This window comes from Burkholderia sp. AU4i (genome assembly GCF_000466765.1).
GTDB classification, from domain to species: domain Bacteria; phylum Pseudomonadota; class Gammaproteobacteria; order Burkholderiales; family Burkholderiaceae; genus Burkholderia; species Burkholderia cepacia.
In genome coordinates, this window is record NZ_ASSI01000070.1 from 1 (window position 1) to 49542 (window position 49542).

Consider the following 49542-nt stretch of genomic DNA (forward strand, 5'->3'; position numbering starts at 1 on the left):
GTGAGCCAGCCGCCGAGCGTCGGCCCGACGATCGGGCCGAGCTGGCCTGCGGTCGACACGAACGCGATCGCCGCGACGTACTGTTCGCCCGGCACGCGCCGCAGCACGGCGAGCCGCCCGATCGGCAGCAGCATCGAGCCGCCGATGCCCTGCAGCGCGCGCGCGGCGACGAGCTGGCCGAGCGTATGCGACGCCGCGCAGGCGATCGATGCGAGCACGAACACGAGAATCGCAATCGAGAACACGCGGCGCGTGCCGAACCGGTCGGCCAGCCAGCCGGACGCCGGCGTGAGCATCGCCATCGTCAGCGTATAGACGACCACGACGGGCTGCATCGCGAGCGGCGACGCGTGCAGGCTTTGCGCGATCGAAGGCAGGGCGGTGTTGACGATCGTCGTGTCGAGCGACTGCATGAAGAACGCAGCGGCGACGATCCAGAGCAGCGCGGAGTGTGTGGGTTCCCGGGACATGGCGAATTCGATGGTGCAAAGGCCGGCGCGGGCGGCGCGTCGGCACGGCACCAGCCGGTCTTCAAGCGCACGATGGTACCGATTCCGGCGATCATCGGGAAGCTGCCTGATGATGTTGACTGTCATCGGAAACAACGATGACAATGCGGGATGCTCAATCCCGTCTGGCTCAAGACGTTCGCGACCGTCACGAACTGCCGCAGCTTCACCGAAGCGGGCCGGCAGCTCGGGCTCAACCAGTCGAGCGTCAGCGAACACATCCGTCGTCTCGAGGAAAGCGTCGGGCGGCGTCTGTTCGTGCGCGACACCCATTCGATCGCGATGACGGCCGATGGCGAGGCGCTGCTCGTGCATGCGAACGTGATCCTGCAGGCGCTGAACCGCGCGGAATCGCAATTCCGCAAGCCGAGGCTGCAGGGCCTGGTGCGGCTCGGCGCGCCAGACGATCTCGCGCTCGTCGCGTTGCCTGACGTGCTGGCCGGGTTTCGCGCCGCACACCCGGACGTCGCGCTGGAGATCACCACCGGCATGACGAGCCGGCTCTACGAAGGGCTGGACGCGGGGGCGCTCGACCTGATGATCGGCAAGCGGCGGCTCGGCGAGCGGCGCGGCACGCCGCTCCTGCGCACGCGGCTCGAGTGGGTCGCGCGGCCCGGCACCGTCGTCGATCCGGAGCGGCCGCTGCCGCTCGTGCTGGTCGCCGAGCCGAGCGTGACGCGCGCGATCGTCCTGAACGCGCTCGCCGAGAAGGGCATCGGCTGGGAAGTCGTGTGCTCGAGCAGCAGCCAGCCGGGCTGCATCGCGGCCGCGCGCGCGGGGCTCGGCTTGACCGCGACGTCGCACTATTTGTCGACGGGCGGGCTGGCGCCGCTGGTCAACGGCGGCGCGCTGCCCGTGCTGCCCGACATCGAATTCATCGCACTGGCCGCGAAGCGGCTCAGCCAGCCGGCGCGCACGTTGCTCGAATTGCTGGAAGCGAGCGACCTGAGCACACCGGGCGCGAACGCGTAACGGGCTCGCCACGCGCGACGCGCCCGGTTCCGGCGCCCGCTCAACGCGATGTGATGCGCTCCGTCACGCGGCCATCATGCGACCGTCATGCGGCCCGCTTCTGCGAAATCACCAGCAGCGCGCCGTTCTTGTCCTCCAGCACCGCGCGGTATTCGTGCGGCCCGGCCTGCACGGGCACGCGCACCGACGCGCCGGCCTTCACGACCCGCGCCATCGCCGCATACAGGTCGTCGTCCTCGTCGACGCGCAGCGTGAGCGCCGCGCGCTCGACGATCTGCTCGTCGCCCGCGACCAGCGCGATCGTCAGCGGGCCGCCGTCGAGCGCGCAATAACGATCGCCGTCGCGGAACTTCACGTTCAGGCCCAGCCCGTCGACGAACAGCGGCAGCGCCGTGTCGATGTCGTCGACGGGATACAGCAGCATCGATACCTTCATCCCGGATCTCCCTTGTCTTGATGTGGGCGGCGTGCAACGTGCCGCCGTTCGATGCTAGCGCGCCGTTCGCGCGCTCACGCAGTCCGATCGGATGACCGTGAAACCCCTCTGTCCCCGCACGCGTGCCGATACTCCGAACAGACGATGCCCGCGCCCGGCCGCGCGCCGACACTCCCATCCGTGGACCGTCGCTATTCGTCCGTATCGTGCGGGCGGGCTGCGCGACCCCGACTCGTCCAACATACATGGAGACGCACGCAATGAAGTTTTCCCTCATCTACGAAGCCCAGACCACCGACGCATCGCGCGAGGGCGACCACCGGGTGTTCAAGGAGACGGTCGAACAGGCGCTGCTCGCCGAGCAGGTCGGCTTCGACACGATCTGGTGCGTCGAGCACACGTCGCTGACCAACTATGCGCACATGAGCGCGCCGGAAACCTTCCTTGCGTACCTGGCCGGCCGCACGACGCGCATCGGCCTCGGCCACGGCGTCGTGTGCCTGCCGCCCGCGATGAACCACCCGATCAAGGTCGCCGAGCGCGTCGCGCTGCTCGACATCCTGTCGGGCGGCCGCGTGCATTTCGGTGTCGGCAAGGGCGGGAGCCAGCAGGAAGCCGGCGCGTTCGGCTACGACCTCAACGAGCTGCAGCCGATGATCGACGAATCGATGTACCTCGTGCCGAAGATGTTCGTGCAGGACGAGATCGAGCACGACGGCAAGTACATCAAGATCCCGAAGCGTCCGATCCACCCGAAGCCGTTCCAGGATCCGCACCCGCCGATGTACCTCGCGTGCACCAACACCGACGCGCTGCTGCGCGCCGGCCAGCGCGGGATGGGCGCGCTGGTGCTCGGTTTCGGCGGCCCCGATGAAGTCGCGAAGAAGAACGCCGTGTATCGCGAAGCGTGGGCGAACCGCAAGCCGGAAGACCAGGTCGGCTTCCGCCCGACCCAGCACCTCGCGGCGCTGTGCCCGACGGTCGTGATGGCCGACGGCCAGGCCGCCCGCAAGATCGGCATCCGCGGCCAGCGCTACTTCATGGAATCGCTCGCGTACTGGTACACGGGCGGCGAGCGTCCGGACCCGGCGAAGTGGGGCGACGACCTCGTGCAGGCCGACACCGGCGAGATGGTGATCCGCTCGCGCTTCGCGTCGGAGGAAGTCGTCGTGAACTTCGCCGATCCGGCGCTCGCGATGATGAACCCGAACCACGCGTACGGCACGGTGGACGACTGCATCGGCTATGTCGGCCGCCTGCAGGAAGCCGGCGTGGACGAAGTGCTGTTCCTGTGCCAGATGGGCACGGTGCCGCACGAAGCGCAGATGGAGACGATCCGCAATATCGGCGAGCACGTGATCCCGTTCTTCAACAAGGAGAAGGAGCGGGCCTGCGCGTAAGGCGGGGCGGGCCGCGCCCGTCGTCCCGTCCGGTCGGACGATGCGGCGCGGTCGCGCGAAGCCGACCATCGGTGGTGGCGAGCATCGCCCGCGGCCAGGCCGCGCAGAACAACCATGAACGAGAGCGGGGCGGGCGCCGCGGCGCATGCCCCGTTCCACAGGAGACATTCGTGCATCGCGACAACGATTCGAACGCATTGGCCGCCACGCTGGTCGCCCGGGCCGAGGCGCTGGCGCCGACGCTGGCCGGCCGCGCCGCGCAGGCGGAAGCGCTGGGCCGCATCCCGGCCGAGACGATCGCCGACATGCAGGCCGCCGGTTTCTTCAAGGTGCTGCAGCCGAAGCGCTACGGCGGCTACGAGCTCGATCCGCAGGCCTTCTTCGACATCCAGATGGCACTCGCGCGCGGCTGCATGTCGACCGCGTGGGTGTACGGCGTCGTCGGCGTGCACAACTGGCAGCTCGCGCTGTTCGACGAGCGCGCGCAGCAGGACGTGTGGGGCAACGACCCGGCGACGCTGATCGCGTCGACCTACATGCCGGTCGGCCGCGTCACGCCGGTCGACGGCGGCTTTCGCCTGTCGGGCCACTGGAAGTTCTCGAGCGGCAGCGAACTGTGCGAATGGGTGTTCCTCGGCGCGCTGGCGCCGCCGGCCGAGGCCGGCCAGCCGCCCGAATACCGCACCTTCCTGCTGCCGAAATCCGATTACCGGATCGAGCAGGACTGGGACGTGCTCGGCCTGCGCGCGACGGGCAGCCACGACATCGTCGTCGACGACGTGTTCGTGCCCGCGTACCGCACGCACAAGGCCATCGACGGGATGATGGGCACGAGCCCGGGCCTGGCCGTCAATGACGCGCCGCTGTTCAGGCTGCCGTTCGCGCAAATTTTCGTGCGCGCCGTGTGCACGTCGTGCATCGGCGCGCTGCAGGGCGCGCTCGACGATTTCACCGGTTATGCGGCCACGCGCGTATCGGCCAACAGCGGCGCGAAGACGACCGACGATCCGGGCGCGCAGAACGCGTGCGCGAACGCGGCCGTCGCGATCGACGAGATGAAGGTGCTGCTCAGGCGCAATTTCGCGGAACTGATGGCGTCGGTGACGGGCGGTCCGGCCGTGTCGATCGAGCGCCGCGTGCATTTCCGCTACCAGTCCGCGCAGGTCGCCGAGCGCTGCGCGCAGGCGGCGAACGCGCTGCTGCGCTACGCGGGCGGCAACGGCATCTATCATCGCAATCCGCTGGTGCGCCGCTTTCTCGACCTGCATGCGGCCCGCGCGCATTACGCGAACAATGTGGACCGTTTCGGCCAGAACCTCGGCGCCGTGATGCTCGGCCGCGAGAACACCGACTTCTTCATCTGACGGAGACGCGATGAACGACCCGCAAGCACAGCAATACGTGTTCGACGTGGTGGTCGTCGGTTCGGGCGCGGGCGCGCTGCTCGCCGCGTGCCGCGCGGCCGACCGCGGCCTGTCCGTCGTCGTGATCGAGAAGACGGCGCTGTACGGCGGCACGTCGGCCGTGTCGGGCGGCGGGATCTGGGTGCCGTGCAACCACCACATCGCCGAGCTGGGCGCGACCGATTCGCGCGAGGCCGCGCGCGGCTACATCGAAGCCTGCGTGGCCGGCGCGTCGACACCCGAGAAGCTCGACACGTATCTCGACCGCGCGCCGGAGATGCTGCGCTACCTCGAATCGAAGACCCCGGTGCGCTACCAGTCGCTGCCGAAGTACGCGGACTATTTCCAGAAGGTGCCGGGCGCGATGCCGGGTTATCGCGCGCTCGATCCGCTGCCGTTCGACGGCGCGCTGCTCGGCGACGAGCTCGACCGGCTGCGGCCGCCGTCGCCCGGCACGCTGATCGGCGGGCGCGTGGCGGTGACGTCGAAGGAAGCGCACACGCTGTTCTCGCGCGGGCCCGGCTTCATGAAGCTCGCGATCGCACAGTTCGGCCGTTACTGGCTCGATATCGGGATGCGCCGCCGCACGCGGCGCGACCGGCGCCTGACGCTCGGCAACGCGCTGATCGGCGGGCTGCGCCGCGCGCTGCTCGAGCGCAACGTGCCGGTGTGGCTCGACACGCCGATGCGCGACCTGCTCGACGTGGACGGCCGCGTGACGGGCGTGCGCGCGCAGCGTTTCGGGCAGCCCGTGACGATCGCCGCGCGACGCGGCGTGATCCTCGGCGCAGGCGGTTTCGAGCGTAACCAGCCGATGCGCGAACGCTATCTGCCGCAGCCGACGCAGGCGCAGTGGAGCGCGACGCCGCCTGCCAACACCGGCGATGCGATCGCCGAAGGCCATCGGCTCGGCGGCGCGCTGGCGTTGATGGAGCACGTGTGGGGCGCACCGACGGTCGGGGTCGCCGGCGAGGAGAAACAGCGCGCGCTGTTCGTCGAGCGCAACCTGCCGGGCTGCGTGATCGTCAACAGCCTCGGCAAGCGCTTCGTCAACGAAGCCGCGCCGTATTCCGAATTCGTGCCAGCGATGTATCGCGACCATGCGCGCACCGGTGCGAGCGTGCCTGCATGGATGGTGTTCGACGCGCGGTTTCGGCGCAAGTATCCGTGCGGGCCGATCATGCCGGCGTCGATGATGCCCGATGCGCGGATTCCGGCGGCGTTTCGCGACGTGCTCGTGAAGGCCGACACGATCGACGCGCTGGCCGCGCGCATCGGCGTCGACGCGGCCGGGCTGCACGACACGCTGCGCGACATGGCGCGCTACGCGGCGACCGGAATCGACGAGGCGTTCGGCAAGGGCGACAACGCGTTCGACACGTACTACGGCGATCCACGGAACGAGCCGAACCCGTGCCTCGGGCCGGTCGATCAGGCGCCGTTCTATGCGGTGCGGATCGACGCGGGCGACATCGGCACGAAGGGCGGGCTCGTCACCGACGCGCTGGCCCGCGTGCTGCGCGCCGACGGCGAGCCGATCGCCGGCCTTTACGCGATCGGCAACACCAGCGCGTCGATGATGGGCGCGAGCTACCCCGGCGCGGGCTCGACGCTCGGCCCGGCGATGACCTTCGGTTTCATCGCCGCCGATCACCTGGCCGCGCACGCGGCCGACGCCGGCGGCCAGCCGGCCCGGCCATCCACGACTGAACTTGACGGAGTCCAAAGATGAGCGATCTCACCCCCCATCCGCTGCGCACCGACATGCTGCTCGCGATGCGCCGCCTCGCGCGCTCCGTCACGGTCATCAGCAGCGCGCACGACGGCCGGCGCTACTCGATGTCCGCGACGGCGGTCGACTCGCTGTCGACCGATCCGCCTTCGCTGCTGATCTGCATCAACCGCACCGCGTCGCTGTATCCGCCGCTCGATGCGGGCGCCCCGTTCTGCGTGAACGTGCTGTCGGCCCGTCACGAAGGCATCGCGATCGACTGCAGCGGCCGGCTGAAGGGCGAAGCGCGCTTCACGACCGGCGACTGGCACACGTCGCCGCACGGCGTGCCGTATCTGCGCGATTCGCAGGCGAGCCTCGTATGCGAGCAGGACGGCCGCTTCGAATACGGCACGCATACGGTGTTCATCGGGCGCATTCGCGAGGTGCTGATGTGCGGCGACGTCGATCCGCTCGTCTATCTCGACGGCGCCTACACGACGCCCGGCGCGCCGGTGGCCCGTGCGGCCGCGTGACGTGAGGAGCCGGCGATGAGCGATTCGCGCTTCCATCGGCTGACCGTCGCCGAAGTGATTGCCGAAAGCGACGACGCGTGCTCGTTCGTGTTCGACGTGCCGGCCGCGTTGCGCGACGCATTCGCGTACCGGCCCGGGCAGTTCCTGACGCTGAACGTGCCGTGCGCGGACGCGGCCGTTGCGCGCTGCTATTCGCTGTCGAGTGCGCCCGGCATCGACGCCGCGCCGAAGATCACCGTCAAGCGCGTGCGCGACGGCCGGGCATCGAACTGGCTGTGCGACCGCGTGCAGGCGGGCGACACGCTCGAGGTGCTGCCGCCGGCCGGCGTGTTCACGCCGCGCGCACTCGACGGCGACCTGCTGCTGTTCGCGGGCGGCAGCGGCATCACGCCCGTGCTGTCGATCCTGAAATCGGCGCTCGTGCACGGGCGCGGGATGCTGACGCTGATCTACGCGAACCGCGACGAGCGCTCGGTGATTTTCCGCGACGAACTTCAGCAGCTCGCGCAGCGCCATCCGGGGCGCGTGCGTGTGATCCACTGGCTCGACAGCGTGCAGGGCATTCCGCAGCAGCGCCATCTCGAGGAACTCGCGCGGCCGTTCAGCCGGCAGGAGACGTTCATCTGCGGACCCGCGCTGTTCATGGAGAACGCGCTGGCCGCGATGCTCGGCCTCGGGCTGCCGCGTGCGCGCGTGCATGTCGAGCGGTTCGCGTCGTTGCCCGATGCACCGGCGCAGGCCGCGGCTACGGCGACTACAGCGACTACGGCGGCAACCTTGTCGCCCGGCGACGGTGCGGCGATCGAGACGGTGCTCGACGGCGACGCGTTCGCGTTCGACAGCGCGCCCGGCGAAACGCTGCTCGACGCGATGCTGCGCGCGGGTGTGCCGGCGCCGAATTCCTGCCGGATGGGGCAATGCGGCGCGTGCATGTGCCGGATCGAGCGCGGCGAGGTCGCGCTCGACAGCAACCACGTGCTCGACGACGACGAGATCGCGGCCGGCTGGACGCTCGCCTGTTGCGCACGGCCCGCGAGCGATGCACTGCGCGTGGTGTTTCCCGACTGAGCCGACGCGCGCCGGCGGCGCGCACGGCCACCCTGATCTATGACGATGGACAACGAAATCCTGACCACGCCCGCGCTGATCGCGCGGGCAGCCGCGCGCCACGGCGCGCATCCGGCGATCGAGTCGGAGCACGGCCGGCTGACCTACGCGGAACTCGACACGGCCCGCCTCGACGCGGCTCGCGCGCTGCTCGCGAGCGGCATCGAGGCCGGCGACCGCATCGCCGTGTGGGCGCCGAACCTGCCGCAATGGATCGTCGCGGCGCTGGCGATCCACACCGTCGGCGCGATTCTCGTGCCGGTCAACACGCGGATGAAGGGGATGGAGGTGGGCGGCATCCTGCACGACGGCGGCGCGCGGCTGCTGTTCTGCTGCGGCACGTTCCTCGGCGAATCCTATCCGGCGATGCTCGCGCCGCACCGCCCCGCGACGGTCGAACGTGTCGTCGTGTTCGATGGCGAACCGCCGCGCGGCGCGCATGACGAGACCTGGAACGCGTTCCTCGCGCGCGGCGCCGAGGTGCCGCTGGACGCGGTGCGCGAACGCGAGGCACAAGTGACGCCCGACACCGTGATGGACCTGATGTTCACGTCCGGCACGACGGGCCGCCCGAAGGGCGTGATGACCGCGCACGGCCAGAACCTGCGCGCCGCGCAGGCATGGGCGGCGATCGCCGGCGTGCGTCCTGACGACCGCTACCTGATCGTCAATCCGTTCTTCCACACGTTCGGCTACAAGGCGGGCTGGCTCGCCGCGCTGTCGAGCGGTGCGACCGTGCTGCCGCATCTCGTGTTCCAGCCGGCCGACGTGCTGCGGCGCGTTGCCCTCGACCGCATATCGGTGCTGCCCGGCCCGCCGACGCTGTACTACGCGCTGCTCGACGCGCCCGATCGGGCGACGCACGACCTGTCGTCGCTGCGGATCGCGGTCACGGGCGCGGCGGCGATCGCCCCGAGCCTGATCGAACGGATGCGCGCCGAGCTCGGCTTCGAGACGGTGCTGACCGGCTACGGGCTGACCGAATCGTGCGGCTTCGCGACGCTGTGCCGTCAAGGCGACGATGCGCAGACGGTCGCCTGTACGTCCGGCCGGCCGATGCCGGGTGTCGAATTACGCATCGCGGGGCCGGGCGGCGCGCCGCTCGGGCCGGATGAGACCGGCGAGATCTGGGTGCGCGGCTACAACGTGATGCGCGGCTATTTCAACCAGCCGGACGCGACGCGCGAAACCGTCGATCCCGATGGCTGGCTGCATACGGGCGATCTCGGCTGCGTCGACGCGAACGGCAACCTGAAGATCACCGACCGCATCAAGGACATGTTCATCGTCGGCGGCTTCAACTGCTATCCGGCCGAGATCGAGCGGCTGCTCGCCGCGCATCCGGCGATTGCGCAGGTCGCGCTGGTCGGCGTGCCCGATACGCGGCTCGGCGAGGTCGGGCACGCGTATGTCGTGCTGCGGCCGGGCGCGCATGCCGACGCCGACGAACTGAATGACTGGGCGCGCCGCAACATGGCGAACTACAAGGTGCCGCGCTATTTCACGTTCGTCGGGCAACTGCCGACGAGTGCGGCCGGGAAGGTGCTGAAGTACCGCCTGCGGGCGGGGACCGAGGCGGCGGCCTGAACGCCGCCGCCGTACACGAACGGGATGAACGCATGAACGACAACGGATTTCCGCAGGGTGCGGTGCTGGTGTTCGGCGGCAGCGGCGGGATCGGGCAGGGTGTCGCGCTCGAGTTCGCGCGGGCCGGCGTGCCGGTCGCGGTGGGCTACCGCAGCAAGGCCGACGTGGCCGAGCGGGTCGCGCGCGACATTCGCGGCGAGGGTGTCGCGGCCACCACGCACTGCGTGGACGTGACCGATCCCGCACAGGTCGACGCCGCGCTCGCGGCCGCGATCGGCGCGCATGGCCGCGTGCACACGGTGGTCTGGGCGGCCGGGCCGTTCGTGAACCAGCGTCATATCGGCGACATGACACACGATGACTGGTGCCGCGCGATCGACGTCGAGACAATCGGCTTCTTCGTGGCGGCGAAGGCCGCGCTGCCGCACTTCCGTGCGTCGGGAGGCGGATCGTTCGTGACGCTCGGGTCGGCCGGGCATCTGCGCTGGCCCGACCGCGACGGGCTGTCGGTCGCACCCAAGGCGGCGAACGAGGCGCTGGTGAAAGGGCTGGCGCGCGAGGAAGGGCGCTACGACATTCGCGCGAATTCGATCCTGGTCGGCGTGATCGAGGCCGGGATGTTTCCGGTGCTGCTCGAACAGGGGCAGTTCGACCAGGCGTGGATCGACGAGACACAGAAGATGCTCGCGCTCAAGCGCTGGGGGAAGGCGCACGATGTCGGGCGGGCGGCGGTGTTCCTGGCGTCGGATCGGGCTGGTTACATTACCGGGCAGCAGTTGAATGTTTCCGGTGGGTATGGGGTGTAGCGGTGGATTGATGGCCTCGGACAGCCGTTTGCTGCGAGCTGGCCTTTCGCGTCTGTGGAACATTTTCGCTACCGATGCTCGATGCGATTCAGCTTCGAAAGCACGTCCGACGACCGGTCCGTCATGCTTCTCGACCAAACCGTGCTTTCGGCCACGGCGATATTTCCGCTTCGTTCATCGCTGTTCCCCATGATCCTGTCGCGAAGCCGGATGTAGGGCTGCTCCACAAATTGGTACGTCAGATGAGCAAACACGAAATAGCAGCCGGCAAGCGTAGCGTAAAAGATGAGCGTCGTGCGGTGACCGTCGATTGTCCATCCATATTTTGAGAACATGGCGAGCACCAGCGTGAGCATGCAGATGTGCCCTAGGTAGAGGGAATACGAAATCCGGCTGGTCCACCTGATGAAGTGATCGAGCAGAGCGCTGCCCGATGTATGAACGGTCATCGCCGCGGGAAGCAACGTGGCAATGACGACAGACAGAATCGGGTAAGCCATTGTGCGCACGACTCCACTGGTAACCAGATACGGAGCACCGCACGAAAAATAGATCGTGAATCCGATAAATAACGGCATCGAATATTTCCAGGCTGATGCTGAACGTGTGAACCATTCCGGCTGCTCGATTCGGATGTAGGCGGCGATCACGCCGATGAACAGGGAGTCCAGTCGGCAAAGAACGATGGACCGAACATGGCGATCGACATCCGATAGTGATTGGGCATGCCAACCAAAGACGATTCTCGCGGCGAGAGGAACAATTAGGAATGCGACGCATGTGGCGAGCATTGCACGCCCATTCGACTTCAATGTGCCGGCCGCCGCGAGGAACACGCATGGAAGCAACAGGTAGAACCACTCCTCGACGGCGAGGCTCCATGAGTGTTCGAAGAACGGCGCTATCGGCCACGCGAGATTCTGGAGGAAGAGGAAGAACGGCCACGCCACCTCGAGAGAGGCCGGTCCATGGTAGTCGAAGCGGAGATAGACAAGCAGGAAGAACCCATATAGTGGGAGGGTACGAGCCCAGCGACGTTTCCAGAAATCAAGAATATCGCCAGGTGCCTTGAGCTTGCCTGCTTTTCTGGACTGAATCAGCACGCTACCGATCAGGAACCCGCTTAGGACGTAAAAGATCTCGACCCCGATGGTTCCCTGTGCCGAGAAATACCACCGCAGCCACTCGGGTGGTGTTCCGTGCGCCACAGTATGGCTGGCCAGAACGAGGAGAACCGCGAGTGCGCGCAGTACGTCCAGTCCGAATACGCGCTGTTTGTCGAGGTGCGGGGCAGACTTCGTCATCGAGGAAATGGGTGTGTTGGACGGCGAAGTGTATATCAACCGCTTGGCGTATTTTGGGGGGCTATGGACGCACGGCGAAGCAGGGGGCACGTGCTTTCATTTCCGGACTCAAATGAGGGGTTGTCTATCGGGAAATGTTGCCGATGTTGGCCGGGGATCGATAACGATTTCTCATCGCAATCGGTGCGCCATGACTTTGATTGATGGGGCGCGTCGGTGGACACACGATCGTGATGTGACGTCGCGAACCGATCTGAAATTGTGCCCGACACGCCCGGCCGCACTCGCATTGTGGATCAGAGCTTGCGCATCACGCAGCCGATAAAGGCGGCGTGATCGGGCGAGAGTGTCTCGATCATTGCCAAACCTTCTATCTCGCGATGGATACTGAAGGTCTCGTTTCGATTTGAAATCTTGAATTCGCGGCCCTCAACATGGAAGTTCCATTGATGAAACCCCTCCCAATTCTCGGCCAACGCTTCGTTCGCTGCGTGCTCCGTCGCAATGTAGCCACCGGGTTTAGTCACGGCGATCATCTGCAGAAAGGCTTCGACTGGATTGTAGCTATGGTCGAGCGTGTTCTTCGCATATGTCAGGTCGAACGTGTTTTCCGGAAACATCGAGGTCAGGCATTCGCTTTCACACTGCCGGGTTTTGATAAGAGGGAGCCCGGCGGGGAAGTTCAGGCGGCTGTACAGGTCGCCCAGCGCGTCGACCGCGGTGATATTCAACGGTATGCCGTTCATTTTCTTGCCAAGCACCGTCATCGGGCCGGCGCCTACGTCGAGGATCTTCGGGTTCCGGATGCCGTTCAGAAGCTCGGCGATCCATTCGTGTATTTCGGTATCGGGGTTGATACGGAACTGAAAGTCTTCCGGCCATGCACCGCCCTTCGTCTCCAACCACTTTGCCCAGAATTCGATTTCGTTATCGATTCCGCTAGACCACTGCAATTTTCGCATCGTGTCCGCCCAGAGGGTATGGACGGACGATTCTATCATCCGATTGCAAGTTGTCTCGGATGCTGAAAATTCAGGCGTCGCAACAATCCGTACCGTGTTTCGATTTCGCGCGGCGTACCGATCGGACTGCGATTCGCGAACTGGTCCTTTCGCGTGACCCAGGGAGTCAGCACGCGCGAGCATCCGTATTCACCCTGCCTCGTCGCGGACGATTACGCATCTGCATCGTGTGCCAAGGCTCGAGGTCACTTCCTTGCAACGCATTCTTCAATACATTTCGCCACTAACGATTGACTGCAACGACGACTCACACGAGCTGAGGGCTGTCCAGCCTTGACCAACGAGCGTTGCGGCATCGATGCGTGACACGCCGGATCGCACGCTCCGGCATCGTCTGCCGAATAAGGATGCGTTCCTGAAACATTTCCTCCGATTAGAACCGGCGTGAGCTTCCGTGTTTTGCGGTGACCCTTGTCCCGCTTCGATTCGCGCCGCATGGCACGTGCCTTGCGGTTGACCCGGTGCCGCTGGCGCAAACGAATTTCGCGAGAACGACGAACGCGTCGGCGGCATGCAACGACATCGAAACAAACGGGGAATCGGATCGGGCCGCGGGTGCCGCCTGTCGCGGCGTACCTGCCGCGCATGTCGTATCGGTCATGCGAATCGGCAACGTGTTCCCGATCCGTCGAACAGCAAGCGTGCTTGCAAGGTGTCGTGCCGGGGTTCGCATCACGCATGGCGACGCAGGCCGCATGCGTTGGCGAGGCGCGCCCGGCACATGTCGGGGGAGGCGCCCGTGAAAACGACAGTGAACCAATGGGCATTCGTTGCGGTGATGTTCGCCGCGAGTGCGCATGCGCAGGAAATCTACCTGCAGGGCGGCACGCAGGGCGTCGGCATCGGCGCGGCCGTGAGCTTCAATTCGATGCTAGGTGCGCATGCGGATTTCAATGCAATCGATCTTTCGCATGACTTCACGGTGGCCGGCAATCGCTACCAGGACGACCTGAAGCTGCGCCAGGGCGGCTTGTACGCGGACATCTTTCCGTGGCGAGGCAGCGGCTTCCGCGCGACGCTCGGGCTACGCTTCAACGACGACGAGCTTCGCGGCGTATCGGTGCCGACCAATGGCACTTATGTGTTCGGCGGCAAGCGTTATCCGGCGATGCCGGGGATGTACGCGGTCGCGGAAGCGCGCTATCCGACCGTGATGCCGTACTTCGGGATCGGCTACGGGCACCGGCCGGCGTCGAAAGGGCTGGGATTCGTCGCCGATCTCGGCGTTGCGTACGGGATACCGAAATGCTCGTACACGCTGTCGCCGGAACTGGCGGCCGCGGCCGGGCCCGCGAAGAGCCAGATCCTGGCCGCGAGCGGGCTGGATTCGCTGCGGCAGGTAATGTCGCGCTACCGGTGGTATCCGGTGTTGCAGATCGGGATTTCGTATCGGTTCTGAGCGGCGGGGCGTCGTTGCGTGTGCCGGGCGGGGAATGGCCTGCATCGCCGATCAGGCCGGGCCAACGGATGTCGGCACGCGAGGGCCGACGACCCTCGCGAGCACCGTGCGCGGAGTCGGTGAATGCAGATGTTCCGCATCGACCGGCGTGCGCCCGCGCAGGCCGTTCATCCGTGAATAGCCGATCGGCCGTCTTTCCTGCCGTTCCGATCCGGCTTACCTTTCAAACAGCAGTTCGACGTGTCTGGCGAGCGGCGCATGCCGAAGGGTTCATGCGGCCCGTTGCCGTTCGCTGACGCCGACCACCGTCCTCCTTCCGTTGCTGGCGATGATAGCAATGATTGCAATTCCCGGTCATGGCGCTATCATTGATATCAATCTGGATGGAGGGAACCATGGCAAATCTACTGGTACGTAACGTGGATGACAATATCGTTCAGAGCCTGCGTGAGCGGGCTGCGGCAAATGGCCGGAGTGCCGAGGCCGAACATCGGGCCATTCTGGCCGATGCGCTCGGCAGGCCGAAGCGAAAGACATTTGCGCAAGTGCTGATGAGCATGCCCGATGTCGGCGAAGACGCGGATTTTCAACGTATTCAGGATTCCGGCGAGGCCAGGCGTGTATTTGATTGATACCAACGTCATCAGTGAAATCAGGAAGGGCAAGCGAACCAACCGTGGCGTGCGGGCGTTCTTCCGGCAGGCCGCGGCGGACGCCAGCCCGCTTTACCTGTCCGTCGTGACAGTTGCTGAACTTCGCCGCGGCGTCGACCTGATCCGTCATCGCGGCGATCACCCCCAGGCCTCGGCGCTCGAGGCCTGGGTGGCAACGATCCTGGCCGGCTATGCACCGAACATCCTGCCGGTCGACATCGAGATCAGCCAGACGTGGGGGCATTTGCGCGTGCCCGATCCGACGCACGAACTCGACAAGCTGATCGCGGCCACCGCGCTGATCAACGATCTCACCGTGGTTACGCGCAACGTCGCGGATTTCGCCCGCACCGGCGTCAGGTTGCTGAACCCGTTCGACTGATCCGGGTTGCCGCGTCGCGGCAACCTGTACCGGCTCCCCGTCTCCTTCCGCAGGCATGGCCCGTTCCGCCGGGCCGCCGCGCGCGTCCGCGCCGCTCCAATTCCCCGCCGCCTCTCGTCCCAACAGACGATGTAACACCACCCCCGACCGGCCAGAATCCTTTCACGAACAACGGATTCTGAACCAGGAGGAGGCCGACATGATCGATGTCCGTGCGCTTGGCTATGTCGTCGTCGAGGCGACGCGCGTCGATGCGTGGCGCCGCTACGCGGAAGACGTGCTGGGCATGCAGGCGCTCGACGCGCCCGACGGTGCGTTGTACCTGAAGATGGACGAGCGCGATTTCCGCTACGTGATCGTCCCCGGCTCGGCCGACCGCTATTTCGCGTCGGGCTGGGAACTGCCCGACGGCGCCGCGTTCGACGCCGCGCTTGCGGTGCTGCAGCGGGCAGGCGTCGAGCCGATCCGCGCGACGCCCGCCGAAGCCGCGCTGCGCCGCGTGCAGGCGATGGCGTGGTGCACCGACCCATCCGGCAACCGCCACGAGCTGTACTGGGGCGCGCGCTGCGATTTCCGCCGTTTCGTGTCGCCGCTGGGCGTTGCGCACTTCGTCACCGGCGACATGGGGCTCGGCCACGCGGTGCTGCCCGCGCCGCAGTTCGACGCGACCGACGCGTTCGTGCGCGGCGTGCTCGGCTTCGAGCTGTCCGATATTTATCGCGTGAAATTCACGCCCGATCCCGCCGAACCCGAAAAGCGCATCCACTTCATGCACTGCCGCAACGCGCGCCATCACAGCCTCGCGCTGTTCGAGATGGCCGTGCCGTCGGGCTGCGTGCACGTGATGGCCGAAGTCGACTCGATGGACGAAGTCGGCCGCGCGCTCGACCGCGTCGCCGCGCACGACGTGAAGATGTCGGCGACGCTCGGGCGTCACTGCAACGACCAGATGATCTCTTTCTACATGAAGACCCCCGGCGGCTTCGATCTCGAATACGGCTTCGGCGGCCTCACGGTCGACTGGTCGAAGCACGCGGTGTTCGAGGCCACGAAGGTGAGCCAGTGGGGCCACGATTTCAGCATCGGATACCGGTAAGCCAGCACGATGACGATGAAACCTCTCGACAAGACGATGTCCGCGCGCGACGTGGTCGCGCAACTCGCCGACGGCATGACGATCGGCATCGGCGGATGGGGGCCGCGGCGCAAGCCGATGGCGCTGGTGCGCGAAATCGCGCGCTCGAACCTGAAGGACCTGACGATCGTCGCGTACGGCGGCGCCGATGTCGGGCTGCTGTGCGCGGCCGGCAAGGTACGCAAGGTGGTGTTCGGCTTCGTGTCGCTCGATGTGATCCCGCTCGAACCGCAATTCCGCCGTGCGCGTGAACAGGGCCGCATCGACGTGCTGGAACTCGACGAAGGGATGCTGCAGCTCGGCCTGCGCGCGGCCGCCGCCCGGCTGCCGTTCCTGCCGACGCGTGCCGGGCTCGGCACCGCGCTGCTCGATCACGCGCCGCAACTGCGCACGGTGCAGTCGCCGTACGACGACGGCGAAACGCTGCTCGCGATGCCGGCGATCGGCCTCGACGTCGCGCTGCTGCACGTGAACGCGGCCGACCGGATGGGCAACACGCGTATCGACGGCCCCGATCCGTTCTTCGACGCGTGGATGGCACGTGCCGCGCAGCGTTGTTACGTGTCGGCGGAAACGGTCGACGCGTCGCTCGCGAGCGAAGACCTCGACGCAGCGAAACGCAATCCGTTCGAGCGCTCGCTCGTCACCGGCGTCGTGCACGCGCCGGGCGGCGCACACCCGACGTCGTGCGGGCCGGCCTACGGCTGGGACCTGCCGCACCTGCGCGCGTATTGCGCCAGTGCGGAAGACGATGCGAAGACGGCGGCGTACCTGCGCGACGTGGTCGGCCAGGACGAACGCCAGTACCTCGAAGGCGTCGGCGGGCTGTCGCACGTGACGACGCTGCCGTTGCCGATTCTGTAAAGGAGCGCCTGTGAGCGAATCTCTCGACCATTCCCTCGCGGAACTGATGATCGTCGCGTCCGCGCGACTCTGGCGCGACGACGGTGAAGTGCTGGCGACCGGCATCGGCACAGGCCCGCGGCTCGCGGCCGGCCTCGCGCGGCTTGCGTACAACAACGGGCTGATGCTGACCGACGGCGAAGCGTATCTCGTCGAGGAGCCGGTGCCGCTCGGCCCGCGCCCCGACGGCTACCGCGTGAAGGCGAGCGGCTGGATGACCTACGAACGCGTGTTCGACTGCCTGTGGCACGGCCGCCGCCATGCGCTCGTGACGCCGACGCAGATCGACCGTTTCGGCCAGGCCAACATCTCGTGGCTCGGCGACGACTACGCGCGCCCGAAAACCCAGCTGCTCGGCGCGCGCGGCTTCCCCGGCAACACGACGAACCACGCGAACTCGTTCTTCGTCAGCGGCCACGGCAAGCGCACGTTCGTCGAAGGCGAAGTCGACATGGTGTGCACCGTCGGCCACAACCCGGCGCGCCGGTTGCCCGGGATGAAAACCTTCGTCGACCTGCGCAGCATCGTCACCGACCTGTGCGTGATGGATTTCGGCGGCCCCGACCACGCGATCCGCGTGCGCTCGCTGCACCCGGGCGTGAGCTTCGACGAGGTGCAGGACGCGACGGGCTTCCCGTTGATCGCGCATCCGGAGCTCGGCACGACGGCCGCGCCGAACGCGGACGACCTGCGCATCGTGCGCGCGCTCGATCCGCACAACCTGCGCGCGACGATCGTGCGCAACAATCCGGCGCCGCGCCGGGGATGAGGTCCCACATGGAAGCGACCCAGATGACGTTCGGCGACGGTGTCGTCGACTACGCGGTCGACGGCGGCATCGCGACGATCACGATGAACCGCCCCGAGTATCACAACGCGCAGAACTCGAAGATGACGTATGCGCTCGACGGGGCGTTCCGGCGCGCGGCGCACGACGACGCGGTGAAGGCGATCGTGCTCGCGGGCGCCGGCAAGCATTTCTCGGCGGGCCACGATATCGGCACGCCGGGCCGCGACATCCACGAGTCGTTCGATCGCGCATCGCTGTGGTACGACCACGTCGACAAGGACGGCGGCGAATTCCTCTATGCACGCGAGCAGGAGGTCTACCTCGGGATGTGCCGGCGCTGGCGCGACCTGCCGAAGCCGACGATCGCGATGGTGCAGGGCGCATGCATCGCGGGCGGGCTGATGCTCGCGTGGGTGTGCGACCTGATCGTCGCGTCCGAGGATGCGTTTTTTGCCGATCCGGTCGTGCGGATGGGGATTCCGGGCGTCGAGTATTTCGCGCATGCGTACGAACTGAACCCGCGCATCGCGAAGGAATTCCTGTTCCTCGGCGAACGGATGCCGGCCGAGCGTGCGTACCAGATGGGGATGGTCAACCGCGTCGTGCCGCGCGAACGGCTGCACGACGCGACCTATGCGATCGCCGCGAAGGTCGCGACGATGCCGCGCCTCGGGCTCGCGCTGACCAAGCAGGCACTGAATCACGTCGAGGAACTGCAGGGCAAGCGCGCGGCGATGGATGCGGCGTTCGCGTGGCATCACTTCGCGCATGCGCACAACGAGCTCGTGAGCGGCGACCGTCTCGGCGGCTACGACGCGCGCAGCATGGCCAGTTCGCAGCGTCAGCCGAACGGCGTTGATCGCGGCGACGCGTCCGCACCGGTCGCCGTCAACGGAGCGGCCGCATGAGTACGACGCTTCAAAGCCCGCTGCATACGCCTTTGTGCGAGCTGCTCGGCTGCCGCTATCCGATCGTGCAGACCGCGATGGGCTGGGTGGCCGACGCGCGGCTCGTCGCGGCGACCGCCAACGCCGGGGGCTTCGGCTTCCTGGCCGGCGCGACGCTCGAACCCGAGCAGGTCGAGGCCGAGATCCTGAAAGTGAAGTCGCTGACGGACAAGCCGTTCGGCATCAATTTCCACATGTTCCAGAAGAACGCGCAGCAGGTCGTCGAGCTGGCCATTCGGCACCGGCTGCGCGCGGTGAGCTACGGCCGCGGGCCGGATGCAAAGACGATCCGCCGCTTCAAGGACGCCGGCATCGTCTGCATGCCGACCGTCGGCGCACCGAAGCATGCGGTGAAGGCGGTCGAGCTCGGCGCGGACATCGTGACGGTGCAGGGCGCTGAAGGCGGCGGCCACACGGGCTCGGTGCCGACCACGCTGCTGCTGCCGAAGGTGCTCGACGCGGTGCGGGTGCCGGTGGTCGCGGCCGGCGGGTTCTTCGACGGGCGCGGGCTGGCTGCCGCGCTCGCGTACGGCGCGGCCGGCATCGCGATGGGCACGCGCTTCCTGATGAGCGCCGAATCGCCGGTGCCGCGCGAGACGCTCGAACGCTACGTCGCGGTCGGCGACCCGGCGCGCATCCGCGTGTCGGATGCGCTCGACGGGCTGCCGCAACGAATGATCGACAACCCGTACCTGCTGAAGCTCGAGCGCTTCGGCCCGCTGCGCCGCACGCTGTTCGCGCTGAAGACGGCCGACGCATGGCGCCGCCAGAACGGCCTGAGCACGGGCGACATGCTCGGCCTCGCGATCAAGGCGCTGCGCTCGCACGACTACACGGCGAGCCAGACGCTGATGGCGGCGAACGCGCCGTTCCTGATCCAGCGCGCGATCGTCGAGGGCCGCCCCGATGAAGGCGTGCTGCCGAGCGGCCAGGCGGCCGCGATGATCGGCGCGATCGAACCGTGCGACACGCTGATCGCCCGGATCGTCGCGGAAGCCGGCGAGCGACTCGACGCACTGGCCGCGCTGCGCGGCACGGCGGCAGCGCAGGCCGCATGAACAACATCACAGGGAGGCAATGGAGATGACAGGATCCAACCAACCGGCCGGCGCGATGCCGTTCCGGATCGATCGCGCCGACGGCATCGCCGAGCTGGTGATCGCCCATCCGCCCGTGAACGCGCTCGACGCGCAGGGCTGGCATGCGCTCTCCCGCGCGCTCGATGCGCTCGGCGAGGACGACGAGGTCCGCGTGATCGTCGTGCGCGGCGAGGGGCGCGGCTTCTGCGCGGGCGTCGACATCAAGGAGCTGGCCGCGCATCCGGAGCGGATCGTGGCGGTCAATGCGGGCAATTACGAGACGTTCCGCGCGGTGCACCGCAACCCGAAGCCGGTGATCGCGGCCGTGCACGGTTTCGTGCTCGGCGGCGGGATCGGCATCTGCGGCGCGGCGGACATCGTCGTCGCGGCCGACTGCGCGCGCTTCGGCGTGCCCGAGATCGACCGTGGCGCGATGGGCGGCGGCGCGCACCTGCAGCGGCTGTTCGGCGTGCAGAAGGTACGCGCGATGTATTTCACCGGCGAGATGATCGATGCGGCCGAAGCGTACCGGCTCGGTGCGGTCGAGCAGGTCGTGACGCGCGATACGCTGCGCGACGCGGCGCTCGCGCTCGCCCGCAAGATCGCGGAGAAGAGCCCGGCGATGGTGCGGCTCGCGAAGGAGGCGCTGAACGGCGTCGAGGACGGCGATCTCGAGGACAAGTACCGCTGGGAGCAGGGCTTCACGCTGCAGGCGTACATGACGAACGATTCGACCGAAGCGCGCGCCGCGTTCGTCGAGAAGCGCGACGCGCGTTTCGATGCGCAGGCCGCCGCCGAGGAGGCACGCGCATGAACCTGACCTACACGCCGCAGCAACAGGCGTTTCGCGCGGAGATCCGCGAATGGCTCGCCGCGCACGTGCCGCGCGAGCGGCTGCCGAGCTTCGACACCGAGGAAGGCTTCGCCGCGCACCGCGAATGGGAGCGCACGCTGCACTCGGGCCGCTGGAGCATGGTCACGTGGCCGCGCGAACTGGGCGGGCGCGGCTGCGACCTGATCGAGTGGCTGATCTTCGAGGAAGAGTACTGGCGTGCCGACGCGCCGATGCGCGTGAACCAGAACGGCATCTTCCTGCTCGGGCCGACGCTGATGGATTTCGGCACCGCGGAGCAGAAGGCGCGTTTCCTGCCCGCGATGGCGGCCGGCGAGCACGTATGGGCGCAGGGCTGGTCGGAGCCGAATGCAGGTTCCGACATGGCCGCGATCCGCACGACGGCCGCCCGGATCGGCGATGAATACGTGTTGAACGGCCAGAAGATCTGGTCGACGCGCGCGGTGTGGGCCGACTGGCTGTTCGGGCTGTTCCGCAGCGACCCGGAATCGTCACGCCACCACGGGCTCACATTCCTGATGGTGCCGCTGTCCGCGCCGGGCATCACGGTGCGGCCGATCCGCCAACTGAACGGGCAGACGGGCTTCGCGGAAATCTTCTTCGACGACGTGCGCGTGCCGGTCGAGAACCGGCTCGCGGCCGAAGGCGCGGGCTGGCAGGTCGCGATGGCGACGGCCGGCTTCGAGCGCGGGCTGATGCTGCGTTCGCCCGCGCGCTTCCAGCGCACCGCGCAGGCGCTGCGCGACCTGTATCTCGCCCATCGCGACAGCGCGGATCGAGATCCGACGCTGCGCGAGCGCGTGGTGCAGGCGTGGATGGATGCGCAGGCGTATGCGCTGTCGACCTACGCGACTGCGAGCCGGTTGCTGAAGGGCGGCCATATCGGCGCGGAGTCGAGCACCAACAAGGTGTTCTGGTCGGAGCTCGACCTGCGCATGCACCAGACCGCGCTCGACATTCTCGGCGCGCACGGCGAGGTCGTCCCGCAGACGGCCGCGCAGCACGCGACGCTCGGCCACTGGCTCGACGGCTTCCTGTTCGCGCAGGCCGGCACGATCTACGCGGGCACCAACGAGATCCAGCGGAACATCGTCGCCGAACGGATGCTCGGCATGCCGCGCGCATGACGGCGCCGGCGCCACCCCTCACTGAACGGACATCGTATGGATTTCGTATTCGATGAAGACCAGGAAGCGCTCGCGGACAGCGTGAAGCGCCTGCTGATGACCGAGATGACGCCCGAGCTGATCCGCGAGCTCTGGGCCACGCCGACCGGGCGTTCGGACGACCTGTGGGCGCTGTTCGCGTCACAGGGGCTGACCGCCGTGTCGGTGCCCGAGGCGCACGGCGGCCTCGGCCTGAGCGAAGCGGAATGGGCGCTGCTCGCGCAGACCTACGGTTACTTCGGCAGCCCCGAGCCGCTGCTCGACACGGCGCTCGTCTCGGCCGGCGTGCTCGCGCGGCTGCCGGCGAGCGACTGGCGCGACGCGCTGCTGCGCGACATCGCCGAAGGGCGCGCGCGCGTCGCGCTCGTGCATCCGGCGAACCCGTATGCGGCCGACGTGCACGTCGCGCAGGCGCTCCTGTGCGAGCACCGTGGCGAGCTGCACCGCGTCGATCCCGCGCAGTGCGCGTGGCGCGCGGTGGACAGCGTCGACCCGTCGCGGCGGCTGTTCACGCTCGACTGGGAGCCGTCGGCGGCCACGCGCATCGCAGGCGCCGACGAAGCCTCGCCGCTGCTGGACCGTGCGCTCGACCACGGCGCGTTCGCGGTCGCCGCGCAACTGCTCGGCCTCACGCAGCGCGTGCTCGACGTCGCGATCGACTACAGCGCGCAGCGCAAGCAGTTCGGCAAGGCGATCGGGTCGTACCAGGCGCTCAAGCATCTGCTTGCCGACGTCGCGATCCGCTACGAGTTCGCGCGGCCGGTGGTCGCGCGCGCCGCGCAGGCGATCGCCGACGACCACCCGCAGCGCGCGGTGTTCGTGTCCCACGCGAAGCTCGCGGCGACGTCGGCCGCGCAGCTCGCCGCGCGTAACTCGATGCAGGTGCACGGGGCGATCGGCTACACGTGGGAACTCGACCTGCAGATTTTCATGAAGCGCATCTGGGCGCTCTCCGGCAGCTGGGGCGACAGCGCGTTCCACAAGGCCCGCGTGGCCGACGCGATCCTCGGCGACGCGTTGCCGATCGGCCCCGCGCAGACCTTCGACCTCGAGGAATCCAACTGATGAGACAAGCCTATATCGTCGATGCGCTGCGCACGCCGACCGGCCGCCGCAAGGGCGGGCTCGCGCACGTGCATGCGGCCGACCTCGGCGGCTTCGTGCTGAAGACGCTCGTCGAGCGCAACGCGATTCCCGCCGACGAATACGACGACGTGGTGTTCGGCTGCGTCGACACGATCGGCCCGCTTGCGGGCAACATCGCGCGCACCTGCTGGCTCGCGGCCGGGTTGCCGCTGCAGGTGCCGGGCGTGACGGTCGACCGCCAGTGCGGCTCGTCGCAGCAGGCCGTGCATTTCGCCGCACAGGCCGTGATGAGCGGCGTGCAGGACGTGGTGGTCGCGGGCGGCGTGCAGACGATGACGCAGATCCCGATCTCGTCCGCGATGACCTGCGCGGCGCCGCTCGGCTTCGACGACCCGTTCTCCGGCAGCACCGGCTGGCGCGCGCGCTTCGGCGATGCGCCGGTGTCGCAGTTCGTCGCCGCGCAGCGGATCGCCGATCACTGGAACCTGTCGCGCGACGCAATGGAGCGCTATGCGCTCGAAAGCCATCGCCGTGCGGTCGCCGCGATCGAGGCCGGGCATTTCAAGCGGGAAATCGTGCCGCTCGAAGGCGTGCTGCACGACGAGACGCCGCGCCCCGACACGTCGCTGGAAAAGATGGCGACGCTCACGCCGCTGACACCGGGCGGCTCGCTGACGGCCGCCGTCGCGAGCCAGACCTGCGACGCGGCCGCCGCGCTGCTGATCGTGTCGGAGGACGCGTTGAAGCGCTACGGCCTCACGCCGCGCGCGCGCATCCATCACCTGAGCGTGCTGGGCGACGATCCGCTGTGGATGCTCACCGCACCGATCCCGGCGACGAAGGCCGCGTTGAAGAAGAGCGGGCTCGACTGGTCGCAGATCGACGTCGTCGAGATGAACGAGGCGTTCGCGTCGGTCGCGCAGGCGTGGCTGGCCGATACGCGTTTCCCGCATGAAAAGACCAACCCGAACGGCGGCGGCATCGCGCTCGGCCATCCGCTCGGCGCGACCGGCGCGCGGCTGATGACGACGCTGCTGCACGAACTGGAACGCACCGGCGGCCGTTATGGATTGCAGACGATGTGCGAAGGCGGCGGCCTCGCGAACGTCACGATCATCGAGCGCCTGTGAGCGCGTCACTTTCACGATCTCACGATCCAAGAGGCACCAGCATGGGAATCTGTAACGGACGCACCGTCATCATCACCGGCGCGGGCGGCGGGCTCGGGCGCGAATATGCGCTCGCGTTTGCGGCCGAAGGCGCGGCGGTCGTCGTCAACGACATCCGGCGCGAGGCCGCGCAGGCCGTGTGCGACGAGATCGCACGACGCGGCGGCAACGCGCTTGCGAATGCGGACGACATCACGCGCGTCGAAACGGCGCAGCGGATCGTCGACGCGGCCCGCGAAGCGTTCGGCGAGGTGCACGTGCTCGTCAACAACGCGGGCATCTGCCGCGACAAGATGTTCACGAGCATGACCGAAACCGACTGGGACGACGTGATGCGCGTGCATCTGCGTGGCCACTTCTGCCTGTCGAGCGTGCTGGCGCGTGTGTGGCGCGATGCCGCGAAGGCCGGCCACGCGGTCGACGCGCGGATCGTCAACACGAGTTCCGGCGCCGGCCTGCAAGGCTCGATTGGCCAGTCGAACTACGGCGCGGCGAAGGCCGGCATTGCCGCGCTCACGCTGATGCAGGCGGCCGAGTTGCAGCGCTACGGCGTGCGCGTGAACGCGCTCGCGCCGGCCGCGCGCACGTCGATGACCGAAGGCGTGTTCGCCGACATGATGAAGAAGCCCGAGGACGGCGGCTTCGACTATTTCGACCCGGCCAACGTCGCGCCGCTCGTCGTGTGGCTCGGCAGCGCGCTGTCGGCCGACGTGACAGGCCAGGTGTTCGAGGTCGCGGGCGGGATGATCGCGGTCGCGGAAGGCTGGCGCACGGGCCCGAGCGTCGACCGCGGCGCGCGCTGGGCGGCGGCCGAGGTCGGCCCGGCGGTCGCGCGGCTGCTCGCCGACGCGCGGCCCGCGCAGCGCGTGTACGGGAGCTGAGCATGGATCTGGCGCTCACCGACGAACAGGCGATGATCCGCGACGCGGCCGCCGACGTGCTCGCCGAACGCAGCGCGTCCGCCGACGTGCGCCGCGCACTCGAGCTGATGGCCGGCCGCGACGATGCGCTGTGGGCTGCATTGGCGGGCGAACTCGGCTGGAACGCGCTCGCGCTGCCGGAGGCAGCGGGCGGGCTCGGGCTCGGCGCGGTCGAGCAGACGGTGCTGATGGAACAGCTGGGCCGGCGCATCGCGTGCGTGCCGTATTTTTCGACCGCGTGCCTCGCGGCGACCGCGCTGGGCGGCTGCGACACGTCGCTGGCGACCGGCTGGCTCGCGAAGATCGCCGAAGGCGCGTGCAGCGCGACGCTGGCGCTGCCGTTCGACTGGCTATTCGGCGAGCCGGGTGGCGCGCGGGTCGGCCGGCCATATGGCCGGCCGGGTGCCAATGCGTTCGGCGCATCTTTCGGCGACTCGTTCGACGAACCGGCCAGTGCGCGATCGCTTCCGTTCATCGCGGAAGAAACCGCGGCTGGCTTCGCACTGTCCGGCGTCGCAGCACAAGTGCTCGACGGTGCGCGCGCCGACCTGCTGCTGGTTCCGGCGCGGATCGCGAACGAAGGGCAGTCGGTCGGCCTGTTCGCGATCGACATGACCACCGGCGCGGCCGGCGTTGCGGTGACGCCGCTCGACACGCTCGACGCGACGAGGCCGCTCGCACGAATTGCGCTCGACGACGTGCGCGTGAGCCGCGACGCGCTGATTGCAAGCCGCGACGCGGCGCAGGTGCTCGAACGCGCCGCATGGTTCGCGGCGCTCGCGCTGGCCGCCGAACAACTCGGCGGCGCACAGCAATGCCTCGACCTGACGCTCGACTACACGAGCCAGCGCGTGCAGTTCGGCCGCGCGATCGCGTCGTTCCAGGCCGTCAAGCACCGTTGCGCGCAGATGATGGTGCTGATCGAATCGGCGCGCTCGGCCGTGCTCGGCGCCGCGCACGCATGGGACGCGGAAGCCGGCAGCGTGGCGCCGGGCAACGCATTGCGGGCCGACATCGCCGCGGCGAAATCCGCCGCGAACGACGCGTACGCGTTCTGCGCCCAGGAAGCGATCCAGTTGCACGGCGGCGTCGGCTTTACGTGGGAATACGACCCGCATCTCTACTTCAAGCGCGCGCAGGCGTCGGGCGCGCAGTTCGGCAGCACGCCGCAACTGCTCGAATGGATCGCATGCCATGCGATCGAAGGCGGCGCATCGCAGCGTGGCGAAGCATTCGAGCCACCGGCTGCAGCCGCATCCCGTCCGTCCGCCGCACGCGCAGGAGCCCTTCAATGAACAGCGAAACGCGCGAACAGCAATTGCGGCACGAAGTGGCCGACTGGGTGCAGTCGCACCTGACCGGCGAATTCGCGTGCCTGAAATACCGCGGCGGCCCCGGCGACGAGGAAGCGTTTCCCGACCTGCGCAAGGCATGGGAGCGGGAACTCGCGCAGGGCGGCTGGACCGGCCTCGGCTGGCCGACCGCCACCGGCGGGCGCGGCTTCTCGGTGGCCGAACAGGTGATCTTCCACGAGGAATACGCGCGCGCCGGAGGCCCGGGAAGGATGGGCCACATCGGCGAAGGGCTGCTCGGGCCGACGCTCGTCGCCTGCGGCACCGACGACCAGCGCGCGCGTTTCCTGCCCGGCATTCTTGCCGGCACGCAGTTCTGGTGCCAGGGCTACTCCGAGCCGGGCGCGGGTTCCGACCTGGCCAACGTGCGCACGCGTGCCGAACAGGATGCGGACGGTACGTGGCGCGTCCACGGCCAGAAGGTCTGGACGTCGCTCGCACACGATTCCGACTGGATCTTCGTGCTCGCGCGCACCGACCCCGCGTCGAAGGGCAACAAGGGGCTGTCGTTCCTGCTGATGCCGCTCGACCAGCCGGGCATCGAGATCCGGCCGATCAGGCAGCTCAACGGCGGTGCGGAATTCAACGAGGTGTTCTTCGACGGCGCGCTCGCGGAAGCACGCGACCTCGTCGGCGCGCCCGGCGACGGCTGGCGGATCGCAATGACGCTGCTCGGCTTCGAACGCGGGATGTCGACGCTCGGCCAGCAGATGCAGTTCGTCCGCGAGCTCGAATGGGTGATCGACGCCGCGCGCGAATCGGGCGCGGACCGCGACCCGGTGCTGCGGCAGCGGATCGGCCGCGCGTGGGCCGGGCTGCGCGTGATGCGCTACAACGCGCTGCGCATGCTGTCCGGCGCCGACGACGCCGATGGCGGTGGCACCGCGCCGCTGCGCCGCGAGGCACTGATCTACAAGTATTTCTGGTCGAACTGGCACCGCGACCTCGGCCAGCTTGCGATGGATGCGCTCGGGCCTCGCGCGAACGTGATCGATCCGGCCGACGAAAAGCTCACCCATCTGCAGCGCGTATTCCTGTTCTCCCGTGCGGACACGATCTACGCGGGTACCAACGAAATCCAGCTCAACATCATGGCCGAGCGCGGGCTCGGCATGCCCAGGGAACCACGAGGCACAGCATGACCGAACCCCAGATCCAGAAAGCGCCGGCCTACGTGCCGGGCCACCAGCTGCTCGCCGGCAAATCGGTGCTGATCACGGCCGCCGCCGGCGCCGGCATCGGCTTCGCGGCCGCGCGCCGCTGCGCGGAGGAAGGCTGCCGCGCGCTGTTCATCTCCGACATCCACGAAAAGCGCCTCGAACAGGCGGTTCAGACGCTGCGTGCCGAAACGGGGCTGCAACAGGTCTACGGCCGCCTGTGCAACGTCGCGGTGGAGGCCGACGTGCAGGCGCTGGTCGCAGACGCCCAGGACAAGCTCGACGGCGTCGACGTGCTGATCAACAACGCGGGGCTCGGCGGGTCGACCCGCATCGTCGATATGGACGATGCCGAATGGTCGCGGGTGATCGACATTAGCCTCACCGGGACGTTCCGGATGACGCGCGCGATGCTGCCGCACATGCAGGCCCGCGGCCGCGGCGCGATCGTCAACAACGCATCGGTGCTCGGCTGGCGCGCGCAGGCGGAACAGGCCCACTACGCGGCGGCGAAAGCGGGCGTGATGGCGCTCACGCGCTGCGCGGCGCTCGAGGCGTCGCCGTACGGCGTGCGCATCAACGCGGTCGCGCCGAGCATCGCGATGCACGATTTTCTGAAGAAGTCGGCCCCGGCCGACCTGCTGAATCAACTGACGTCGCGCGAAGCCTTCGGGCGCGCCGCCGAAGTCTGGGAGGTCGCGAACGTGATGGTGTTCCTTGCAAGCGATTACGCGTCGTACATGACGGGCGAAGTGCTGTCGGTCAGCAGCCAGCACGCATGATGAGCACGACCCTCGACCCCGTGCGCGCGACGCCCCGCGTGTTCGCGCATCCCGGCGAACTCGCGGCGGCCGTCGGCGACACGCTCGGCGCGGGCGCGTGGCTCGCGATCGACCAGATCCGCATCGACGGCTTCGCCGACGCGACCGGCGATCACCAGTGGGTGCACGTCGACCCGGTGCGCGCGAAGGACGGCCCGTTCGGCGCGTGCATCGCGCACGGCTACCTGACGCTGTCGCTCGTCAATCATTTCCTGCCGCAGATCGTGCGCATCGACGGCGCGCGGCTCGGCGTCAACTACGGCTGCGACAGGATCCGTTTCCCCGCGCCGGTGAAGGTCGGCGCGCGCGTGCGCGGCGTCGGCGAGCTGCTGCGCGTCGAGCCGCTCGACGGCGGCGTGCAGGCATGGATTCGCGTGACCGTCGAGATCGAAGGCGAAGCGAAACCCGGCTGCGTGGCCGACACGATCAGCCGTTACTACTTCTAGATTCAGAGAGCCAGCCCATGGAAGACGCAGTCATCGTTTCCGTCGCACGCACGCCGATCGGCAAGGCGTTTCGCGGCATGTTCAACGACACCGAGGCGCCCGCGCTGGGCGGCCACGTGGTGCGCACCGCGCTCGAGCGCGCGGGCGTCGCGCCGGCCGACGTCGACGACGTGCTGATCGGCTGCGCCGCGCAGCAGGGCACGCAGGGCTACAACATCGGCCGCCTGTCGGCGGCGGCGGCCGGGCTGCCGGCGTCGGTGCCCGGCATGGCGATCGACCGCATGTGCTCGTCGGGCCTGATGTCGATCGCGAGCGCCGCGCGCAGCATCGGCGCGGGCGATGCGCGGATCGTCGTCGCGGGCGGCGTCGAGTCGATCTCGCTCACGCAAAACAAGCACAAGAACGCGTATCGCGCGCGTTCGCAGGCCGTGCTCGACCACCAGCCGGCCGCGTACATGGCGATGATGGAGACGGCCGAGATCGTGTCGCGCCGCTACGGGATCTCGCGTGCGGCGCAGGATGAATTCGCGCTGCAGAGCCACCAGCGCACGGCCGACGCCCAGGCGGCCGGCCGCCTCGATGCGGAAATCGCGCCGCTCGACGTGCGGCGCGCGCTGTTCGACAAGGAAGGCAACCCGGCCGGCCACGAGGATCTGCGTGCGGCGCGCGACGAAGGCGTGCGCGCCGACACGACGGCCGAACGGCTCGCGGGGCTGAAGCCGTCGTGGAGCGGCGGCAAGGTCGTGGAGCAGGGCGAGTTCGTGACGGCCGGCAATGCGTCGCAGCTGTCGGACGGCGCGGCGGCTGTGGTCGTGATGTCGCGCAGCGAGGCGCTACGCCGCGGGCTGACGCCGCTCGGCGCGTTCCGCGGCCTCGCGGTGGCCGGCTGCGAACCGGACGAGATGGGCATCGGCCCGGTGTTCGCGATTCCGAAGCTGCTGGCGCGCTTCGGCATGACCGTCGGCGACATCGGGCTGTGGGAGCTGAACGAGGCGTTCGCGTGCCAGGCGCTGTACTGCCGCGACACGCTCGGCATTCCCGACGACCGGCTGAACGTCGACGGCGGTGCGATCGCGCTCGGCCATCCGTTCGGGATGTCGGGTACGCGGATGACGATGCACGCACTGCTCGAAGGCGCGCGGCGCGGCGTACGGCACGCGGTCGTGACGATGTGCATCGGCGGCGGGATGGGTGCCGCAGCGCTGTTCGAGGTCGGCGCATAGGGCACGTAGCGCACGTAGCGCACGTCTCGGACGTAGCGGACGCAGCGGCACGCGGATGGGCCGCGCCGCGCACGCGGCGAACCATTCACGAACGACGATTCGAGGCCGCGGCCATGACCGGCGGCCCGGAGACTTGCAGGCGACGGTCGCCGGCGCGCACGCGCCAACGGCTGTCGAACGCAGAAACAGGAGACAAGCCATGAAACGAACCTTGCCCGGACTCGCGATGTCGGCGCTCGTGCTCGGCGCCGCGCTGTTCGCGTTTTCGCCGCGCCCGCTGCCGGCGTTCCCGGTCACCGCGATCCATGCGGACCGGCTGCAGATCAACGGGCTCGCCCGGGCCGGCGCGCGCATCGTCGCGGTCGGCGAACGCGGCGTGATCCTGCTGAGCGACGATTCGGGCGCCCGCTGGCGGCCGGCGTCGGTCACGCCCGACCAGGCATCGACGCTCACGCAGGTGCGTTTCATCACGCCGACGCTCGGGATCGCGGTCGGCCACGACGGCCGGATCGTCCGCAGCGACGACGCCGGCATGCACTGGCGTGAAGTGCACATCGACCACGAGCATTCCGATCCGCTGCTGTCCGTGTGGGGCGCGGCGGGCGGCCCGCTGTTCGCGGCCGGCAGCTTCGGCCAGCTGCTGCGCTCGGACGACGCGGGCCTCACGTGGCAGCCGCTGAAGACGCCGGCCGGCGACCGTCACCTCAACGCGATCGTCGGCGACGGCCACGGCAACCTGCTGGTCGTGGGCGAGAGCGGCACGCTGCTGCGCTCGACCGACAACGGCGCGACGTGGGACAAGCTGCCGTCGCCGTACGCCGGTTCGCTGTTCGGCGCGCTGATGCTCGCGAACGGCGACTGGGTGGCATACGGAATGCGCGGCAACGTGGTGCGCAGCACCGATCGCGGCGCGACCTGGACGCATGTGGACAGCCACGTGCCGGTGTCGTATTTCGGCGCGACCCAGCTCGCCGACGGCGAACTCGTGCTGGTGGGCCAGGGCGGCGCGATCGTCGCGTCGCGCGACGGCGGGCTGACCTTCGACGTGCGCAAGCTCGGCGGCGTGCAGAGCCTCGCGGCCGTGCTCGACATGGGCCACGGCGCGCTGCTGCTCGGCGGCGAGGCCGGCGTCGCGCCGCTGGCCGGCGCGCCTGCGTCGACACCGTCGCCGTCCTGACGCCGGCCGCCCGCACCGCCAGCTTCCGTTCGTTTCGCATCGTCCGTCCCGACCCGAGAATTCCATGAACGACCTGTCACGTCCTCCTGAAGCCGTTTCCGCGTCGCGTCTCGCCGCGTTCGTCGAGCGCTGCGCCGACACGATCATCCGCCGGCGCAAGCTGCTGATGCTGCTGTGCGTCGCGGTGACGCTCGCGCTCGGCTTGTCGGCCACGCGCCTGAAGCTCGATCCGGGCTTCAACAAGATGATCCCGATGCAGCACCCGTACATGCAGGTGTTCGAGCGCTATGCGGGTGCGTTCCCCGGCGCGAACACGATCCTCGTGAGCCTGCGCTGGAAGGGCGACGGCGACATCTACAACCAGACGTTCATGGACGCGCTGCGCCACGCGACCGACGACGTCTTCTTCATCCCCGGCGTGAACCGCTCGCGCGTGTTCTCGCTGTTCACGCCGAACGTCCACTACACGGAAGTGACCGAGGCCGGCTTTCGCGGCGACGTGGTCGTGCCCGGCCAGTTCTCGAGCGCGAACCCGGACGATCTCGCGAAGGTGCGCCGCAACGTCGCGCGTTCGGGGCAGATCGGCCGCCTCGTCGGCAACGACCTGAAATCGGCGCTGATCCGCGCGGAACTGCGCGAGACAGACCCGGCCACCGGCAAGCGGCTCGACTACAGCGCGGTCGCGCGCCAGCTCGAGGAAATCCGCGCGCGTTATGCGAAGCAGGGCATCGACGTGAACATCATCGGCTTCGCGAAGCTGGTGGGCGACGTCGAGAACGGCATCGCGGGCGTGATGGCGTTCTTCGCGCTCGCATTCCTCGTGACGGCCGCGCTGCTGTTTGCCTACACGCGCTCGCTGAAGACCACCGTGCTGGCGCTCGTCGTCGCGCTGCTGCCGGTCGTGTGGCTGCTCGGCGCGCTGCCGCTGCTCGGGCTCGGCATCGACCCGATGTCGATCCTCGTGCCGTTCCTGATCTTCTCGATCGGCGTGTCGCACGCGGTGCAGATGACCAACGCGTGGAAGCAGGCGCTGGTGCGCGGCGCGTCGCCGGCCGACGCCGCGCGTGACGCGTTCCGCAAGCTGTTCGTGCCGGGCACGGTCGCGCTGCTGACCAACGCGCTCGGCTTCATGGTCATCATGCGGATCAGGATCGACATCGTGCGCGAACTCGGCATTACCGCGTGCCTCGGCGTGCTGCTGATGATCGTCACCAACAAGGTGTTCCTGCCGATCCTGCTGTCGTACACGCGCCTCGAACGCGGCACCTTGGCGCGCGCGCAGCGCACGGCGGCGGCCGGCGGGAGCGGAAGATGGTCGCGCTTCGCGGTATTCGCGCGGCCGATGCCCGCGCTCGGCGTGTTCGCGGTGGCGCTGGCACTGCTCGCGTACGGCACGCTCGAGTCGCGCAAGCTGGAGATCGGCGACATCGGCACCGGCGCGCCGGAGCTGCGCGCGAACTCGCGCTACAACATCGACAACGCGGCGATCACGCACCAGTACAACATCGGCGTGGACGTGCTGTCGGTGATCGTCGAGACGACCGGCTTCGACGACGCGTGCCTGCATTACCCGGTGATGAGCGCGATCGAGCAGTTCGAGATGAACATGCGCGGCGTGGCCGGCGTGCAGTCGGTGACGAGCGTGTCGTCGCAGGGCAAGGTGTTCATCGCCGCGTTCAACGAAGGCAACCCGCGCTGGGCCGCGTTGCCGCGCTCGAGCGACGGGCTCACGCAAGGCTCCAACGCGTTCGACCCCGACAACGGGATGAACACCGCGAACTGCAAGGCGATCCAGGTCCTGATCTACACGAAGAACCACGAAGGCACGACCATCGCGCACATCGTCGACGAGATCAAGCGTTTCGCGGCCGAGAACCCGACGCCGAACGTCGCGTTCCGGCTCGCGGGCGGCAACGTCGGCGTGATGGCGGCGACCAACGAGGCGGTCGGCGACGCGGAGATCGCGATGCTGCTGTCGATCTTCGGCGCGATCGCGCTGCTCTGCGCGGTCACGTTCCGCTCGTGGCGCGCGGTGCTGTGCATCATCGTGCCGCTCACGCTCGTGTCGATCCTGTGCAATGCGGTGATGGCGCTTCTCGGCATCGGGCTGAAGGTCGCGACGCTGCCGGTGATCACGCTCGGCGTGGGCGTGGGCGTCGACTACGGGATCTACCTGTACGAACGCCTGCAGCACGACCTCCGCCACGGCGCGACGCTGCCGGACGCGTTCGCCGACGCGATGCGCCAGCGCGGCACGGCCGCGCTGTTCACGGCCGTCACGATGTTCATCGGCGTCGGCACGTGGGCGTTTTCCGCGCTGAAGTTCCAGGTCGACATGGGCGTGCTGCTCGCGTTCATGTTCCTCGTGAACCTGTTCGGCGCCGTGTTCCTGCTGCCCGCGCTCGCCGCGTGGCTCGGCGTCGAGCGTGCCGAGCGCCGCGTGCAGCACGCGCATGCGCAGCCGACGCCGGCGGCTCCGGCAACGTTGAAACCGTCGCCCGCGCTCGAACCCGGCAACCCGATGCGCTGACCGGCGCCCCCATTTCCCCCTGCGCGCGGCCGGCCGCCGCGCGTTGTCCACAAGAGGAGTCAACCCACATGTCCGCACGCCCTTACAAGATCGAAGCCCAGCCGCTCGCGCAGCGCTATGCGCGCGGCTGGCACTGCCTCGGGCTCGCCCGCGACTACAAGGACGGCAAGCCGCACACGCTGAACGCCTTCGGCCGCAAGCTCGCCGTGTTCGCCGATTCGACCGGCAAGGTCAACGTCGTCGACGCGTACTGCCCGCACATGGGCGCCGACCTGAGCCTCGGCACGGTGCAGGGCGACAACCTCGTGTGCCCGTTCCACGGCTGGGCGTGGAGCGGCGAAGGCCAGTGCGCATCGATTCCGTACTGCAAGCGGATCCCGCCGAAGGCGCGCATCGGCGCATGGCCGACCTGCGAGGAAAACAACCTGCTGTTCGTCTGGAACGACCCGGAAGGCAACGCACCGCCGCCCGAAGTCGCGATTCCGCGCCTCGACGTGTGCTTCTCCGACGAATGGTCGGGCTGGGTCGTCGACAAGATGGTGATCCAGGCCAACTGCCGCGAGCTGGTCGACAACATCTCGGACGTCGCGCACTTCGCGACCGTGCACCGCGCGCCGATCGACTATTTCGCGAACCTGTTCGAGGGCCACAAGGCGACGCAGCTGATGGTCGGCCGCAGCGAGAAGCTCGGCGGCGACGCCCTGACCGCGCTGTCGACGTATTTCGGGCCGGCCGTGCACATCACGCAGATGACGGGGCAGAGCGGCGGGCAGCCGATCCACTCGGTGCTGCTGAACTGCCACGTGCCGATCGACATGAACAGCTTCGAGCTGCGCTACGGCGTGATCGTGAAGAAGGTGGCCGGGCTGTCCGACGAGCAGAACACGGAGATCGCGAACGCGTACGTGAAGGAAGCGCAGCGCGCGTTCTACGAGGACGTCGACATCTGGCACAGCAAGACGCGGATCGACAACCCGCTGCTGTGCGAGGGCGACGGGCCGCTGTACCAGATGCGCGACTGGTATTCGCAGTTCTACCTGGACGTGGCGGACGTGCGGCCGACGAGCGTCGCGCGCAAGGCGTTCGAGATGCGGATTCGCGAAGGCGATGCACCGCCGGCGCTGCATCACGTGTTCGAGCCGCGGTAAGAACCGGCGGGCCGGCCGCCGGCCGGAAAGCGGGGGCGCATCGAAATACGTCCCGTCGGCCGGCAACACCCGCCGCGCAAGGCGCACGCGGCGGGTGTGCTTGTGCGCCGCATCAAAATGACTTGACGAAACGGCCGCTACCGCGTAGTGTCCATGGCCGAAGTGTTCAAGAAGTTCGATTGCTCATCATTGGCCGCACTCCGTGCGGCGGTCGTTGGTCTCTCCCTCTTTTGAGTCTTTCTGTGCCCGTTGCGGGCGCATGTTCAATTATTCGTATTAAGGAAGTATTTGTGGATACCGGTACCGTCAAGTGGTTCAACGAAACCAAGGGCTTTGGTTTCATCTCCCCGGACAACGGCGGCGACGATCTGTTCGCCCATTTCTCTGAAATTCGCGGCACGGGCTTCAAGACCCTGGCCGAAGGCCAGAAGGTCAGCTTCGAAGTGAAGCGCGGCCCGAAGGGTCTGCAAGCGTCGAACATCACGCCGCAGTAAGCCGCATCGGCAGCGGCCGCCAAACGGTGGCCGTCGCCGGACGGATTGGCGCGCACGGCGCCGCTTCGGCGGCAGCCGGCGCGTTTCCGATGCGCACGACCGATGCATCGCGACATTCACGATGCATCGGTCGTGTCGCCTCCCTCATCGCATGCCTGTACGGCGTGCGACGCAACGCCCTCGCGAAGCGCCCGCCGCTTCGCCAGCGCATCACCGCTTCAACGCATCAACCCGAGCAGACCGCCGCCATGCCTTGCCGGCGCGGTCCCGACTTGCGCGGCGCCGTATGCGCCGCCGCCACCGACCGCCTGAACGCCGCAACGCGCCGGGCTCCGATCGCAAGACAGGCCCATGGCCCGTCTGAACGAACCGATCCCCGGCAGCCTGCCGGCCGCCGTCCCGTTGCGGGACACGGCGCCGGGCAGATCGCCGCGGCTGCGGTCAATTACCTTGTCTGGAGGAATTGGTTTGGCAAAAGAAGAACTGCTGGAACTGGACGGAATCGTCGACGAAGTGCTGCCGGACAGCAAATACCGTGTCACGCTGGAAAACGGCGTCGTGGTGGGCGCATACGCGTCCGGCCGCATGCGCAAGAACCACATCCGCATTCTCGCGGGCGACCGCGTGACGCTGGAACTGTCGGTCTATGACCTCACCAAGGGCCGCATCAACTTCCGGCACAAGGACGCGAATTCGCCGCGTCCGCAGCGCACCGGCGGGCCGCGTCGTTAAGCGGCAACGATCGGCGCGCAACCGCGTGCCGATCGGATCCCGTCCGGCCTCCATGGCCGGACGAACCGGATGAACGGCCCGTTGCTTGCCGTTTACCGGCCGCCGGCGGCGTCGTCATGCCGCAGCGGCCAACCCCGCCTTCACCGGCCGCCGCGCGTGCGCCAACGCTCAGGCAGCCGCGTCCCGCAGGAAATCCTCGATGACCATCGCGAAATACGGCGGGCACTCCTGCATCGGGTAATGCCCGCTATTCGGTATCGTCGCGACCCGCGCGTTCGGGTGCCACGCGAGGAACGTCGCCTGCATCGCCGCTTCGTCGAGCCCCGGATCCTTGTCGCCGACGATCACCAGGAAGCGCGTCTCTAGCCCGCGGATATCGTCGACGAAATCCGTTCCGGTCAGCATGTCGAGATACGCGAGCCGGCAGGCCGGCGCCACGCGCTCGCGGTTCTGCCGCAGCTTCAGGTCGGCCCAGCGCGCCGACAATCCACCCGTCACGAATCGCATGAGCCGGCGAAACGCATCGTCATCGACGGCCGTGCTCGCGAAGAACGCGCGTGCGTCGTCGTTCAGGCGGTTGCCGGCGGCCGACACCGGGCACACGGCGATCGCGCTCTTGATGCGGGAGGGCGCATCGGCGGCGAGCCGTTGTGTCGCCATGCCCGTCATCGAATGGCCGATCACGTGAAAGCGCGGCCAGCCGAGACGATCCGCGAGCGCGAGGCAGTCGGCCGAGATCTCGTCGACGGTACAGGTGCCGCGCAGGTGGATGGATTCGCCGTAGCCGCGCAGGTCGACGAACACGTACGTGAATGTCGATTCGTCGAGATACGGGAGCAGCGCCGCGTAGTTCGTATGGTCGCCGAGCCAGTCGTGCAGGACCATCACGCATTCGGGGCCGGTACCGTGCCGCAGGTAGCCGAGGCCGTCGTGGTCGGCGTTCGGCGCGGAGGAGAGGGTGTCGATACGGTTCATTTCAAGGCGTTTCCTTTTGGTGGGTGAACCAAAACGAAACGCCCTCCCGGCGGACCGGGAGGGCGTCTTGAAAGTGCGTCGATCGTATCGGGCCGACCGGCGAAAGTCAACGTTCGATGCACCGTCCCGCCCGATACGTCGACGCGGCGCGCATTGGCCGTTGTCGTCCGACAGCCGCAACGCGATCGTCAGCCCGATGTCGTGACGCGGAAAACCGCGCCGGCCGGCGGCTGACCGCACGCGCGGCGACGCGGTTCGCGTGCGGCTCGCGTATGGCTTTACGTGCGGTCCGGCGCGGTCGTACACTCGTCGGCAATTCGCGGCCCGCGCCGCGCGTGCGGCTTTCAATCCCTTCAGCATCTTTCAGCGGGCCAACGGCCGTGCCAGCCGGACTTTCGTCGCGCGACGCCAGGAGGCGCCATGAGTGCAGACGCAGCCCCCGCACCCCCGTCGGTTCAGGACCGCATCCGGCACGTGTTCGTGCTGATGCTCGAGAACCGCTCCTTCGATCACCTGTTCGCGCTGTCGGGCTACCCCGACATCGTCGCCGCGTCGCCGGGCAACAGCAACGCGTATGGCGGCGTGGTCTATCCGTTCGGCGGCGGCGCGCCCGACCGGATGCCGACCGATCCGTGCCACGAATTCACCGACGTGCTCGAGCAGCTCTGCGGCGCGGGCGTGCCGTTCGTGAAAGGGCAGGCCTATCCGCCGGTCCGCAATACCGGATTCGTGTCGAACTACGCGACGTCGCGTTCCGAAGGCAAGCCGCCGCAGCCGGCCGACGCGGGCAAGATCATGCAGGGCGTCGACATCGCGACGCAGGCCCCGTCGCTGCACGCACTCGCGAACGCGTTCGTGCTGTGCGACGCGTGGCACGCGTCGATGCCCGGGCCGACCTGGCCGAATCGCTTTTTCCTGCACGGTGCGTCGTCGGCCGGGCTCGATCATTCGCCGACGAGAGAAGAAATGGCCGGATGGGACGCGTTCGACGGTTTCCCGTATCCGAAGGGTTCGATCTTCGCCGCGCTCGGCGACGACAACTGGCGCATCTACCAGGACCAGACGGGCAATCCGCTCGGCCACGTGCCGCAGGTGGCGTCGCTGAAGGGCATCAGCTTCTTCGACATCGACGACCTCGCGCATTTCGAGGCCGATCTCGCGGCGGGCTATACGGCGCGCTATACGTTCATCGAGCCCGGTTACGGCGACATCGTGCACGGCACCTACCAGAACGGCAGCTCGCAGCATCCGATGGACGGCCTCGCCGGCGGCGACCAGCTCGTCGCGCGCGTGTACAACGCGATCCGCAATTCGCCGGTGTGGAACAGCAGCCTGCTCGTGATCTGCTACGACGAGCACGGCGGCTTCTACGATTCGGTCGGGCCGGGCGCTGCGCCGCCGCCGAACGATGGCGCGGCGGCGACGCTGAACGCGAGCGGCTTCGGGTTCGACGTGTACGGCGTGCGGGTGCCGGCGATCGTGATTTCGCCGTGGGTCGCGGCAGGGCGGGTCGACCATACGGTGTACGACCATGCGTCGGTCGCCGCGACGCTCGAGCGGTTGTTCGGCCTGGCGCCGCTGACCGACCGCGATCGTCTCGCGAACGACCTGCTGGCGCTCGTGACGACTACGTGCCGGACGGATTGTCCGCAAAGGATCGGAACATGAGTACGACACCGGACCCGCGCGATGCGCTGCCCGTGCGCGACGGCACGAGCCTGATCGCGTACCTGCACATCCTGAAGAAAGCGCATGCGGCGCTGGTCGGCCATGACAAGGCCCATCAGCGCTTCAGCGAGATCGTGACGCGCGGGCAGGCGCGGCAATACATCGAGGAGCTGATGCCGTCGCTGCTGCAGGCGCGCGAAGCGCATCGGCGGCGCAGGCACGGCGGGAAGCATCGGTGATGCGGCGAGCGGCATCGATACCGAAGGCGCGAGCGCGCACAGCAGTGATGCGACGGTAAAGGGGGCCGTGCCCGCGATGAAGATGCGGCGCCGGCCGTGCAAATCGGCGAGCAGCCGGCCCGTCGGCAGCAGTGCCGCGCAAGCGAGGTTGTCGATGCCGACAACCCGTTGCACTGCGCCGACGCAGGCGTTCGCTTACGCCGCCACCTCCCGCGCCCGCACCATCGTCAGCGCCGCATCCTCGATCATGTCCTCCTGCCCGCCGACGAGCCGCTGCCGGCCCAGTTCGACGAGGATGTCGCGTGCGGGAATCCCGTACTTCGCTTCCGCACGCTTCGCGAACAGCAGGAACGACGAGTAGACACCTGCATAGCCGAGCGTCAGCGCATCGCGGTCGAGGCGGATCGGCGCATCCATGATCGGCACGACGAGATCCTCGGCGACGTCCGAGATCGCGAACACGTCGACGCCTGTCTCGATCCCCATCCGGTCGCACACCGCGACGAACACTTCCATCGGCGTGTTGCCCGCGCCGGCGCCGAGGCCGGCCGCGGCCGCATCGATCCGGTTCGCACCGGCCGCCACGGCCGCGACCGAGTTCGCGACACCCATCGCGAGGTTGTGATGGCCGTGGAAACCCAGCTCTGTCTCCGGCTTCAGCGCGTCGCGCACCTGGCCGATCCGCGCGGCCACGTCGTCGGGCAGCATGTGGCCGGCCGAATCGGTGATGTAGATGCAGTTCGCGCCGTACGATTCCATCAGCTTCGCCTGCACGACGAGCTGCGCCGGCGACGACATGTGCGCCATCATCAGGAATCCGACCGTATCGAGGCCGAGCATGCGCGCGAGGCCGATGTGCTGTTCCGATACGTCCGCTTCGGTGCAGTGCGTCGCGACGCGAATCGTGCCGACGCCGAGTTCGTGCGCCATGCGCAGATGCTCGATGGTGCCGATGCCGGGCAGCAGCAGTGCCGACACCTTTGCCCGCTTCAGCTCCGGGATCACGGCGCCCAGGTACGCCTCGTCGGTGTGCGCGGGGAAACCGTAGTTGACCGAGGCGCCGCCGAGCCCGTCGCCGTGCGTGACCTCGATCAGCGGCACGCCGGCCGCGTCGAGCCCGCGCGCGATGCTGCGCATCTGGTCGAGCGTGATCTGGTGGCGCTTCGGGTGCATCCCGTCGCGCAGCGACATGTCGTGGACGGTGATCTTCTTGCCTGCAAGTGACATCGTGTGACTCCTCGACTCAAGCGGTGGCGGCCGTCGCGGCCAGCATCTGTTCGGCGAAACGCTCGGCCGTGGCGGCCGCGGCGGCGGTCATGATGTCGAGGTTGCCCGCGTACTTCGGCAGGTAGTCGCCGAGCCCTTCGACCTCCATGAACACCGACACGCGATTGCCGTCGAACACCGGGCCGTTCTTCAGCGTATAGCCGGGCACGTAGCGTTGCACTTCCTTGACCATCGCATGCACGGACGCGGTGATCGCGTCGACGTCGGGCGGGCCGTCGGTCAGGCAGTGGATCGTGTCGCGCATGATCAGCGGCGGCTCGGCCGGGTTGATCACGATGATCGCCTTGCCCTTGCGGGCGCCGCCGACCTGTTCGATCGCGCCGGACGTCGTGCGCGTGAATTCGTCGATGTTCTTGCGCGTGCCGGGGCCGACCGAGCGCGACGATACCGTCGCGACGATCTCGCCGTATGCGACCGGCTGCACGCGCGACACCGCGTACACCATCGGGATCGTCGCCTGGCCGCCGCACGTGACCATGTTCACGTTCATCTGCGCGCTGTCGAGATGCGCGTCGAGGTTCACCGGCGGCACGCAGTACGGCCCGATCGCGGCGGGCGTCAGGTCGATCATCTTCACGCCGAGCGCGGTGAGCTTGTCGGAGTTGTCGCGGTGCACGTAGGCCGACGTCGCGTCGAACGCGATGCGGATGTCGTCGGCGGCGACGTGCGGCAGCAGCCCGTCGACGCCCTTGTCGGTGGTCTTCAGGCCGAATTCGCGGGCGCGCGCGAGGCCGTCGGAGGCCGGATCGACACCGACCATCCACACGGGTTCGAGCACCGGCGAGCGGCGCAGCTTGACCAACAGGTCGGTGCCGATGTTGCCGGGCCCGATCAGTGCGCATTTGATTTTCTTCATCAGGATGGTTCCTTTAGATAAAGCGGACGTCGCAACTGCCGATGCCGGAGATATGCATCGACAGTGCGTCGCCGGCCGTGACCGGAATCAGTTTCGCGAGCGAGCCGGACAGCACGATCTCGCCGGCAAGCAGCGGCACGTCGTACGCGGCGAGCGTGTTCGCGAGCCACGCGACCGCGTCGGCGGGATGGCCGAGCGCCGCGTCGCCGCGGCCTTGCGCGACGGGCTCGCCGTTCTTCTCGATCGTCATCTCGCACGCGGCGAGATCGAGCGTGCGCGGGTCGACGCGCGTTTCGCCGAGCACGTACACGCCGCACGACGCGTTGTCGGCGACAGTGTCCTCGATGCGGATCGCCCAGTCGCGGATGCGCGAGTCGACGATCTCGAAGCAGGGCGCGACGGCGGCCGTCGCGGCGATCACGTCGGTGCGGTCGATGCCGGGGCCGCGCAGGTCGCGCGCAAGGATGAACGCGATCTCGCCCTCGGCGCGCGGCGCGATCAGCGAATCGGCGGCGATCGCCTCGCCGGCCGCGTAGTGCATGCCCGACAGCAGGATGCCGAAATCGGGCTGGCGCACGTTCAGCATGTCCTGCACGGCCTGGCTCGTCACGCCGATCTTCTTGCCGACGACCGCCTCGCCGTGTTCGACGCGGCGTTCGATGAAGCGCTGCTGGATGCGGTACGCGTCGTCGAGCGACAGGCGGCGCGCCCGGCCCGACAGCGGCGCGACCGGTGCGCGCGCGTGCCATGCGGCGTACAGCTCGTCACCGAGCGTCGTATGCAGGCGGGAAGACATGAAAGGGCCCTCGAATGGAAATGGCCGCCGTCACGGGCGGCGTCGTGCGCCGGAGCGGGGCTCCGGCGCGTGGGTCACGGGCATGCCGCGTCGGTCGGTCGATCAGTTGCCCGAACTGCGGATCGCGTCAGGCGAGAAATACGCCTCGTTGAACTGCGGGCTGTTGTCGAGCTTCGGCATCGGGCCTTCGTTCGTCAGGCGGTCGGCCATGTACGCGCCGGAGATCAGGTCGTGGAAGAACACCGCGCTCGGGTAGAACACCTTCGCGTCATAGGCGTACAGCGACGTCGCGACATTGGTGCGCCACAGCTGGCCGCGCGCGTCGTAGTTGTCCGCGAGCAGCGATTGCCACGAATCCTCGTCGATGTACAGCACGCGCTTCGCGTACTGGTGACGGTAGCCGCTCTTCAGCGTGGCCTGCAGCACCCACACGCGATGCAGTTCGTAGCGGATGTAGCTCGGGTTCTCGTGGCCCTTGGTCAGCAGTTCGCCGTACTTCACCGCGCTGTCCATCACCTTGTAGTTGTTGTACGGCACGTAGATCTCGCGCTTGCCGACGATCTTCCAGTCGTAGCGATCGCCGGGGCCGTTGTACAGGCGGTCGTCGTCGACCGTGCGGAAGCCGCCCGGGCCCTGCGGCTGGTCGTAGCCGTATTCGGGCGCCTGGCGCACGCGCCGCGTGCCGGGGTTGTACATCCACGTGCGCGACGAGTTGTCCGCGCCGGCCTTGTCCCAGTTCGTGAAGCCGACAATCAGCGAGCCGCGGTCGGACAGCGGCAGCTCCGTCGCGTTGCGGTAGTACGTGCGGTTGTTCAGGTCGCTCTTCACGTCGTACTTGCCGACGTTGCGCGGCGAGTAGATGTCGTAGCGCACCTTGCCCCACGCGATGTTGCCGTCGGAGTAGACGACCGCCTGGTCGTAGGTGGCCTGCTCGGTACCGATCGACGACGAGAAGCGCTGGTTCCACAGCAATTCGGCGGCGGTCTTCGGGATCGGATAGGGCACCGTCGGCGGCGCGTTCGTGAGGCCGTTCGCGTCGGACGTCATCGTCGAGTCCGGCGCATAAGTGCGAATGTCCTTGTAGACGGAATCCGGGTAGCGGAAGTCGCGGTGGGTCGGGTAGACGACGATCTTGAACGTGGCCGGATAGCGCTTGAACATCGCCTTCTGGCCGTCGGTCAGGTGCTCGGCGTACTGCGCCATGTTCTCCGCGGTGATCGTCGCGACCGGCTTCTCGCTCGCGTACGGATCGGGGTAACGGCTGCCGCGCTTGTACTGCACGTCCGGCGGCGTGCCGAGCCACTTGCCCGACCACTCGGGCACGCCGCTGTCCTTGCTCGCGGCGCGCACGGCGCCCATCGGGGTCAACTGGCCGTCGAGCGCCTTCAGGTCGTCCGGCGTGACCTTCGGGTACGACGCCGTCGCGGCGAGTGCGCACGCGGCGATCGCCGACGCGCGCAGGAGGGGGAGACGAATTCGCTTCATGACAAATCCTCTTGCTGAGTGACGAGCGGCCGGGCCGCTCAGAAGTGATAGGTCGCCGTGGCCAGCACGTAGTCGCGATCCGCGAGCGGGCGCGTGACCGGGTTCGGCGAGCCGAGGAACTTCGCGTAGACGAGCGACAGCTGCAGGTTGCTCAGGCGCGTGAACGTCACGCCGGCCGTCACGCGGTGGTCGCCCTGGCCCGTCAGCGAGCCGAGCGCGCCGGCGAGCGGCGACGTGCCCGTCAGGTCGTGCGTGTAGGTCAGCGGCACGTCGAGATCCCAGCCGTTGAACACGTTCTTGTAGCTGAGCGTCCACGCGATCTCCATCGCGAGCGCGTTGCGCGAATTCGCGAGCGTGGTCGACCCGCCTTGCTCCGAGATGCTGCCCGCGTGCACGTACGTGAGTTCGCCGATCAGCGACTGCGAATTCGCGAGGAAACTCGGCCCGATCGAGTAGATGCCGGACAGGTTGGTCTGCAGCACGTTCGCGCGCGTCGACTGCGGGCCCATCGCGGTATTGACGAGCACGGCCGCGCCCTGGCGGTACGACACTTCGCCCGCGACGTTCACGGGGCCGACCTGCGTGGAGAAGCTCGCACCGGTCAGCTTGATGTTGTTGAAGTAGGTCTGCTGGTACTGGAGCGTCGGGAAGTAGGTGGTGACGACACTCGGGTTCATGTCGTTGTAGTGCAGGTGATACACGCCCAGCTCCGTGTCGCCGAACACGCGGAAGCGCGCGCCGATCCCCCACTGGTTGCGTGCGCTCGGCTTGTCGTCGGCGCCGCGCGGAATGATCATCCCGCCCGGGCCGATGATGAACTGCGCGCCCGGACCAACCACGTCCGAATAGCTCCAGTAGGTGCCCGGCGCGGTGAGGCGGTTCTCCTTGAACGCGAACTGGTAGTACGCGAGCAGGCTGAAGTTCGGCGTGATCTGCCACTGCGTCGAGATCTGCGGCACCGGCAGCAGGATGTCCTTCACCTCGGCGCCGGCCATGTACGACTTGGTCGCGTCGGCGGGGCCCTGCGCGCCCGCGATGTTCGGAAAGAACAGGCTTTCGCCCCACGCGACCACTTGATCGCCGACCTTCACGTTCAGGCTCGTCGAGCCGATGTGGAACGTGTTGTACGCGTACGCGGCGAGCAGCGTCGTGTGGCCGCCCGACCAGTAGCGCGCGTCGCTCGTGAAATTGTTGTACTGGCCCGACTGGTTCACGGTGCCCGGCGCGTCGTTGTAGTTCGGGCGGTGGTACGCCTGGTCGTAGAACGTGTCGGCCCGCACGAACACACCCCAGTCGTCGTGCTTCAGGTTCACTTCGCCGAGCAGGCTGACCTGGTTCTCGATCAGCTTGTTCTTCGCGAAGTTGCGATCGCCGTCGTCGCCGTTGATGTTCGCCGGCGTGAGGAGATTGCCGCTCGGTGCGCGGGTGCGCATGCCGAGGCCGTAACTGAGCGTGAACGTGTAGTCCAGCGTCGTGTCGGCGCCCAGCTCGATCGTGCTGCCGGCGTGCGCGTCGGGAACGGCGCACGTCAGCAGCGCGGCGGCCAGCGTCGACAGCGTGGCGGTTGCCCGCTTGCCGGTACGGCGCGAAATCCGTTGATGCATGGTGTCTCCTCTTGGGGGTATCGACGACGGTCGACTATGTGTTGTCGTGAGAGGCAGAGTAGGGAGATCGCGGTAGCAGGGAATCGTCAAAATGAACTAGATGACTTCCCTAGGACTGGCAACGATCGCGCGAGGCCGCATGCGCGACGCGTGTCATCGCGCGTTCGCCTGTGCCGCCGACAGGAACGCGGGCCGTTCGCCGCCGCCGTCGAGCCGCAGGTTCGCGCCCGACGTGTACGACGCGTCGGGCGACGCGAGAAAGAGGCACGCGGAGGCAACGTCGTCGGGTGTCGCGAGGCGGCCGGCGGGAATCGTCGTGCGGATCGCGTCGAGCGCATCGTCGTCGCCGTAGTGGCCTTCGGTGGCAGATTCCGTCTGCACGAGGCTCGGGCTGATCGCACACACGCGCACCCGCGGCGCCCACTCGACCGCGAGCGACGTGACCGCATTGACGAGGCCCGCTTTCGCGGCGCCGTACGCGGCCGTGCCGGGCGACGGCCGCGACGCGCTGACGCTCGCGATGAACAGCATCACGCCGCCTTCGGGCTGCGGCTGCATGATCGCGTTCACGCGCTGCGCGAGCTGCAGCGGTGCGATCAGGTTCAGCCGCACGATCGATTCGGTGAAGCGCGGCGACGCATCGGCTGCAAGCGCGAATGGCGAGCCGCCCGCGTTGTTGACGAGCACGTCGAGGCCGCCGGCCTCCGCGCGGAGGGTTGCGAGCATCGCGTCGACCTGCTCGATGTCGCGCAGGTCGGCCGCGACGAATGCCGCCGTGCGGCCGCCGGCCGCGGGCGGCGTGTCGGGTGCGCTGCGTCCGCAGACGAACACGCGCGCGCCCGCCGCGAGAAACCGTTCGGCGATGCGCCGCCCGATGCCCTTGGTGCCGCCCGTCACGAGCACCGTCTTGCCGCTGTAGTCGAATCCGTTCATCGTCTGCCTCCGTTTCGGTGGGCCGATGATAGGAAGAAGCGCGCGCGGCTTCGTAGTCTGAAAGGACGATGCCGGCCGGCTCCGGCGACGCAATCATCGTGGTCAGGCATCCATCGAACGACGAAGGAGACAACCCGCGATGACGATCCCCACGACGCCGCCGGCCGGCATCTTCACCGACGTGCCGGGCGGCCTACGCCTGCACCATTACGAGGCGGGCGAGGGCCGGCCCGTGGTGTTCATCCACGGCAGCGGCCCGGGCGCCAGCGGTTTCAGTAACTTCAAGCACAACGTGCCCGCGTTCGCGGCGGCCGGCCATCGCGCGATCGTCGTCGACCTGCCGGGCTACGGGCAGTCGTCGAAGCCGTCCGACGTTGCCTATACGCTCGATTTCTTCGTCGGCGCGCTGCATGCGCAACTGGACGCGCTCGGGATCGGGCCGGCCGTGCTGCTCGGCAACTCGCTCGGCGGCGCGATCGCGCTCAAGTACGCGCTCGATTACCCGGACGAAGTCGACGGGCTGATCATGATGGCGCCGGGCGGCGTCGAGGATCGCGACACCTATTTTCGGATGGAAGGCATCCAGCGGATGGTGAAGCTGTTCACCAATCGCCAGATGAATGACGACACGATGCGCGAGCTGCTGACGCTACTCGTGCACGATCCGGCGATCGTCACCGACGCGCTCGTGGCCGAGCGGATGACGGTGTGCGCCGAGCAGCCGACCGAAGTGCTGTCGACGATGAGCGTGCCGAACCTGACCGGTGCGCTCGGCGACCTGCGCTGCCCGGTGCTGGGTTTCTGGGGAACGGACGACCGATTCAATCCGGTCGGCGGCGCGCTGAAGTTCCTCGAACACTGTCGCGACGCGCGTTTCGTGCTGATGAACCGGTGCGGCCACTGGGTGATGGTGGAACACGCCGACTATTTCAATCGGGAATGCCTCGATTTTCTTGCGGCGCGGAATACGCGATAACGCCGGATGCCCACGAGGGCCTGCTCCGATGCGGGCGGGCCGTCTGAACACATACATGGAGACGACATGAAGCTCATCGAAGACCTGTTCGACCTGCGCGGCAAGGTGGCCGCGATCACTGGCGGCGCGCGCGGCATCGGCGCGGAGACCGCGCGCACGCTGGCCGCGGCCGGGGCGAGCGTCGCGATTCTCGACGTGCTGTCGCAACCGGCGGAAGCGCTCGTCGAGGAGATTCGCGCGCAGGGCGGCCAGGCCGCGTTCTGGGCGCTCGACGTGACGCAGGAGGCCGACGTGGCGCGCGTGTTCGGCGAGATCGTCGCGCGCTTCGGGCGCCTCGACGTGCTCGTGAACAATGCGGGCATCGAAGGCCACAACGTGCCGACGCACGAGCTCACGCTCGCGCAGTGGCAGCGCGTGCAGGACGTGAACGTGAACGGCGTGTTCCTGTGCACGCGTGCCGCGATTCCGCACATTGACGCGGCCGGCGGCGGGTCGATCGTGAACCTGTCGTCGATGTACGGGATCGTCGGCGGTCCCGACGTGCCCGCGTATCACGCGTCGAAGGCCGCGGTGCGGATGATGGCGAAGGTCGACGCGATGCTGTATGCGGCAAAGAACATCCGCGCGAACTCGGTACACCCCGGCTATATCCGCACGCCGATGCTCGAGGACGCGTTCCGCCAGATGGGGCAGGACCCGGACAACGTGTTCGGCTACCTGCAGACGCACGTGCCGATGGCGAAGATCGGCAGCCCGCGCGACATCGCGGCCGGCATCCTGTATCTCGTGTCGCCGGCCGGGCGTTACGTGACGGGCGCGGAGCTCGTGATCGACGGCGGTTATACCGCGCGCTGACGCGGCTATCGCACCACAAGGGAGACGCGCAGTTGAAAGTGCTCGTGGCAGTGAAACGCGTGGTCGACGCGAACGTGAAGGTCGGCGTGAAATCCGACCGGACGGGCGTCGACATCGCGAACGTGAAGATGTCGATGAACCCGTTCGACGAGATCGCGGTGGAGGAGGCCGTGCGGTTGAAGGAGGCCGGTGTTGTGACCGAAGTGGTCGCGGTGTCGGTCGGCGTCGCGCAGGCGCAGGAAACGCTGCGCACGGCGCTCGCGATCGGCGCGGATCGCGCGATCCTCGTCGAGTCGAACGACAGCGTTGAACCGCTGGGCGTCGCGAAGGTGTTGAAGGCGCTGGTCGACAAGGAGCAGCCGTCGCTCGTGATGCTCGGCAAGCAGGCGATCGACGACGATTCGAACCAGACCGGGCAGATGCTGGCCGCGCTGGCCGGTTTGCCGCAGGCGACGTTTGCGTCGAAGGTGGTGGTGGCCGACGGGCGTGCGACGGTTGCACGCGAAGTCGACGGCGGCGCGGAAACGCTGTCGCTTCGACTGCCGGCCGTGGTGACCACCGACCTGCGTTTGAACGAGCCGCGCTACGTGACCTTGCCGAACATCATGAAGGCGAAGAAGAAGCCGCTCGAGATCGTGCAGCCCGGCGACCTTGGGGTGGATGTGACGCCGCGTTTGAAAGTGCTCAACGTGAACGAGCCGCCGAAGCGCGCAGCCGGCATGAAGGTGCCGGACGTGCAGACGCTGGTCGCGAAGCTGAAGACCGAAGCCAGGGTGCTGTAACAGGGAACGCAACGAAATGACGATTCTGGTAATTGCGGAACACGACAACGCATCGATCAAGGCCGCGACACTCAATGCGGTGGCGGCTGCGCAGGCGCTCGGCGCGGCAGGCGGCGGTGACGTGCATGTTCTGGTCGCGGGCCACGACGCGCAACGTGCGGCCGATGCCGCAGCGAAGATCGCGGGGGTATCGAAGGTGCTGCTGGCCGATGCGCCGCAGCTCGAAGCGGGCCTCGCGGAAAACGTCGAAGCGACCGCGCTGAACATCGCGAAGGACTACTCGCACATCCTCGCGCCTGCGACTGCGTACGGCAAGAACATCGCGCCGCGTATCGCCGCGAAGCTGGACGTCGCGCAGGTCTCCGAGATCACGGCGGTCGTGTCGGCCGATACCTTCGAGCGCCCGATCTACGCGGGCAACGCGATCGCGACGGTGCAGTCGAGCGACCCGATCAAGGTCATCACGGTGCGCGCGACGGGTTTCGATCCGGTTGCAGCGGAAGGCGGCAGCGCGGTGGTCGAGAAGATCGAGGCGGCGGCAGACGCCGGCAAGTCGCAGTTCGTGAGCCGTGAAGTGACGAAGCTGGACCGTCCGGAGCTGACGAGCGCGAAGATCATCGTGTCGGGCGGCCGTGGTCTGGGCAGCGGCGAGAACTACACGAAGGTGCTGGAGCCGCTGGCCGACAAGCTGTCGGCGGCGCTCGGCGCATCGCGCGCGGCAGTCGACGCCG

General features: G+C 68.0%; 48 protein-coding genes and 1 pseudogene. 37 read left to right on the forward strand and 12 right to left on the reverse strand.

The window, feature by feature from the left end; all coding sequences use genetic code 11:
- The coding region (locus tag L810_RS16510; RefSeq protein WP_155836281.1) for an MFS transporter at positions 1–470 on the reverse strand (470 nt) is incomplete at its 3' end.
- 150 nt (positions 471–620) lie between these two features.
- Here L810_RS16510 and L810_RS16515 point away from each other — a divergent pair.
- On the forward strand, positions 621–1481 hold the full coding sequence (locus L810_RS16515) for a LysR family transcriptional regulator (RefSeq protein WP_021159414.1): 861 nt from the start codon (positions 621–623) through the stop codon (positions 1479–1481).
- An 85-nt stretch (positions 1482–1566) separates the two neighbouring features.
- On the opposite strand, the gene L810_RS16520 is transcribed toward L810_RS16515, so the two are convergent.
- Entirely contained in the window at positions 1567–1917 is a 351-nt protein-coding gene (locus tag L810_RS16520) for a VOC family protein (protein ID WP_011355015.1), read from the reverse strand.
- A gap of 260 nt (positions 1918–2177) precedes the next feature.
- Here L810_RS16520 and L810_RS16525 point away from each other — a divergent pair, with 260 nt between their 5' ends.
- From L810_RS16525 to L810_RS16555, 7 genes are all read left to right on the forward strand, one after another.
- Positions 2178–3317: an LLM class flavin-dependent oxidoreductase gene (locus tag L810_RS16525; protein ID WP_011355016.1), complete on the forward strand. Its 1140-nt coding sequence runs from the start codon at positions 2178–2180 to the stop codon at positions 3315–3317.
- A 170-nt stretch (positions 3318–3487) separates the two neighbouring features.
- On the forward strand, positions 3488–4681 hold the full coding sequence (locus L810_RS16530; protein WP_021159415.1) for an acyl-CoA dehydrogenase family protein: 1194 nt from the start codon (positions 3488–3490) through the stop codon (positions 4679–4681).
- Positions 4682–4691: 10 nt separating this feature from the next.
- The gene (locus L810_RS16535) at positions 4692–6452 is read left to right on the forward strand and encodes an FAD-dependent oxidoreductase (RefSeq protein WP_021159416.1); all 1761 of its coding nucleotides are present in this window, start codon (positions 4692–4694) and stop codon (positions 6450–6452) included.
- Positions 6449–6967 carry a flavin reductase family protein gene (locus L810_RS16540; RefSeq protein ID WP_021159417.1) on the forward strand — a complete coding sequence of 173 codons (519 nt, stop codon included), beginning with the start codon at positions 6449–6451 and terminating at the stop codon, positions 6965–6967. Before L810_RS16535 ends, L810_RS16540 begins: the two co-directional genes overlap by 4 nt.
- 15 nt (positions 6968–6982) lie before the next feature.
- Positions 6983–8035, forward strand: coding sequence for a ferredoxin--NADP reductase (locus L810_RS16545; protein WP_021159418.1), 1053 nt, complete (start codon positions 6983–6985; stop codon positions 8033–8035).
- Positions 8036–8074: 39 nt separating this feature from the next.
- The gene (locus L810_RS16550) at positions 8075–9661 is read left to right on the forward strand and encodes a FadD3 family acyl-CoA ligase (protein ID WP_021159419.1); all 1587 of its coding nucleotides are present in this window, start codon (positions 8075–8077) and stop codon (positions 9659–9661) included.
- A gap of 32 nt (positions 9662–9693) precedes the next feature.
- Positions 9694–10467 carry an SDR family NAD(P)-dependent oxidoreductase gene (locus L810_RS16555; protein ID WP_021159420.1) on the forward strand — a complete coding sequence of 258 codons (774 nt, stop codon included), beginning with the start codon at positions 9694–9696 and terminating at the stop codon, positions 10465–10467.
- A 68-nt stretch (positions 10468–10535) separates the two neighbouring features.
- Here L810_RS16555 and L810_RS16560 read toward each other — a convergent pair whose 3' ends face one another.
- On the reverse strand, positions 10536–11771 hold the full coding sequence (locus L810_RS16560) for an acyltransferase family protein (protein ID WP_042975007.1): 1236 nt from the start codon (positions 11769–11771) through the stop codon (positions 10536–10538).
- 296 nt (positions 11772–12067) lie between these two features.
- Positions 12068–12733 carry a class I SAM-dependent methyltransferase gene (locus L810_RS16565; protein ID WP_162175291.1) on the reverse strand — a complete coding sequence of 222 codons (666 nt, stop codon included), beginning with the start codon at positions 12731–12733 and terminating at the stop codon, positions 12068–12070.
- A gap of 781 nt (positions 12734–13514) precedes the next feature.
- On the opposite strand from L810_RS16565, the gene L810_RS16570 reads away from it, so the two are divergent.
- The 23 genes from L810_RS16570 to infA all read left to right on the forward strand — a co-directional run bounded on the left by L810_RS16570 (position 13515) and on the right by infA (position 36355).
- Entirely contained in the window at positions 13515–14192 is a 678-nt protein-coding gene (locus L810_RS16570; protein WP_042975010.1) for a hypothetical protein, read from the forward strand.
- A 395-nt stretch (positions 14193–14587) separates the two neighbouring features.
- Positions 14588–14824: a FitA-like ribbon-helix-helix domain-containing protein gene (locus tag L810_RS45265; RefSeq protein ID WP_021159426.1), complete on the forward strand. Its 237-nt coding sequence runs from the start codon at positions 14588–14590 to the stop codon at positions 14822–14824.
- A complete protein-coding gene (locus L810_RS16575; RefSeq protein ID WP_021159427.1) occupies positions 14811–15227 on the forward strand; it encodes a type II toxin-antitoxin system VapC family toxin in 417 nt (138 codons plus the stop codon). Before L810_RS45265 ends, L810_RS16575 begins: the two co-directional genes overlap by 14 nt.
- 199 nt (positions 15228–15426) lie before the next feature.
- Complete coding sequence (locus L810_RS16580; RefSeq protein WP_021159428.1) at positions 15427–16323, forward strand: VOC family protein; 897 nt, start codon at positions 15427–15429, stop codon at positions 16321–16323.
- 9 nt (positions 16324–16332) lie between these two features.
- Entirely contained in the window at positions 16333–17226 is an 894-nt protein-coding gene (locus tag L810_RS16585; RefSeq protein ID WP_042975012.1) for a CoA transferase subunit A, read from the forward strand.
- 10 nt (positions 17227–17236) lie between these two features.
- Positions 17237–18034 (forward strand): CoA-transferase subunit beta, encoded by a 798-nt coding sequence (locus L810_RS16590; RefSeq protein ID WP_021159430.1) that lies wholly within the window; start codon positions 17237–17239, stop codon positions 18032–18034.
- An 8-nt stretch (positions 18035–18042) separates the two neighbouring features.
- Positions 18043–18963, forward strand: coding sequence for an enoyl-CoA hydratase (locus tag L810_RS16595; protein ID WP_021159431.1), 921 nt, complete (start codon positions 18043–18045; stop codon positions 18961–18963).
- Entirely contained in the window at positions 18960–20060 is a 1101-nt protein-coding gene (locus L810_RS16600) for an NAD(P)H-dependent flavin oxidoreductase (protein ID WP_021159432.1), read from the forward strand. The genes L810_RS16595 and L810_RS16600 overlap by 4 nt, the downstream gene beginning before the upstream one ends.
- Before the next feature lie 19 nt (positions 20061–20079).
- Positions 20080–20895, forward strand: a complete 816-nt coding sequence (locus L810_RS16605; RefSeq protein WP_021159433.1) for an enoyl-CoA hydratase family protein — start codon at positions 20080–20082, stop codon at positions 20893–20895.
- The gene (locus L810_RS16610) at positions 20892–22061 is read left to right on the forward strand and encodes an acyl-CoA dehydrogenase family protein (RefSeq protein ID WP_021159434.1); all 1170 of its coding nucleotides are present in this window, start codon (positions 20892–20894) and stop codon (positions 22059–22061) included. The genes L810_RS16605 and L810_RS16610 overlap by 4 nt, the downstream gene beginning before the upstream one ends.
- 36 nt (positions 22062–22097) lie before the next feature.
- Positions 22098–23165 (forward strand): acyl-CoA dehydrogenase family protein, encoded by a 1068-nt coding sequence (locus L810_RS16615; protein ID WP_021159435.1) that lies wholly within the window; start codon positions 22098–22100, stop codon positions 23163–23165.
- Positions 23165–24316: an acetyl-CoA C-acetyltransferase gene (locus L810_RS16620; protein WP_021159436.1), complete on the forward strand. Its 1152-nt coding sequence runs from the start codon at positions 23165–23167 to the stop codon at positions 24314–24316. Before L810_RS16615 ends, L810_RS16620 begins: the two co-directional genes overlap by 1 nt.
- Positions 24317–24357: 41 nt before the next feature.
- Entirely contained in the window at positions 24358–25236 is an 879-nt protein-coding gene (locus tag L810_RS16625; protein ID WP_021159437.1) for an SDR family oxidoreductase, read from the forward strand.
- Between the two features lie 2 nt (positions 25237–25238).
- Complete coding sequence (locus L810_RS16630; RefSeq protein ID WP_021159438.1) at positions 25239–26570, forward strand: acyl-CoA dehydrogenase family protein; 1332 nt, start codon at positions 25239–25241, stop codon at positions 26568–26570.
- A complete protein-coding gene (locus L810_RS16635; RefSeq protein WP_021159439.1) occupies positions 26567–27769 on the forward strand; it encodes an acyl-CoA dehydrogenase family protein in 1203 nt (400 codons plus the stop codon). The genes L810_RS16630 and L810_RS16635 overlap by 4 nt, the downstream gene beginning before the upstream one ends.
- Positions 27766–28566, forward strand: coding sequence for an SDR family oxidoreductase (locus L810_RS16640; protein ID WP_021159440.1), 801 nt, complete (start codon positions 27766–27768; stop codon positions 28564–28566). The genes L810_RS16635 and L810_RS16640 overlap by 4 nt, the downstream gene beginning before the upstream one ends.
- On the forward strand, positions 28566–29051 hold the full coding sequence (locus tag L810_RS16645) for a MaoC family dehydratase (protein WP_042975023.1): 486 nt from the start codon (positions 28566–28568) through the stop codon (positions 29049–29051). The genes L810_RS16640 and L810_RS16645 overlap by 1 nt, the downstream gene beginning before the upstream one ends.
- Positions 29052–29068: 17 nt before the next feature.
- On the forward strand, positions 29069–30274 hold the full coding sequence (locus tag L810_RS16650; RefSeq protein ID WP_021159442.1) for an acetyl-CoA C-acyltransferase: 1206 nt from the start codon (positions 29069–29071) through the stop codon (positions 30272–30274).
- A gap of 199 nt (positions 30275–30473) precedes the next feature.
- A complete protein-coding gene (locus L810_RS16655) occupies positions 30474–31451 on the forward strand; it encodes a WD40/YVTN/BNR-like repeat-containing protein (protein WP_042975014.1) in 978 nt (325 codons plus the stop codon).
- Positions 31452–31515: 64 nt separating this feature from the next.
- The gene (locus L810_RS16660; RefSeq protein WP_021159444.1) at positions 31516–33981 is read left to right on the forward strand and encodes an efflux RND transporter permease subunit; all 2466 of its coding nucleotides are present in this window, start codon (positions 31516–31518) and stop codon (positions 33979–33981) included.
- A gap of 68 nt (positions 33982–34049) precedes the next feature.
- Positions 34050–35129: a Rieske 2Fe-2S domain-containing protein gene (locus L810_RS16665; RefSeq protein WP_021159445.1), complete on the forward strand. Its 1080-nt coding sequence runs from the start codon at positions 34050–34052 to the stop codon at positions 35127–35129.
- Positions 35130–35419: 290 nt separating this feature from the next.
- On the forward strand, positions 35420–35623 hold the full coding sequence (locus L810_RS16670) for a cold-shock protein (RefSeq protein WP_006483056.1): 204 nt from the start codon (positions 35420–35422) through the stop codon (positions 35621–35623).
- A gap of 468 nt (positions 35624–36091) precedes the next feature.
- Entirely contained in the window at positions 36092–36355 is a 264-nt protein-coding gene (gene infA, locus L810_RS16675; RefSeq protein ID WP_027791717.1) for a translation initiation factor IF-1, read from the forward strand.
- A gap of 168 nt (positions 36356–36523) precedes the next feature.
- Here infA and L810_RS16680 read toward each other — a convergent pair whose 3' ends face one another.
- A complete protein-coding gene (locus tag L810_RS16680; RefSeq protein ID WP_021159446.1) occupies positions 36524–37330 on the reverse strand; it encodes an alpha/beta fold hydrolase in 807 nt (268 codons plus the stop codon).
- Between the two features lie 420 nt (positions 37331–37750).
- On the opposite strand from L810_RS16680, the gene L810_RS16685 reads away from it, so the two are divergent.
- A complete protein-coding gene (locus L810_RS16685) occupies positions 37751–38998 on the forward strand; it encodes an alkaline phosphatase family protein (RefSeq protein WP_021159447.1) in 1248 nt (415 codons plus the stop codon).
- Positions 38995–39237, forward strand: a complete 243-nt coding sequence (locus L810_RS16690) for a hypothetical protein (RefSeq protein ID WP_021159448.1) — start codon at positions 38995–38997, stop codon at positions 39235–39237. The genes L810_RS16685 and L810_RS16690 overlap by 4 nt, the downstream gene beginning before the upstream one ends.
- On the opposite strand, the pseudogene L810_RS49090 reads toward L810_RS16690, so the two are convergent.
- From L810_RS49090 to L810_RS16720, 7 genes and pseudogenes are all read right to left on the reverse strand, one after another.
- A pseudogene (locus L810_RS49090) lies at positions 39238–39429 on the reverse strand (MFS transporter); the annotation flags it as partial. It abuts the gene before it with no gap.
- Positions 39430–39432: 3 nt separating this feature from the next.
- Complete coding sequence (dmpG, locus tag L810_RS16695) at positions 39433–40464, reverse strand: 4-hydroxy-2-oxovalerate aldolase (protein ID WP_021159449.1); 1032 nt, start codon at positions 40462–40464, stop codon at positions 39433–39435.
- Between the two features lie 16 nt (positions 40465–40480).
- Positions 40481–41380, reverse strand: a complete 900-nt coding sequence (locus L810_RS16700) for an acetaldehyde dehydrogenase (acetylating) (RefSeq protein WP_021159450.1) — start codon at positions 41378–41380, stop codon at positions 40481–40483.
- A gap of 13 nt (positions 41381–41393) precedes the next feature.
- Positions 41394–42176: a 2-oxopent-4-enoate hydratase gene (gene dmpE, locus L810_RS16705; protein WP_021159451.1), complete on the reverse strand. Its 783-nt coding sequence runs from the start codon at positions 42174–42176 to the stop codon at positions 41394–41396.
- 102 nt (positions 42177–42278) lie between these two features.
- The gene (locus L810_RS16710) at positions 42279–43661 is read right to left on the reverse strand and encodes a DUF1329 domain-containing protein (protein WP_021159452.1); all 1383 of its coding nucleotides are present in this window, start codon (positions 43659–43661) and stop codon (positions 42279–42281) included.
- Positions 43662–43699: 38 nt separating this feature from the next.
- The gene (locus L810_RS16715; RefSeq protein WP_021159453.1) at positions 43700–45265 is read right to left on the reverse strand and encodes a DUF1302 domain-containing protein; all 1566 of its coding nucleotides are present in this window, start codon (positions 45263–45265) and stop codon (positions 43700–43702) included.
- 153 nt (positions 45266–45418) lie between these two features.
- Positions 45419–46198: an SDR family oxidoreductase gene (locus L810_RS16720; RefSeq protein WP_021159454.1), complete on the reverse strand. Its 780-nt coding sequence runs from the start codon at positions 46196–46198 to the stop codon at positions 45419–45421.
- A gap of 139 nt (positions 46199–46337) precedes the next feature.
- Here L810_RS16720 and L810_RS16725 point away from each other — a divergent pair, with 139 nt between their 5' ends.
- The 4 genes from L810_RS16725 to L810_RS16740 all read left to right on the forward strand — a co-directional run.
- A complete protein-coding gene (locus tag L810_RS16725; protein ID WP_021159455.1) occupies positions 46338–47174 on the forward strand; it encodes an alpha/beta fold hydrolase in 837 nt (278 codons plus the stop codon).
- 66 nt (positions 47175–47240) lie between these two features.
- The gene (locus tag L810_RS16730; RefSeq protein WP_021159456.1) at positions 47241–48029 is read left to right on the forward strand and encodes an SDR family NAD(P)-dependent oxidoreductase; all 789 of its coding nucleotides are present in this window, start codon (positions 47241–47243) and stop codon (positions 48027–48029) included.
- Positions 48030–48061: 32 nt separating this feature from the next.
- On the forward strand, positions 48062–48811 hold the full coding sequence (locus L810_RS16735; protein WP_021159457.1) for an electron transfer flavoprotein subunit beta/FixA family protein: 750 nt from the start codon (positions 48062–48064) through the stop codon (positions 48809–48811).
- Between the two features lie 16 nt (positions 48812–48827).
- The coding region (locus L810_RS16740; RefSeq protein WP_042975018.1) for an electron transfer flavoprotein subunit alpha/FixB family protein at positions 48828–49542 on the forward strand (715 nt) is incomplete at its 3' end.

What these genes read in the sequence shown, in the direction of transcription:
- L810_RS16625 (WP_021159437.1), top strand. Translation starts at nt 24,358, where the DNA reads ATGGGAATCTGTAACGGACGCACCGTCATCATCACCGGCGCGGGCGGC.
- dmpG (WP_021159449.1), bottom strand. Translation starts at nt 40,464, where the DNA reads ATGTCACTTGCAGGCAAGAAGATCACCGTCCACGACATGTCGCTGCGC.
- L810_RS16525 (WP_011355016.1), top strand. Translation starts at nt 2,178, where the DNA reads ATGAAGTTTTCCCTCATCTACGAAGCCCAGACCACCGACGCATCGCGC.
- L810_RS16595 (WP_021159431.1), top strand. Translation starts at nt 18,043, where the DNA reads ATGGAAGCGACCCAGATGACGTTCGGCGACGGTGTCGTCGACTACGCG.
- L810_RS16565 (WP_162175291.1), bottom strand. Translation starts at nt 12,733, where the DNA reads ATGCGAAAATTGCAGTGGTCTAGCGGAATCGATAACGAAATCGAATTC.
- L810_RS16685 (WP_021159447.1), top strand. Translation starts at nt 37,751, where the DNA reads ATGAGTGCAGACGCAGCCCCCGCACCCCCGTCGGTTCAGGACCGCATC.
- L810_RS16710 (WP_021159452.1), bottom strand. Translation starts at nt 43,661, where the DNA reads ATGAAGCGAATTCGTCTCCCCCTCCTGCGCGCGTCGGCGATCGCCGCG.
- L810_RS16610 (WP_021159434.1), top strand. Translation starts at nt 20,892, where the DNA reads ATGAACCTGACCTACACGCCGCAGCAACAGGCGTTTCGCGCGGAGATC.
- L810_RS16720 (WP_021159454.1), bottom strand. Translation starts at nt 46,198, where the DNA reads ATGAACGGATTCGACTACAGCGGCAAGACGGTGCTCGTGACGGGCGGC.
- L810_RS16560 (WP_042975007.1), bottom strand. Translation starts at nt 11,771, where the DNA reads ATGACGAAGTCTGCCCCGCACCTCGACAAACAGCGCGTATTCGGACTG.
- L810_RS16615 (WP_021159435.1), top strand. Translation starts at nt 22,098, where the DNA reads ATGGATTTCGTATTCGATGAAGACCAGGAAGCGCTCGCGGACAGCGTG.
- L810_RS16700 (WP_021159450.1), bottom strand. Translation starts at nt 41,380, where the DNA reads ATGAAGAAAATCAAATGCGCACTGATCGGGCCCGGCAACATCGGCACC.
- L810_RS16555 (WP_021159420.1), top strand. Translation starts at nt 9,694, where the DNA reads ATGAACGACAACGGATTTCCGCAGGGTGCGGTGCTGGTGTTCGGCGGC.
- L810_RS16640 (WP_021159440.1), top strand. Translation starts at nt 27,766, where the DNA reads ATGACCGAACCCCAGATCCAGAAAGCGCCGGCCTACGTGCCGGGCCAC.
- L810_RS16645 (WP_042975023.1), top strand. Translation starts at nt 28,566, where the DNA reads ATGAGCACGACCCTCGACCCCGTGCGCGCGACGCCCCGCGTGTTCGCG.
- L810_RS16580 (WP_021159428.1), top strand. Translation starts at nt 15,427, where the DNA reads ATGATCGATGTCCGTGCGCTTGGCTATGTCGTCGTCGAGGCGACGCGC.
- L810_RS16650 (WP_021159442.1), top strand. Translation starts at nt 29,069, where the DNA reads ATGGAAGACGCAGTCATCGTTTCCGTCGCACGCACGCCGATCGGCAAG.
- L810_RS16535 (WP_021159416.1), top strand. Translation starts at nt 4,692, where the DNA reads ATGAACGACCCGCAAGCACAGCAATACGTGTTCGACGTGGTGGTCGTC.
- L810_RS16690 (WP_021159448.1), top strand. Translation starts at nt 38,995, where the DNA reads ATGAGTACGACACCGGACCCGCGCGATGCGCTGCCCGTGCGCGACGGC.
- L810_RS16715 (WP_021159453.1), bottom strand. Translation starts at nt 45,265, where the DNA reads ATGCATCAACGGATTTCGCGCCGTACCGGCAAGCGGGCAACCGCCACG.
- L810_RS16730 (WP_021159456.1), top strand. Translation starts at nt 47,241, where the DNA reads ATGAAGCTCATCGAAGACCTGTTCGACCTGCGCGGCAAGGTGGCCGCG.
- L810_RS16550 (WP_021159419.1), top strand. Translation starts at nt 8,075, where the DNA reads ATGACGATGGACAACGAAATCCTGACCACGCCCGCGCTGATCGCGCGG.
- L810_RS16630 (WP_021159438.1), top strand. Translation starts at nt 25,239, where the DNA reads ATGGATCTGGCGCTCACCGACGAACAGGCGATGATCCGCGACGCGGCC.
- L810_RS16515 (WP_021159414.1), top strand. Translation starts at nt 621, where the DNA reads ATGCTCAATCCCGTCTGGCTCAAGACGTTCGCGACCGTCACGAACTGC.
- L810_RS16725 (WP_021159455.1), top strand. Translation starts at nt 46,338, where the DNA reads ATGACGATCCCCACGACGCCGCCGGCCGGCATCTTCACCGACGTGCCG.
- L810_RS16680 (WP_021159446.1), bottom strand. Translation starts at nt 37,330, where the DNA reads ATGAACCGTATCGACACCCTCTCCTCCGCGCCGAACGCCGACCACGAC.
- L810_RS16600 (WP_021159432.1), top strand. Translation starts at nt 18,960, where the DNA reads ATGAGTACGACGCTTCAAAGCCCGCTGCATACGCCTTTGTGCGAGCTG.
- L810_RS16585 (WP_042975012.1), top strand. Translation starts at nt 16,333, where the DNA reads ATGACGATGAAACCTCTCGACAAGACGATGTCCGCGCGCGACGTGGTC.
- L810_RS45265 (WP_021159426.1), top strand. Translation starts at nt 14,588, where the DNA reads ATGGCAAATCTACTGGTACGTAACGTGGATGACAATATCGTTCAGAGC.
- L810_RS16520 (WP_011355015.1), bottom strand. Translation starts at nt 1,917, where the DNA reads ATGAAGGTATCGATGCTGCTGTATCCCGTCGACGACATCGACACGGCG.
- L810_RS16545 (WP_021159418.1), top strand. Translation starts at nt 6,983, where the DNA reads ATGAGCGATTCGCGCTTCCATCGGCTGACCGTCGCCGAAGTGATTGCC.
- L810_RS16540 (WP_021159417.1), top strand. Translation starts at nt 6,449, where the DNA reads ATGAGCGATCTCACCCCCCATCCGCTGCGCACCGACATGCTGCTCGCG.
- L810_RS16570 (WP_042975010.1), top strand. Translation starts at nt 13,515, where the DNA reads ATGTCGGGGGAGGCGCCCGTGAAAACGACAGTGAACCAATGGGCATTC.
- L810_RS16605 (WP_021159433.1), top strand. Translation starts at nt 20,080, where the DNA reads ATGGAGATGACAGGATCCAACCAACCGGCCGGCGCGATGCCGTTCCGG.
- L810_RS16660 (WP_021159444.1), top strand. Translation starts at nt 31,516, where the DNA reads ATGAACGACCTGTCACGTCCTCCTGAAGCCGTTTCCGCGTCGCGTCTC.
- L810_RS16655 (WP_042975014.1), top strand. Translation starts at nt 30,474, where the DNA reads ATGAAACGAACCTTGCCCGGACTCGCGATGTCGGCGCTCGTGCTCGGC.
- L810_RS16620 (WP_021159436.1), top strand. Translation starts at nt 23,165, where the DNA reads ATGAGACAAGCCTATATCGTCGATGCGCTGCGCACGCCGACCGGCCGC.
- dmpE (WP_021159451.1), bottom strand. Translation starts at nt 42,176, where the DNA reads ATGTCTTCCCGCCTGCATACGACGCTCGGTGACGAGCTGTACGCCGCA.
- L810_RS16635 (WP_021159439.1), top strand. Translation starts at nt 26,567, where the DNA reads ATGAACAGCGAAACGCGCGAACAGCAATTGCGGCACGAAGTGGCCGAC.
- L810_RS16665 (WP_021159445.1), top strand. Translation starts at nt 34,050, where the DNA reads ATGTCCGCACGCCCTTACAAGATCGAAGCCCAGCCGCTCGCGCAGCGC.